The organism is Planctopirus sp. SH287, assembly GCF_056500625.1.
In genome coordinates this window covers 1,379,044-1,433,621 of the sequence record NZ_CM151403.1, presented here as the reverse complement: position 1 = coordinate 1,433,621, position 54,578 = coordinate 1,379,044, and the positions used below count along the sequence as shown (strand labels likewise).

Below are 54,578 nucleotides of genomic sequence, written 5' to 3'. Positions count from 1 at the left end.
GTTCAGGAGGTTCTGGCGGCTCGAACGCCTGCTCAATGGGCCGCACGCCCATCGGCACGTACGATGTGTTGAACTCCGGCTTATTGACCGGTTCCAGGCCAAATTCGGTGCGGATCTCGTTGAGCAGGATCGCCCCGGACTTGTTGAGCAGTTCGATCTCCTTGATCCGTTGCTCAGCATTCATCGGTCGACAATCGTCGTACCAGCAGCGGATACGGGGATCGAAGCGGCTGGCAAGATGCTCGGTGAAGACGCCCGCCATCCGGCGAAACAGCGGATTCATCGTGATGTCAGCGAACACCCAGGAAGCCGCATCAGCGGTGGCATGGTTATATTCCTCACTGATTCCAGCAGTGATTTTGGGAACGCCGTGCAATGCCAGATTGTTATCTCGTGACTGTGCTGAGGACTCAGGGAATCCCATTTCAATTGGCTTGTTCGACCATTTCTCGACCTTCAAGCCTTTCGGCACCCACAACGGCTCAGCCCATCTACGCACACCCCTGGAACGAGCAATGAACTTCTCTCGAATGCGATCAATCTGGTCATCTGATGGGGACTGATATTGATCCCCATCAAACTGAACAATCACATCGGGATTAATGCCTGCCTTGAACAGATTTGACCGGCAGGACTCGATGTTTTCCGTGCTCTCAATCCAGTTGGCACCGGCTTGGGTGGCAGACCACCCTTCGAGCTTGGAAAGCGGTGATTCAGCACGGTAGCAGACCATGTCCTGCGGCCCGATCAGCTCCGGACGAGCTTTGCCAGGCACCCACACTTCCCAGTGATTCAGCACTCCAGTTGTGTGGTTGTAGTTTGGCTCCACCCATTGTGTGGGGATCACGTGCATCTCAACAGGCAGACCAAAGCCGTTGGGAACAATCCACCAATAGAATTTGCCGGTCAGCAGGTAAAACAGAACCGTTTCGTAGATGAACTGGCCGTAAGTGTCGAAGCCGTTCACGTTCTCCAACAATGTCACCAGAGGGTGAGTGTCTGGCAGCGGCTGGAGGTCATCATGCTGCGATTGCAGGTAGGTCGCGCCATAGCTCTGCTTGACCCACTGCAGCTGCTTCTGTGTCAGATTGCGGTCGCTTCCCTTAGCAGACCGAGTTCTTAGCCCGAAGTGTGGGAATGGCTCACTGGCTTTGTCCGCAATGCGTTTGATCGCGACATAGTTCCAGTAAGTGAAGTGTTTGACTTGTTCGCGTGCGAGTGCGTTCTGATTGGTGCTGTGATTAAACGTCTGGGCCGACCATGTGTAGGGGTTGCCGGTCGATTTTGGCTGCTCTGAGCGAACAGCCTGAAACGTATCGAGAAAGCGGGGTGCGAGGCTCATTACTGACCGCCTCCCTGCTTGGTGAGGGACTTGAGGTCAGCGGCGTTCAGTGCTCCACGCATCTGGTAGTCAGACTGCACGGATTGGAGTGCGTCACGATAGACCGCGATGATCTCGTGGAGATGATCGACCTTCGCCTCCAGCAGCTCGATCTGCTGTGCCTGACTGGCGATATGCGATGCAATCTCTGCTGGTACCTGGTAGTCCATGCCGCCTCCCTGACCTGTGGTTGATGGTTGGGTCAGGGTAGGGCGGTTGGTCGAGTTGCCAAGCAGATCGGGTTAGAGCAGCTTCCAGCCTCGTTCGTCGCAGATTTGATGTGCTGTGCGTTTGACCGCAGCGAGCACTTCCGGCCTGTATCGTCGATCAAGGAGCAGGATGACCCGCTTCAACCGCGCGCCAATGTCGGTTTTCACCACAAAATCACTGGCAACCATCAACTTGACCACACCTCGCACTGGCCCGCCTGAGAGGGTCAGTTCCTGTGTCGGCTGGCCGCTCATTAGTCGGCAGGCCCGGTTCATGCACCGCCATCGGTCAGGCGATTCTTGCTTCATCAACCGGCCGCAGGTTTTGCAGGCTTTCGGGCCAGATCGGTGAGGCTGGCTGAGGCTGGTCAGGTAAAAACCATCCTCCCCACCGGCCAGCATCGCCCCAGTCAACTGAATCCTGAGGAAGTCACTGGCCAGGCGGTAAGGGATCGGCTCGCCAAAGGTCAGGACAACCGCACAGTCCCGCATGTTGGCGGGGAGGAGTTGGTTATCGGCGAGCAGTTCGGCGGTTGTGGGGGCGATTTGCAGGGGCATGGGTTACTCCACACGCAAGTGCAGGATCTTGTGTTCGAGCATTTCACACTGCCCCTTCATATCTTCCACGGTCGTGATAAGCGCATTCACATCTTCTCGGTGAGCTTGCAGGTTGCTGAGGACTCGTTCCGCCTGGCCACGGGTTTCATTCACCTTGATGATGGCGTCTTGTTTCTCCTCATAGCGATTTGGCAAGTCATCATCCGGCTCGGGAAAAGCTGTCGCACAGGCGACACCCAAACCGAATCCCAGAACGAGTGATATGAACCCGATAAGCATCATGCCGATTTCTTGCGACATCTTTAGGGTTTCCTTTTACGGCCAATAAACCGCATACAACTCAGGCCTTCGATGATGTCCTGATACCAATATGGATACTGTGCAATGCCCAGATAGAGCACCGAACCCAGAACAACCCCTACTAAGAACCAGCCATCCATCAGAACCACCCCTTATCCAGCCACTGATCCAGGCTCCTGCCCACATGTTGCAGCGCCCTGTGCCAATAGACTGCCGAGTCTCCACGATCTGGCGAGCGTCCGATGATGCCGAGAATCGTTTCGCTGGACTTATCTGAGCCGGGGATGGGCCGCTTGGGGGTGATGCCGAATTGCAGGCCGTCCGCTCCACGATAGACCTTCTTGGGTGCCACCAACTCCTGCCTGAGCAAGTCGCAGTCGGGCATATAGAACGGCACGCCTTCCCACTTGCCGTCCGGCTTCACCCGCTCAGCAAATTCCCCGTAAGCCTCCGCTCGTTTATTGGCGTACTTCTTGGGATCCACTTCGCTCGTACCGTTGCCGCGAAACTCGATCACCCGGCAACCTCGCTCCTGGAGCAGCCCGCCCACACCCCACCCGAGGCCGTCCATGTCGACGCAGATCGGGTGCTCGCCGCTGGTCAGCACGATGCCGTACTCACGATTCACCAGAGCAATCAGAGCCTGCACCATGGCTGGTGCCTTGCTCTCGTGAATGTGATGCTGCCTGCGGATGCCCTTTTCCCCACCGGCTGTCAGGACTGCTGCATCCCCGTTTTCTGAACCTGCCACATCGAAACCGAAGCAGGTGACAGGCAGCACCCGATCAAGCCGCTTACGCAACGAGGCTTCGTTGTGCCTCCTTTCGCTGCGAGTCCATGCGGAATTCCACCTCTTCCAGACGTCTTGGCAGGGCCGCAACCACTTCGAGAACATCAACTGCCGCTCGGGATCCTCATCCATGAACCGGCCATGGGCAAAGCATCTCACCCAGCCAGGATCGGGGTGAGCACACAAACCGAGGTATTCGTCGAAGCAGGTCTGCCCCGGAATGATCGACCTGGCGTTCGCGAAGTCCGCATCATCGATGACGTCACCGCCTGAGTATCTCCGCTCGCCAATCGTGATGCCGCCAGGTGGAGCAACGGGGTGCTTGAGCCGCTTGGCTCGCACATTGAGACAATTGGCACCATCCACGGTGATGAGCTTACGGCGCCCCATGCGGCTGGGGACGACCTGAGAGATGTCTGGATCCTCAGTACCCTGAAACGCCTCACGGAATTTCCCCGATGTGGTTCGTGGATTTGCGACAGCGAGAAACTTGCTGCACTGCGTATCGGCCAGTGCAAAGCGTGCATTGAGCACAGGCGCCGTCGCTTCATCGAAAATGAACAGCACGTGTTGGCCGTGCATCCCAGAAAATCCTTCATCAGTCTCAGGGGTAGCGACCCGAATGAAGTGTCGCTCTCGGTTCGCCAGATCGATGATGCTCGAGGATTGCAGCACACAGCCCTTGGGCGTGAACGACATCCGACGCCACCACTGAGCGATTTCTCCAAAGACGATGTTCACGGCTGATTTGTGTGAATCTCGGGTGAGAACGACCTGTGCATCAGGCCAGATGGCGTAGTAAAGGCAGGCTGTCAGACCGATACAGGCACCCTTGCCGCATCCGGTATTACCCTTGATATAGACCTCACGAATTGACGGATCAAAGACCGCACTAACCGCGTCGAGCTGAAAATTATCGAGTACCAAATACCGTCCATGATGCCGCTGCAAGATCGTCGGATCGGCCACCACATCATCCGCCCAAAAGATCTTCCCCCACAGGATTTCCATCAGCGGGAACGGATCACCAGTCCGTGCGTCATCGATTGCGAGCAGGATCTTCGCGGCAAATCCATGTGTAGTGAGCGACAGGGCGTCCATGCGTGACGCTCCGCTCAGCTCTGTGGATCGGTCATGCCGGACAGCACGTCATGAGCAGCTGCGAGCTTCTCCAGTTCCGCACGTGGCAGACTTTTCAGCTTGTCCAATGCGTCCGTCAGGTCTGGTGTGACGTTCAGATTGACCTCTTGCGGCACTGGGTCGCGTGAGACGTTTTGACCCATCATCTGCACCAGGATGCGGGCAGCTGTGGTGCGGGCGCGTGTGCTGTAGAGGTACTGACCAGCACTGTTTTGGCTAAACACCACCTTACCGAGAGCGTCAGGTAGATCTGACTCCAGACCGGCAGGCATCTGCCACACGCCTGAGCGGAGCAGCCGTTCGATGTTCTTCACGTCACCTGCTGATTCGAGATTCACCATGATGGGGTGAGTATTAAGTTGACCTGTGCTCAGTCAACGACCCTCGTGCCGGTCTGGAGTACTCATTTCCCGTGCGTGCCTTCTATCTGCCGAGCTTCGCGGTCAGCAGTTCGTGCCTGTAGGACTGACATTGCCGCATTGAGGTGCTCAATCGCCTGAGCGTTGTACGTGCTGGCAAACTGAGATCCCTGGTAATAATCCAGACGGTCAATCGCAGCTTGGATCACTGTTTCCACGAAACAGCCGTTTGGCTCCAGGCGGTCAATCCCACGTCCTAGCGGGCCATTCTGCCACGCAATACAGAGTCCTGGTGCGAACGTCTGCCCGCCAGCAGGGTTCCCGCAAGAGTCAGTGAAGTGATTCGACTTGAGCGGCTGTTTCATGATTGTTCCAAGGATTGATCTGAGAGTTCTCCCGGACATCCCGGCGCAACCTCTGCCCTCATGATAGGAGCAGTGGGATTCTGTCAGCAGTTCGCTGGCTGACGATACTGCTCCAAGAGGAGAGTCGTGATGTCTGGTTCGTATCGAGCGATTGAGATGGTTGCTGTGCCTGCTTTGTACGAGGTGCACATGGAAGTCAGGGAGTACGGGAAAAAGAAGTGGTACTCAGGGATGTGTCGCATCGTCGCCAACTCGGTTCACTCAGCGGCAGGCAGAGCACGATACAAGGCACGATCATTCGGATTTCGTCACTCGGGCGGGAAGAAGTTTCTTGAATATAGCGACCTCAAAGGAGTGAGAGTGATCGAAGTTAAGTGGGTGTGCGATATCGACCTCGTTGGCGTAACCGAACGTTCTAAGGTTGGCCGAGGATTCCTTCCATACCTGAAAGACTTAGGCAAATAGCCCAATAGCCGCCAAGTGATTTCCCAGGAAATCAGTCCGCATCGACCGCCAAATCCCGCTCGTCCCCCGCTCCCCCGAATTGTCTGGAGAGCTGGGGTTTGTGTGGCGGTCATTCATCCGCTTGTCACACGCAACCGCCGCACGTCAATCTGCGTAATGCAGGCTGGGTGCGGCGGGTGTGGTGTGCTTGGGAGTGTCGTAGGCTGTTTTCTGTCTCAGATAAATAGTCTACGCATGGCGTGCCAGGTTAGTTCAGCTTCAGCCGTGGATCGATCATCCCAGGCAGCTCCAGCACAATCTCACTGGTATCCAGACTAATTGCTGAGACGCTCTGCTGTGCGGGGAGGATGCCGAGCAGTTTGGTTCGCAGGGCTGGACGTCCCTTGGTGAATGAGATCCTCACCGTCTGGTTGGCCCGTATCACGTCGTACCTGATCCCCAGTGGATTTGGCACCGTCACTGACATCCCATCAGCCACAGCAATTATGGTGGAAGCTCCTTTGCCCCGCGTCCACGTCCCCTCGAAGGAACCGGACTCACCGACCATCTCGGTCATCCAGTCGATTGCCGCCTTTGCTGCGACCTTGCCCCCTGAGATTGTCCCGATTGTTACGGCACCTGCGGGAGACTGAGGAGGGCGAGAGCGGCTGACTTGCAAGAACCGATCTGCCAGATGCTGGCGGCCAGGGTAAGTGGTGTGCCGCTCAATCACCTCATCGCCGTGCAATAGTACGTAGGTGGGCACCACATTAACGGAGAATTTCTGCCGCAGATCCGGATTTTGATAAACATCGACAAAGCGGATTTTATCGTCTACTGATTGACCGACCGTCCACCCTGATGCTTGGAGCCAACCAGCGTAATCCTGCTTGTCTCGCTCACAGGGGACACAGCCAGGTGTGGTGAACACGAGCCACTGAAGACGGCCTGGTTCTGGCTGAATCTGTGCAGCCGCGACGGGATCAAGCGTCAGTGTGAGAGGGACTGGTGCAGGAGAACCTGACGCCGGTTGGTCAGTCTCAACAGAAGTTGGCTCAGCTGGTGCAGACTCGCCTGATCCTGGCCGATTCGTTTGCTCGATGCTGTTTGGGAGTTCTGGCTGTGCATCAATCCGGGCCTTCACGAGGGCGGCTGCCACAGCCACTGCTGCTTTCGGGTCGCCTGCTTGAGACTGGCTGCACCAGACCACCAGACAAAAGCACGTGATCCACATAATGAGTCGTCGCATCGCAAATCCTCCTGACGTAAAAAAGGCCAGCCCACAGTGGACTGGCCGGAAACCCATGATTGAATCGATCAGGCCATCAGCGTCTCAGGGCGGAACTCTTGCCCGGGCTGGAGATTGATTGCCCACGCTTCAGCCCCGTTGATCCCCGCACGCCTGATGAGTGCGTCCAACTCCTCAGCCCAGATGCCGCACTCACCTTGGCGGAGTTGCGTTTGCCCCCCTGCGTAGCTCAGAACATTCGGGCCAGCTGGCTGGTTGCCCCATGACTGCTGGTACACAAATCCAAGATCACCTGCTGGTGTGCGGAACACTCCGCTTAGGGCCGTGCAGTGGTTCCCTTGATCGGACAGGCGGGACATCCCGTGTTTGTCGCGGCTGGAAGCGATTCGAGGAATGCAGATCGCCACTCCGTGCTCAGCTGCAAGTGCATCCGCGATCGCATTGACATCACGGCACAGGTAGGCATCACACTTGTGGTCAGCTGCTGCGAGGTAGAGCGAGGATGGAACACCAGGGCCGGGATCTGCCCACTGGATAGCCAGCGACTCAGCTGGTCGAGACAGATCAATGTTGCCGTAATTGCCTCTCTCAAGGGCACCGAATCGAACCAGTGCTCTCGCTGCCCAGCCGCCGTACGTTCCATCGTTACCGCTGGAATTGGCGTAGTGCTTGCCCTGCTGACCTTGGCCAATCCCGTTTCGAGCTGCGGCATAGATGTACTCTGGAGAGATCTTCGCTGGCCGCATGATCGCTTTGCGGAAGACACTCGCCAGCACAGCATCCTGCAAGGCTCGCCCAAACCCTTGACCAACGCAGGTGCCACGTCCCTGATTGAAGGCTGGTTGAGTGGCACCGAGAACTGCTTCTTCAAACTCACTGAAGAAGACGCCATTCACACCTCGTGCGACGAGGCTTTTCCAATGACCAGAAAGAGCAGGCCGGGCGGCACCAAAGGCGACCGTGCGACCCTCGCCTTCCATCGACACGCAGGTCTCTTCAGTCACTTTGGGATCAAGCAGACATCCGCTATTGAACGACATAGAAGGGCCTCAGACATAGATGAGATGAACGCCATAGATCACTGACAGCAACCGCAGCTTGCGGGCATCCTCACTGGAGAGATCTCGCCGCTTATTCAACAGGTCGGCGAACTGGGTCTCAAAGGTTCGGACATCGGATTCACTGAGATCACCCGCCTCCCGCAACTCTTTGATGGTGGCGAGCAGCTCATCCGAGTTGCGGAATCGGCCTGCCTCAATCCGTTCCGCCAGTGCGTTCCAGATCGCTTTGGCATTGGTGCTCTCTGGGGTGACCGGATTCACGACATCCGGGCCGGGCCTGTGTCGTCGATCAACTGGCTGGACACAGCCACCAGATCCGATCAGTGAGCAGAGCAGCAAGGTGAAGATAAGAGCGGTGCGCATGGATCATTCCTGTGCCGTTGGAAGTGTGACGGTCGAACGTGGAGCAGAGACTGCTGATGGCCCTGACGAGGCTGCTGGTGTAGCAATCAGCCCCATCGCTTTGAGAACGGAGGTAACGAACGCCTGACCCGTCGCCTTCACCTCAGGGAACTCAGGGAAGACCTTGCCGCTGATCAGATCGACCAGCCCCAGCAAGACCTGGCTGACCGCTGATTTCTGCTCCGCGGAGAGGGGATCGTTGTCGTTGAGCTTCACGATGCCAGGCAGCTTCACCAGCAGGTTAATCACCGCCTTGGTGAGATCTGCATTGAGGTTCCAGTGACTGCTCAGAAACCAACTCACGCCGAACATGGCTGCTGATCCCAGCATGCTCCCCGCCGTGGTGAGCCACTCCCACACCTCAGGAGTGGAGCCATAAGACATGTTGGCAGCGACCGTCTGGCCGCTGGAGAACGAGAACAAACCGAGCAACGTGGCGACGATCTGGAGGATGCGGACGATCATCAAAATAGACATGTCTGGCTCTCACATGCAGGTTGGTGGGCAACTCTGCGAGAGGATGGGGACATGGCGGGATGCGTCAACTGCCCTGTGTCCCCTTGCGAGCATCTTCCCATTCGATTGAGTCTCGGGAGAGCCTGGCAGCGTTCTCGTAGATCGAATGCACCTTGGCGATTTCCTTTTCGCAGTGCTCCGCCGTTGTCTTGAGCGCCTCGAGGAACTGGGCACGTCCAGAGGCCAACTCGACTCGCAGGGCCAACGTCTCTTCATTCTTCAACTTATCACGATCCCTCAATTCCTTGTTGTGATTCGTGATCAGCGTTTCAATGAATTTGTCTTTCCTGGGAATATAGGAACCGAAGATCCACGCCAGAATCCCCATGACAGTCGCCCCACCCAGCACACCTCCGACCGTCCAGGGATCGGAGGGTGGATTCGCCACAACCTCAGCGAGCAGGGCAAAAGATTGGAGGCCGGTCAGCGTGGAGATGGCGCGTGTGGCAATGTGGTACATGGATTCCCTTCCTGTGGTTGGAGGAATCGTTGATCAGTCGTCCATCTCGTCAATGTTGCCACGCTTCGACTTCTCCAGCAGGTGAGCCAGCGAGGTCACGCGGCGGTACCCGATGAGGTCTCCACCAGCTACGAGTCGTCTGCCGAGAGCAGGGGAGATGAGCGACGATGCCCCGACCTGATAGGCAGCCTCCAATGCTGCCCGCGATTGGTAGGGGTCAACGATCACCAGACCCTGACTGATAACCACGGGATACCAGAGATGCTTGATGAACCGGAAGCGCCTCTGGAAGAGGCTCTTCTCGGCATTGATCCTGGCCATCTTCGCCCGCCGTCGATCATTCGCAGCCGCGAATCGTTCAGGCTTCGACTGCATTGAGGTGCGGAACACCTCTGCGAGCGGCACCACCCGCAGGTTGTCGAGTTCGCAGTTCGCCTGGTTGCCGTCGACGTGCACCAGCCGGTGGCCGGGGGGGACTGGCCCATTGATTTTGCACCACGCATAGGAAGCGGCTGGCAACCAGCCCGAGGCGGTCTTGATCCGAAGAATCGGCGGAGACTTTTTGCCCCGCTTGTGCAACCGTGTCGTCCCGACCTGAACCGCCCGCCTACCCATGCGATGCCCTCCTTGTTGGGGGACATCATGCGCAAGTCCAGTTCGACATCAAGTCAGCGGCCAAATCCAAACATCTCATACACCGAGTGAAGTTCTTTGAACCATGGTCCAACTGGATCGTAAGCCAGCACACGTGATATGCCTGTGCCATTCTGGGTAGCCCCTGTGAATCGATACTTCACAAATTCCATCGCTTTGGTCAGCGTGCTGCGACTGTATGTGCCGGCAGGCCCCAAGTCGTACTCCAAATGAATCTCGTGCTTTTGAGTATCGCCGGGAAACAGAATGTTCGTCTTCCCCGGTACACAGAAGCCATTTTCGTCGAGATATCTCTCCTGATTCCGTTCCTTCCATCCGTGACAAAAATCGGGCGTTTGGATTAGCACAGCCCATGGAGTTGCGGCCACTCTTGAAAGATTCCTGACAGTTAACGTGATGTAAATCCGCAATTGGTGGTTCAGCTCGTTCGTGGGCTCGGGTGTGAAGCTTCGAAAGTAATGGTCAATTTCGGTGATTTTCAGATCTGCCTTGGATTCCCGGCGATACAGGTTGTCGAGATGGAAATGAGGTGCTGGTTCAGACTTATCAGATGGCCTCCAATAGTACGTTTGGTCGTAGGCCGACTGATGGGGAGCCGAAGGGCTGTCTGGGATCTCGATGACATAGACATACGAGCCAGGTTTATCTCGAAATTCCAGAGGATGAACCTCATGGCCGTGCAGGGTGAAGTCCACAGAGTTTTCAATGGCTTTCCCGAGGTATGTCTGCATCGGTTCTCTGCCAACGGTGGCGAGACATGGTTCTAGTTCTCGCGTTTTCTCATCGAATCCAATCACCAGATTTCCACCACTGGTGTTTGCAAACGCTGAAACTTGCTTTCCAAGATCTCTTTTGAGCTCTTCCTTATTGGGCTTGATGCCGTCGGAACTTAGCCAGAGTGCCTTCTTCAGCTCCCATTTGTGGCTCTCAGTGCCCGTCGGGAGAACCTCCAACAAGTCTTCTGCCTTCATGTTCCGGAAGTCCACAGCATCCCTTTTCTATTGGATTTTCTCGCCATCAACGGCCCAAGTATCGCTCGGCAATCCGCCGAATGCCATCCGCTGGTGCGGATTGGCTGATGGCTTCGTGTTTCTCCCCACGCAGGGCGTCCGATTGCATTCGCTTGATCCCCAGTACCTCGGCCACACAGGGATCGCTACCATCGTTGGCCAGCAGGAAGTAGGCCATTACCGGATCCTTCTGGCCGTCGCGGAACACTCGCCCGATGCATTGCTCATGCACGCCAGGTGACCAGTCGAGCTCGCCGATCACCACCGTTCGGGAGCGGAATTGCAGACCATCCAGCCCGGCTCCACTCCTCAGCGAGACGATGATCAGGTTCGTCTGGCCGTCGACGAACCGCTTCACCTCCTGCACCTTCTTCGCATTCGACTCAGACCCGGTGTAGAAGGCGGGCGCGTGGTGCTTCAATCGCTCCTGCCAAATGTCATACACCGCACGGTGCCATCCATAGAGCACGACCGGTTCCCCGCTTTGCAGGAGCAACTCGACGAACGCCGCCACATGCGGGGCTTTGGCGATGCCCGTGGCTTGGCGGATCATCATGTCGAGTTCGGAACTCGCCTTCATGCGATCGATCCCGGCCATGGGGGACTTGGACAGGATGATGCGGGCCAGCTCACCGGCGGCCCCTTCGATCTTGTCGAGGGCCGAGCGATCGCAATCGATGGTGTGGTTGATCTTGGAAATGGGCGGCAGTTCCCGGCCTACCTCGCTGCGGGTTCTCCGCACCATGATGTGCTGCTCGCGCAGGTAGGCTCCGAAAGCGTCTGGATTCTCCAGCAGCGGCTTGTCGCCCCACCCCTTGCACCACTCCTGCCGGAATTCACCCCATGTCCCAAGCGATCCGGGCCGCAGCACCTCGATGATGTTGAAGATCTCGCCGCCGTAGTTGTAGATGGGCGTGGCTGACAGACCGAGGCGATATTCAGCCGCTGCCGCGACGTGCTTGCAAGCGTTGTATTTATTGCTCCCCGAATGCCGCAGCTCCTGCGCTTCATCAAAGATCACGGATCGCATTTCCCCGGCGAGGTGATCCCGCCATTCGCTCATCTTGTGGTAGCTGCTGATTAGGATCTCGGGCTTGCGGCCACCGATCTTGGGGAGTGGGTACGGGCGAGACTGTTTGAGGATATGCGTCGTCGCCCCGGGCATGAATCGTTTGATTTCTCGCTGCCATTGATGGGTCAGCGGGGCAGGGCAGACGATCAGCGCGGGCAATGCCCTCGGCTCGGTGAATGAGCAGATCGATGTGCAGGTCTTACCCACGCCCACATCATCCGCCAGTAGCAGGCCGCGCGCTTCGAGATACATGTTGGCCGCCAGCCGCTGATATGACCTTGGCTCGAGAGCTAGCTTGAATCGCCGCATCGGCACGCGCTGCTCGATGATGTCGTCGAGCTTGCTCATCCTGGCCGTGTGGACTTCGCACAACTGCCGCAGGAGTGGCAGGTCATCGCACCGCAGGGGGAATCGCTGCAGGAACCAGTCCAACAGATTGCAGATCTCGGGGGTGCTGGAGAGTTTCAGGACACCCGTGGCATCCCGACGCACCCCGGCAAAGACTCTCTTGGCGAACACCATGGCCTGCGGCTCGCACTCGAGGTGCCATTCATTCTGCCGTAGGGCCAAGCTGCCGTACGTCCGCTGTCTCTTCTGTGCGACCACGTTTGCCATTCCTTAGAGGTGACCAGCACCAACCCAGATGACGCTGAACGGTTTGCCGCCGAGGTCCGCGATCAACCAGCGGTGCCGCGGCTTCGATGTCAGGAGGATCAGCCCGGAGATCTCGGCGAACTCCATGTAACGCCGGCACTGCCGCAGGACATTCGCGGGGCTCCCGTCAATCTTACACTCGATGCCGATTTCCCCAGCGAGGAAATCAATCCGGCTGCGGCTGTCGAGTCGATGCTCGGCCAAGAATGGCACCCCGGCTGCTCTGAGCACTGTGGCAACATCCGCTTGCATGTCCAGCTCAGTACCGAATCGTATCTGTGCCTTAAAAAGGGCACTGATGATGGATTCCATCTTTACACCTCGATCGATAGCGGCATGACGATATAGGCGTAGTTTTCGACCGAGAGCACACCTGGCGACTCATCGTCGATCAGTCGAATTGTGGCCACCTGAGATGGTTCGAGAAGCCGGAAAAAGTCAGCCATATAGCGGGCATCAAAGCGGATTTTTTCACACGGTTGGCCGGTCATTTCGATGGGCAGTTCAACTTTTGAATCCCCCACGCCACCAGTCCGAGAGGTCAGGCGAATCACACCGTCCTTCAGGCAAAGGTCAACACCGCGTGTTTCCTCACCGGTGAATAGGATGGATTGCTTGAGTGCAGACAGAAGAGGCTGGGTGACGCCTTTCGCTTCAAGAGTGTGGCGGGAAGGTAAGACTTTGGTGTAGTCAGGGAACCGTCCCTGGAGAGTCTGAGACACAATGACGTGATTTCCCATTCGGAATGCGACCTGATTATTGCCGATGGAGAGATGCACGGGATCCTTGCCTATGGCCTTTTCGACCAACGACATCGCCCGTTGCGGAACGACTGGATTCGATGGAGCATTCGGCTTCCCCTCGGTGGAACTGACAGACTTGGCAATTGCGAGACGGCGGCTGTCGGTCGCCACCAGACGGATCTCACCAGGATCCGCCTCTATCTGGATCCCGCCAAGTGCGTATCGTGTACTCTCCACGTCACACGCAAAGATCGTGCGTCGGATCAGAGTGCGGCAAGCTTCTGGCGCGATTACATAATACTCGGCAGCATCGAAATTCGGCGATGGTGGGAACTCCTCGGCTTCATCAGTCGATAATTGAAAATCGCTACCACCGCACAGAAGCTTAACGCCGCTGTTGGTCGATTTTATCTCGATCGTCTCACCAGTGAGTTCGCGCAGTATTGCCAGCGTCTTGGCGGCTGGCAGCAGCAGCACTCCAACCTGATGAGACTTTGCGACCGTCGCTTCCGCCCGAATCGATAGACCATCCCCATCCGAGGCTGTGAGCGTTAGAACAGACTTCATCGGCGCAAGATCACACTTGATGTGCTTGAGGATTTCCCGAGGCGTGCGGGTGGGAACGACGCTTGCAGCCAGGCTGAAGGCTGCAGTGAATGGTTCGCGGGGGACGGTGATGTGCATGGGATTCCTGTTTGATATAGGGTGTGAAATGAGAGTGATGGATAACCAATTCAGACGCCTAAGAGTTCTCGCTGCCGTTCTATTGGCTGTGCAGTACGTCGCAGTTCAGGCACGTTGGCGGTGACGAGGGCTTTGGCAAGGTCGGGGCAGACGCTGTTGCCGACACATCGCGTCTGGGCATCCTTCGGCACCGGCTTCGTGCCGCCGCGTCCATTTGGAATCTGAAAATCAATGACGTAGTCGTCAGGGAAGCCCTGGGCACGGAACAACTCCCGTGGCGTGAGCATCCGCATGCCGATGTCCATGATCTGGAACTTGACTCCCTCCACCGTCACCACTCCGAAGCGGTCGCGTGTCGGCACGGTATGGAGTGGTTCATCGCATGACTGATGGTTCGCTTCATCACCGTAGTATTTCGCGAGGAACGCCCGCACTTCTGCGACATGGCCGCCGCCGCCCGCAGTGATCGTGGGTACAGGATCCACTGCCTCCGAGCCAACCGATTGCGAAAAGTCCCGCTGGAGATGGCTGGTGACGATCTGCTGCTGTGTGCCCCGGCTGGTAATCGTGCTCAGCGGATCCCTCGCATCACGTCCAATCACGCCGGTGTTGTGTTGGGCGATGAAGGCTTCGACCAGTGCGTGATGGGTGCCACACGCCATCACCGTACGCAAAGGTTCTGCCACATCGAAGGCTTGTTTCTCTCCAAAGTTATTCTTGACCAGATATGCCGCAGCAATGGTGTTCTGATCCTTCGGGCTGGCCGTTACGGTGTGGAGTGGCTCCGCGATTGATCGATTGCTGCCCCCCTGTTGCGCTATTGAGATGGTGGGTGCCACGACTCCAAAGCGGTTTGATGTGTCCAAAGTCGAGAGTGGATCGGTCACATCCTCCGCACGGGTTTCACTGGGCGACTTCTCGCCGTTATAGCGATTGAGGAAAGGCGTCACGAGAGCCTCACCTCGTTTGGCGGTGGCGGTTTTCATTGGGCTTTCGATTGAGGAATCCCTCCGGCCACCCGAGTCACCATGGTTGGTCGAAACGATGTAAGGCTTCGGATTATCGATCACGTATCGCTTCAATCCAGCGAAGATTCGACGCATGGTGTTGGGGGCGAGGGGACGGTTCACACCTACTGCGCGGCCTTCCTCCTTGTTGAGGAAGATCGAATGACAGGGGAGGCTCCAGTCAATGATCTCAGCCGCCGTCCGCCATGGCTTTCGCTGCCCGGTACTCAGCTCGGGAGTACCGGGCTTGCCGTGTGTCGGCTCGGGCCAGACAATCCGTCGTCCATCACAACGGGCGATCACAAAAAGCCGCTTACGGATCGTCGGCGCGCCGTAGTCACAAGCCCGCATTTCACGCCATTCCACCGCATACCCGAGCCTGCGGAGCTTGGAGACCCACATCCGAAAAGTTTTTCCTTTGCGAAGCGGGCAGGGCTTGCCGTCGACGACCGGCCCCCAGGTTGTGAATTCCTCTACGTTCTCGAGGATGATCACGCGAGGACGTGCAACCGTGGCCCATTTGATCACCACCCACGCCAGACCCCTGATCCGCTTCGAGACGGGTGCTCCCCCTTTGGCCTTCGAGAAATGCTTGCAGTCAGGAGAGAACCATGCGAGTCCCACCCGCCTGTTTCTGGTGACGACGAGAGGGTCAACCTCGAAGACGTCTGTCGGATAGTGCCTTGTCCATGGATGGTTGATCTTGTGCATGGCCAGAGCAACTGGGTCATGGTTGATCGCCACATCAGGCGAGCGATTAAGGGCCAGCTCAATGCCGGTCGATGCCCCGCCGCCACCAGCGAAGTTGTCCACAATCATTTCTTCACGGTCAAGTCGGCGTTGTTTGCGCATATTTTCCACGCAGAAGGGTTCAGAGGAATCAGTTTCAGCGACTCACAATGGGCGGCTGATCAGTCGAAAAGAGTCCGTGTCTTGGATACCGCACTCAAACAGTGCGGGCTGAACCAGATGCGTTCGCGCTCCCGGTTCTTGTTGCCTTGATTGCGATTTCCGTAACCACCACCGTTCCGCCAGGCGACTTTCTCCCAGCCGAGTTCTTCAAGTTCCTTGTGCTCGCCATCGAGGCCGCACAGAGCGATGCGAAACATCGGATCATCGCCGTGCTCGATGCACCAGGCCCGGACGTCTGCCCCGACGTGAAGATCTTCTGTGGAATAAATCTTATGGTCACGCGACTTCTCCCCATCGATCTCACCAGCGTAGGGCGGATCCAGAAACACCCCGGTCAAGCCGATGCGAGTGGTGACACTGGGTGAACCGCAGACTCTGAGCCAATCCCCGCTACAGACTCTCACTGGACGCAACCGATCTTGCAACCGGCGAAACCAGTCGATCAACCATGCTTCTCTTGCCGCACAGGTTTCGACAGAATCATGACCATGCACCCCACGCCCTCGACTGAACGCATCCGCAAGCTGTGGCCGGCCGCTGGAGATGATCACTCCTTTGCCGCCAGCTCCACCTCGCCCATCACCCAATGATGGCCGCTTCTTGTGCACAGCGATGCCATCAGGACTGTAGCCAGAAAGCCTGGGGAGCTTGCGGTTGATGCCTCGCCCTGATGCCCCCGAGTCACCCGAGATGGATGGGAGTTGCTGCTTCAGAATCCCGTTGGCGTGCGAAAGTTGAGGCCGTCGCTCTTCACAGTCGCCTGATGCCGTTCGGCCTTCGATGTATCCCTGATCCTCTTCATTGAGGTTGCACCAGCCAGCCCCGATCCACTGACACATGCCCCAGACCCACCGGCCAGCGATCACTGGATCACAGTATTGAGGGTCAAGGCGGATCGCTTCTCTGAACGCCGCAGACTGTTCGGACAGCACCAAGTAACGATGCCATGCGTGCAGGTCTGCTTCGTTGACCGGGTAATTGCAGGCTTGAGCCACTCGTTCCGGATCCTGCTGCATTGCTCGCCAGAAATTCGCGATGAAGCAATTGGCATCGTTCAGAGTCTCGATCGACGGAGCATGTGGCCGCGAGAGCAGCATGGCTGCCGAACCGGCGAATGGCTCGATGTAGTTGCGGACGTCGCCCAGGCGAGACCACACCAACGAAGCCGCTTTGGCCTTGCCCCCGAAATAGGGGAAGGGTGCTTTCAGCGCGAACTTCATTGAACCACCTCGCACTCAACACGACACTCCATCTCATACCCATCAATTCCATGGTCGAAATGACCTCTCAACACTTTTGTTGCGACGAAGCCGCATGATCTAAAAAACAGGTGAGCACCCAGGTTCTTTTCGCTGGACACCAGATTCAGTCGGTTTAGCTGATGAGCCGACAGTTTTCTCTTGAGGCTATCAATCATCTGGGTGCCAATACCCTTGCGCCATTCATCAGGGGCGACAGCAAAGTTGAGAAGTTCAAGCTGCTGTTTGCTGGCGAGTGTGTAGACCATATAACCAACGATCTCCTCCTCGATTTCTGCAACCATACCAATGGTGCCGCGATCTTGAAGAACTGTGAGGAATTCCTCCTCAGTCCACGCATAGGCACCAAAGCTTGCCCGCTCAATCGACATGACTTCTGGCATGTCACGGCGGATCATCCAGCGAATTTGAACTTCATGCGTCATCAGGTTCGTCCTCCGGGTAGATATCGAAACTCGATGCGGTTGATGACTCGGGACTGCTCGCACGCCATATTCTCAGCGAACATTCGCACGAACTGGATTCCTGTCATTTGCGGAAACCCTTCTTTCCATGATTCCCTGTCGCCATAGTCACCCTGTAAGGCCATTCGGTTACTGATGATGACGATGATTCGCAGCCGTCTGATGGATTCGCCGGCCCGGAAGCCCATGCACTTCTCGCAAGCCATCACCAGATCGCCGGGCTTAATGTGCTCCCAGCCCAGCCGTCGAGTGACGGTTTTCGTGCCTTCAATCACCTGCGGTGTCGTGAGGGCGAAGCTCATGTTTCTCACTTCGCCACCTCCGGGAACTCGTTCCACTCACGCCCATCTAACAGGCGGCCGGCGGCATTCTTGCTTAACTTGAACATCGTGTGCGGCCCTTGAACTGGCAGCCCTTTTGGCCCCATGCGCTTCCCGGGGTAGTCGTGTTCCCCTGTCTTGGGATCGACGTTAACAGCATGTGACCATGCCCAAGTCGGTGCCCATTCTCCCCACTGCTTAAAGAAAAACGGCACATTCGCTGCCACGCACTGATCACGAATTGAACGCACCCAGTCAGGGTGCATTGGTCTGGCGTTGGGGCCGCTCTCGCCTCCGACGATCACCCAATCAATACCGGTGAGGTCGAGTGTCCCGAGGTCTTCGATCAACGGTTCAAGCGACAGGAACAGCACTGAGGCCAGTTCCCGTGACTTCCGCAAGGCGTCGATGTGCGGCAGATCAGCCTTGCAGGCGATCGACGTGCCCAGACAGACGTTTGGCCAATAGGCTTTATGTTGACTTTCCGAGTCGAACACATCGGCACTCGGCCACATCTCCCATATGTTTTGTGGCCGCTTCGTGAGGATTAGCCAGTCGAGGTTCGGCGTTTGGTCGATCACATCGCGAAAGAGCCGCTCCCGGACATCTCGCATCGTCGTGTGGAAAATGGAATTGTTCTCATCGAATCCAGGATGAGAGCGCTTGTTGATTGTTCCCGACGCCTGCCAGTGGGGATGCTCTTCGACCGAGTACATAACCTCACCCGACGCATCTTGAACCCTTCCAAACCACTCCTCGAACACATCAGCCAGTGAGGCGCAGAACACGCGAGGACGTGGTGGATCGACAGACCTGTGCGCTGAGTACCATTGCTGCTGGGCTTCTGCTTCCCGATTCCATTTGATTGGCTGCTTCCACATCGACTCACTGGCCACAACCCGCGTGCCGTTCTGCCCCCAGATGCCCAACGTGGCGGGGTTCCTTTTGGAGAGGGTGGATGCGTAGCAATTGGCACATCCGGCCGCGACCTTCGTGCAGCCTCGCCACGGGTTGAACGTGTGATCCGTCCATTCGATCTTTGAGTTTTCGCCCATCTCACCACGCTCCGTATTCTTCGACCGTCTCGTACATGTCCTGATAGTCCGGAAACCACAACCCGCTGTCGATCTGCCTCACGTCGAACACCTCGCCCAGGATGTCGACGTACATCGCTGTCCCATCCCGCCGCCGCCAAGCCGCAACTAACACCGGCTCATGTTCCTTCACCCCATCCCACAGCCAGAGCCACCCGTTGAGCGCGGGACTTGATGACAGGATCAAGTCGTCAGAGTCCAGCCAGAGCAGCCGGTAGCGTTCGTGCTGGATGTAGTGGGGGAGCGGGAACTTCATGGCTGAGATAGAATCACTCCCTCATTTCGGTGCTCTTCTATTGCCACTTTCATTTGATTCACCGCGTCATAGAGAAGTCTTGCCGTCCATTGATCAGGCCCATATTCGTGCATCATCATTGACTCTACTGTGCTGCGGAAACACAACGCTTCTTTTGGCAGGCCATCCGCCTTTACAAGCACCTCAACAAATGGCCTGCCAGGTATGAATTCAAATTGCACCAAGCACTCATTCATACCCGCGTATATCACGGCGTCCATGAGGCATCTTTCAGGTAAGCCTTCACCTTTCATATTCTCGATGAAGTGCCTTGGAACTGTTGTTATGACACCATTGGAACCAGTCTTAATCAGTTCATGGACATCCATAGCTATCTACTCCTTCCCTCTAAACAATCGCCCGTAATCTACTTTTTTACATGCCTCAGATTTCCTAGCGGGCACGCATTCCGCGTCAAAAAACACACACTCACCCCATCGCACCAGTCAATTGCCGCAACCAATCGCCCCCTGCCACGCGGCAGGTGGTAGATCATCGTTATCACGCCCCATTTAGTGGCCGGATCCCCGAACAATCTGACCTTGTCTCCAACTGAGAAATCGCCAGATGGGTGGTATCCGGTATTAACGCGACGAATCTTTTTTTTACGCATGACTGCAAGCTCGTCCTGGATGAATCACTTCTTATGTCAGTCGCATCCCTTGCCGACCCTCGAACCATCCTTGCCGTCCGTAAAGTCTTTCCAATGCCGCCATCCTTGAGGGCAATGAAAGCCCCACTCTCGGATCCGTGGCCCGGTGATGAAGAGTGTCCAGGCCGGAATAGATGCGCCACCTCGCCAGATCGACGTGAACTTATGGACGTACCTGCGAAGCTTAATTCGGTGGGCACTGGTGGCGGATCTAAATACCACTGACCCCACTTTGTGCAGCGTTGTTTCCTCTCTACCGTCCTTTCCGGGATGAATGTCGTAGTACCCACCACTCAACACGATCGACACTGAAGGCCAAGGATGATCGTGAAGCGCCCTGTCTTCGTCATCACTCACGAACTTGTGCAGGTAGACGTTGAACCAGCGGTTTCTCGGGATGAGATACCATCGCAGCAGATAGGGATTCCCTGGATCCCCCACAATGAAATCTGGCTCTCGCATTGCTTCCTCATGTTCACTCAAAGAGTGGCGTCTCAGGAATGGCCGCATAGTTCTCAAACCGCATGAACTCTTTCCGCCACGTGAGATTGACCGTCCCGGTTGGCCCACTGCGGTGCTTGGCAACGATCACTTCTGCCAAGCCTGGGGAGTCGGTTGGGTCATAGGCTTCCGGACGATGCAAGAACATCACGATGTCGGCGTCCTGCTCGATTGCTCCCGACTCTCGCAGGTCAGCCAGGCGGGGCCGCTTGTTGTCGCGTGTCTCCAGACCACGATTGAGCTGGCTCAAGGCGATGACCGGGATGTCCAGATCCTTCGCGATGCCTTTCAGCCTGCGAGTGATCTGTGCAATCTGCTGCTCACGAGGTGCCCGTTTGTCGTCGCTTTCGATGAGTTGCAGGTAGTCAATTACCAGCAGTCCAAGCTTCTGCTTGCGCTTGATCCGTCTGGCGATGGCCGCAATTTGCCCGACCGTGCGTCCTGATTGATCATCGATGAAGAGTGGCCACTTGGCGAGGTTGCTCGCAGCATCGACCATCAATCGACGCTGGCCGTCGTCGATGTCGCCCTTCCGTAGCCGGTGACCATCGACCTTGGCTGACAGGCAGAGAAATCGTTCGGCCAACTCCAGCTTGGACTGTTCCAGACTGAAGATCAGCACCGAGGAACCTGCTTCGGCAGATGCGGCTGCCAGGTTGCACACAAACGCTGTCTTCCCCATCGACGGGCGGGCTGCCAGGATAACCAGCTCTGATGGACGCAATCCATTCGTCTGATGATCAAGATCACAGAAGCCGGTCGAGAGTGCCCCTGACGACTGATCCTTCCCTCTCGCTTCGATTCGATTCAGAGTGTCGAGCAGGATCGAACGCATATCGGTCTGTGAGCTGCGTTCACGCTCTTCCAGAATGTGGAAAATTCGCTGCTCGGCCTTGCCGATCACATCCTCCGTGTCGTCCGGACTTGTGTAGCAGTCACGCAGAATGTCGTTGCAGGCGTCGGTCAGCGACCGCAGCAGCCACTGCTCCCGCACAATCTGGGCGTAGCCCATCGTATGAGCTGCATGGGGCACCGTCGAAAGGATCTCCATGAGGTACTCGACCCCTCCGCAATCGGCGAGGCACTTCTGACGGTCGAGTTCCTCGGCAAGAGTCACAGCATCGATCTGTGAATTTCGCTCGCTCATCGATTGGATCGCACGATAGATGAGGCTGTGAGAGTGTCGATAGAAGTGCTCGGCACTGACGATGTCTGCCACATCGTCGAAAGCATGTGGGCTTAGAAGAATGCCGCCCAGCAGCGACCTCTCTGCCATCTCATTGCGTGGCGGGCCAGCCACGTCTTTTTCTGCGAATGCAACCATGACCAGCTATTCCCTTACAAGAGTGCACATCAATTCGTATGGCGTGTCATTTACTTCGCTTAATTCCGCGTGTCTGACGACATCATGTATTTTCACATTCAGTACATTGCAGATTTGAACCAGGAGGTCGAAGCTTGCGGTCTTACTGGATAAGCTGCCTTTTTCTGCGTAACACAACATCACATTGCTAACTCCAGCACGCTTAGCTAGTTCTTTCTGACTAATACCTTGCTTCATCCTTTCTGTGCGTAGCACTTGAGACATGCGGCGTCGGAGTTCATCGCCATCCATCATTCAGCCTCCACCTTGAAGATTTCGACTCGCACGCCAGCTTGCGGGCCGTAGGATTTGCTGACTTGTTGTGAAACGACTTGCGAATCATCTCGCCAGACGATGCCGGTCAAAGCATCTTCGACGGCTCGCCAGAGCTTGGTCGCGTCTGGCTTGATCGTCGGGTGTTGGGGTGCGGAACTCTTCAGCACTGCGGCGTTTCTGCCGCTGCCGTAGTGCGCCTTAGGCCTCAACACAAAAAAACTCACTTTGGCGTAGAGGGCGACATCGGCGGGGGGGACAGCCCCCATGATCTTGCGAGCCTCACGCTTCACTTCGTGTTGCCAGTCCTTGGCCTTGGGGTTGGCGTCGATCACATTAGCGATAACTCCACCTCTTCCATTTGGGATTGGCTGCCCCTCTTTGTTGCGTGGCACGAAAGCCCGCTTGCTCCCGCCCGGCTGAGGCTTGCCGAGCACTGTGATGTCGCACAGTTTTGCGAGCTTCATTCGCCCACCTTTCCAGCGACTGCATCTTCTTCTGAGATGGTCGCGAAACTGATCGCTGCGGGTGACTCCCCCTGAATCTTCACTCGAAGAATGAACGACTGGAGATCTTTGAAGAGATAACTCGCGTGCTCACCGTCGATTGGCTGGAGCAGAGCCGACAACCGCTCCGCTTCCCCGATGACAGCTTGGGTGGCTGTCTGGAATCCAGGGTGCCGGATCGATGGTGCGTCCGTCTCCTCAGGGAAGATATGGTTGACTCCCTCCAGATCGCTATGCAGCACACTGGATGGTCTGTGCTTATCATCTGCTCCCCAGGCCACCCGGATCGTTAGGCCTGATCCGTCACTACATGGGATGCTCGGAGTCGGAATGTAATATTCATCCGACTCCACATAGATTCCCGCAGCATCCACGTCCTCGTCGCCATAGAATCCGACCATTACACAGCAGAAGATGTTGGATGAGCAGTTCTCCGCTCGGCAGTAGCCGTCGTCATCCGACTCTATCGGGCGGTGAGCCTTGCACTCGAAGCAGTAATACTGCAAAGCCACATTGTCGTTTCTGTTGTGCTTCAGAGCGTATTGAACAGAATCTTCCTTCTGCTCTTCTGCCAAGTACGGAGCGAGGTCATCGGGCACGTCTGGTATTTCGACGTCGTCAACGCCCGATGTGGCCTGCAAAACCTGCTTGGCCCAAGTGTCGATCTCATCCCTGATCTCAGGCGACCACTCTTGCAGAATCTCAACAGGGATCACCGGCACCGCCACACTCTTGAGGCTAGCCAGCAGCTGCTCATCGCAGAGCGTCAGCTTGTCGTCTGGCCGTGGCTGAGGTGCGTCAGGCTCAGGGAAGGGGAGTGTTTCCCGCTGCACTTCGGCGAGCGTCTCCAGGGCAGGGTGGCCGTGCGGGCGGTGCTTACCGGCTTCGACGTCTTCATGAATGAGGTCAGGATCTCGACTGGGAACACTCTCGTCGTTGTCGTTCTCTTCATCCTTGGTGTGTGGTGAACAGTTCCTGATCACGAGAGTTCCACGACGCTTGGCAAACTTCGTGAGTTCCATTAACCCTTCTGATTCTTTCGAGACTGATATACGAAGTCTGATTGAATAATACTTCTTCTTCACCGACATGCCCGACGAGATGAACGGGCCGGGGATGTGCGGATTGGCATCCTCCATTGTTGGTAGAGTTTTCTGATTAGATGCCACATCCCCCAGCGTTAATGTAACTTCGCCCTCGATGCTGTTCCCAACGAAAATATCTGCCGCGCTCACCACCCCAATGGCATCCCGTTGAATTGTCAGGCCAATGCTCACAGTCTCCGAATTAAATGACACTCCTCCAAAGTCGACTGGTATCTCCAATGGTGTCTCAAACGTGACTCGAGGCGATTTGGCCTTGGTAGATGGCTTAATGTCATCGGACTCGTGATCTCTATCCAGGTCGTCAAGCCCATCGTCTCCAAGGTCTTCTTCAAATTTGTCTGCGTCATTGACGTCATCCTCTGTAGCCAACAGTGGACTTGGTGCGTCGAAACCCACAGATTCCGCACTGACCGGCTCGTCACTCGGCTCGACTACATGGCAATGGAACGCTGACGTATCCGGATCCGAGTCGACTGGTTTTTCTTCGTCGTCTATCTGCAACCATGCAATTCGGTCAAACGCTTCGTCTCGCAGGGCTTCGCCGAGAATGTTACGTCGTTCAAGCGTGAGTTGGTCAAGATCTGCAATCCCCAGGTAATAGCCTCGGGTTGAAAGCTCTTTATAAAGCACAGCAGGCACACTCCGAGACTCATAGGCTCGGTCGAATCCGGTCTGCCAGGCTCCCGCCAACTCACCCTTCATGGTCTTCGGCGGCTGTGAGGCATGAGTCCACCAGTCTTCCCAACCACGGGTTTCCGCATCCTTGATCTGCTCTGCTGTGGCTGCCGATTTCTTCGCCATTACTTACATCCTGTTTGGGTGGTTGCAAAAAATTGGAATGCCAGTTGTGTGTCCGTTGGTAGAGCTTTGAGCCTCTCAGGCTTGGTACGGATCTCTTCCCGCAAAGTCTTTAAGTACCCTGCAGCCCAGTGCATATGCTCAGGGTCGATCGATAGTTTTCTCTTGCCACCGATCAGCGTTTTGAACAACGCAAGTGGTGATCTGATCTGGCTGCTTGACCTGGCATGCTTCGATGCTGCCAGAACTCGCACGTAGTGCATCTCTTCGTGTTCGCATAATGCGTTCGGCTTGCCACGCTCTTTCATCGCGACCTGCACCGCCCAGCGGAGCATGAGCAATGGATCTTTGAGTGCTTCGTCGGTCAGCGTGTCAAAGAGGCTTGTGCCATCAGCCTGCCAGGGCTGTTGACTCTCAACGGCTGTCACAGGATGTTTCACCGACATTGTCTCTGACGGCTGAACTGAGGCGGGTGCAGCGAGTCCCTTGTCACGGGCCCGCTGCTGCCGCTTCCGCTCAGCATCTTGTTCTCGCTTCTTTTGCAGATCCCCAAAACGCTCGTCATAACCAGGCACTGAGATAGACTCCGTGCCAATTTCAATCCATCCCGTCTTCTCCTCTACGAGCCGCCAGAACTGCTCCGTCTCCCCACATTGATGAATGAGCGTGGCCATGTCGCAGGGAGTCACCTCACCCCAACCTTGCCTGGTCTCGGACGGCTGCCCGTACTCATTGACCCAGCACCACAGACCGACCAGACACCCCACCACATAGCGGGCAGGCATCCCAGTGGCGGCTGCAATCCTCACCACTTCGGGTTTGGTATGCAGGTGGTTATCGATCTTTGTCCAAAACCCGCTGGCCATCCGTGTTCGCCTTCCGTGCGATGCGTTGATCCGTCTCAGGCACATTTCTCTGTCTTGAGTCGCTGCAAGATGTCCAGTCGTTGCTGATCGAACCTCGCTGTGGTTGGCAGCGAGAGGTAGGCATCCCAAAGGCTCAGCCAGTGCTGATGCTGCTTAGTCCCTCTGTCGTCATTTGACGACTGAAACAACTGCCCCACCTGCTGGCGCTGGGCGTCTGTGATGTGCTCCTGGAACAGCCCTTTTAATCCACTCATAACCCATCCTTAGAACGGGATCTCATCGTCAAGATCCAGCCACTTTTCCAAGCCCGCTTCCATGTTTTCCAACGCCTCAATTTGCCTATCTGTCACACGCTCATGCTTGGAGATCGTGTCCATGATCGATGAGACTTTTTCGTAGACAGACTCGGCATAGTCCTGACCAGAGGTCGGCACTTCCTCGCATGTGCTGAGGATCTCACCTGCGAGCTTCAGAGCGGCTTTCCAGTCGTTGACCACTGGGGCTGGCTCATTGACTGGGGTTGGCGATGCATGGGGGAACGTCAGAACGTGATTGCTCCGGCTGCTGTCGCCGGCTGGGTAGGGTTTTGCGGCACCGCACCTGGCTGTGAAGCGAGTGCCGCATGATGTTGATAACCAGCCGGTGGCACCTGTGGAGCAACGGTCACTTGCATTTGTGCATACGCCTGAGGGAAATACTCTCGCACTCGGAGGCAGGGGACTGTCTCACCGCCAAAGTCTGTCTCAGATTCATACAGAGTGACCGGCTTGCCCACCCAGGCATTCGTTTCAGGGCCATAGAGCTTGGCGATCCGCTTCCCGTTAGTGCGGTTCATCACCATACCTTTGCTCATACCTTGGAAATAAAGCACTGGCCGTTCCTCCTGGTCTGTGCCGACCTTCTCCAGTTTGATAGCAGCAATGGAGACAGTGACGTCTTGTCCTTGCAGGTCAGCCGCCGCGACATAGTTTGAGGGAAACCAGCTATTAATGTGAGCCATGATTCAGACCTTTCCGGTGTTGTGCGAAATGGATTAGAGCGAGACCGACTTGCCACCAATGGAGAGTGAGAGAGGATCTTCCTGAGGAGTTGCCCAACGCGGGAGATCCCATTCATCGGGATCTGCAGCACACGGCCAACTGTTCTGCCGCCTGGCTTCTGCCAGCTCTCCAAGTAAATCGTGAAACTGGTCGTAGCCCACCTGTTGAGCCTCCAGGGACAGGCTGGCAGCTCGCACAGTCCACGGTGAGACCGTTTCCGCAGCGATCAGGGCAAAGCGTTGCGACCGACCAGTAAGCCGCATCAGGCCCTCGCAGTACATCGCACCTTGCCGGTGATAGGCACGCTTGGCGATGTGCTGCTCAAAGCTGAGTGGGTCATAGGACGTCTTGAGGTCGATCACCAGACTTTGCTGTGGTAGCCACTTATCAATGCGACACTTACACCGGATGCCTGTCTGTGGATCATCCCAGACGATGGACACTTCCACCGGGCCGGGAGAGTTGAGCCATGCGTTTGCCCGCACGTGAGCCACCAACGCTGTCACCAGAGCACGCATGGAATCATATTGGGACTGTGTAACGATGGACTTGCCTTCGTTGGCTGACTCAAACTCATCCACAGCCTGCTTGTAAGCTGATGACGCCTTCGGCTTCTCGAACCGAGAGCCATCCGGCTTTCTCACCTGCTCCTCGAAGGGCGGCATGACCACATAGCGTTGAGCCAATTCAAGCGGCTCGAGTCGACCGCAATGAACCAGGCTCCCCAGCCGCATCGCTTCGGTTTCCTCAATGGTCACGCCCGCGTGGAAATGTGCCATCGACTTAGCGGCAAGGTGCAGCCGACTATTTGAGATATAGGGCCAGGAGAGATAAGCCTCAAACGGCACATCCTCATAGATACCAGGGCCGGGCAGTTCGTCGTTGTAAGGAGCGATCATTGGCTGATCCCTTTCGCCTTTTGAATGGCCGCCAACAAGGCTTTTGTTGCCTGCTGGACGTAGCCTTTTTGGGCTGCCACTCGATAATCAGAGAGTGTCGAGAGAGCGAGTTCGGCGGCTTCTAATAACTCTGGAGCAGACCGGATAAGTCGGGCATTGGCTTCATCAACCTTATTGCCAGTCTCGATATGAATATTTGCAAGCAGCCTCATGCGATTCTGGCTGGTCAAGACATGCCATTCGGGATCCACAGTTGGTTCGTCAACATACAAATCCCATGGCCCGGGTGTGTGGTGTCCCATGTCTAAGTCAGCTCCACTTCATAGACACACTTGCTACCGGAAACACTCTTCAGTGTCGCCTTCGCTTTGTGATCAACGTCCGATGAGTCGACCGCCACGAATTCCACTTCACGGGGAATGTCCCAGTCCGGTGCGTCGACAGTCACCTCAGTGCAGTCCAGTTCGTACAGCACTTCTTCAGCCGTCGTAGATCCGTATGGGTGAGACTCCACGTCGCGAAGCACAGTGACCTTTTCGGTGATCTGGTCAGCCACCTCTTGCCAGATTGCCTTCCACTCCCGCACTTCCTGAGCGTCGATACGGTTAGATTCGGCCTGCCGGGTTCGCTCGGAGAGTTGATTGAGCAGGTCGGAATTATCCCGGCCAACTCGCACAATCTCTGCATTGAGCCTCGCCACCTGACCTGTCAGAGCTAGGTACAACTGCCGCTCCTCAGTGAGAGAGCGTTCCAGCTGCTCCAGTTTTTCCGACATCTCCATCCGATTGAGGATGAGCGGGAGGCGACCGGTTTCGACTGTTGCGACCATCACTTGATCCTTTCGGTAGGTGCCAGCATCCCCAGACGGATGAGGGCGGCAGTTCTGACTTGGGCACTGGTCATGGGTCATTCGCCTTGCAATGAAGCAGTGATGGATTGGATCGCTTCTTCATTTCGCTCGTATTGCCGGTTGCATCGGTGATAGACACCGGTCTCATCATCTTGGCCATAGTCCGCCATGAGCTTGGCCAGCCATGCTTGTGACAGTTTGAGCTGCTCCAGCAACACGCACACTTGATCGTCTTGCTTTTTCATCATTCACACCTCAATAGAGGGAGCGGGCCGTGGACTTCCGCGACGTTCACATCGAGACGGTGCCAAGCGGCCTTGCCAGCCACCATCACTGCTGCGCGTCCGGTGGTCATATCGATTTCGTGAGCCATGATTCGCTTCCCAGTCAGAGTGTTTTAGATGTGTTTGACCGACACGAGATATTCTACGTTTTGTAGAATTCAATGCAAGCTCTGCAAGCAAGTGTTTTCTACATTTCGTAGATTTCTTGGTTTCACCCTCAATTATTCGGAGGGCAAGAACTTTGCTACAGACAAGCCGAACACAGCTGCGACAGCGGGAATCAGATCCAATGGCAGGTCGCGTTTATTCGCCTCGTAGGAGTAGTACGTCACAGGCTTTAGGTTAGCTCCATGCAACGTGTTGAGGCTCTCTACCACGTGATCGACAGTCAAACCTTTTTGGTCACGAACTTCCCTGAGCCTGGCAGCAACACGGCCAGAATAGGTGGAGGTGTCGACGGAAAGTGGCTTGCGTCCCATGGTACCGCTTGGAGATTCGCTTTTTTTACGTTTTGTAGAACCTGCCATCCTAACAACCTCCGAGGCCTGTGCCAGTGAATGTGTAGTGCCATCTGCGGTTAAGCAGCTTCTGAGTCCAGATGATCCTGCAATTGCTGATCTGCCAGCCGGTCACAGCGCTCCAGATCCACGATCTCTTGTCGCACGATCTTGACCCCATCCGGAGCGATGAAGCCCAGTCGTACCCGATTGCCCTGGATTGAGATAACAGTCACCGAGACACCTTCGCCAATCTCGATTGTTTCGCCTGCCTTGCGTGAGAGAACGAGCATGATGCTTCCTTGCTTATGACTTCCATTCAGAACACGTCACACCACGTGACGATCACACTGTTTCGACAGACATCTGACGTTGCAGAGGGTCGCGGGCTGCCTCAGCCGTGAAGACCATTAACTGAGTCTGTGCAACGATGTCCGCGATCAACTTGCGGTTGGTCGCGTCCAGCCCCTCCCAGGCTTCTTGAGGGATGGCCAGGATCGCTGGCTGCTGATTCTTCTCAACCGCCTTGAGAAACAGGCTCAGAGCCAGTGCCCAGCGTTCCCCATGCGAGAGTTCGGCAAAGAAGACTTGCCCTCGCTTCTCGTGATTGACAATCAGACGGAATTCACTGGTGACATCCACAGCGGACTTCAGTGAGCGCACGGCTTCAGCTAAGACAGTCGGAATCTGCTGAGCGAGCTTTCGGAGGCCGCTTCCTTTGCCTCGAAGTGCTGCCAGAGACTCTTCGCGAACTGCTGCTTGTGTTCGCAGTTCAGCGGCTTTCTTCTCTTCGGCCAGTCGGGTTAGCTGAGCATGAATACCTTCAATCTTCTGCTCAGCTTCACTGATTTCTTCGCTCGATGGATTAGGCAGGCCGTTCATCCTGTCAATAGAAGCATTGTATGATGCGAGCATGTTTTGCTGCTTGACCGCAAAGTCGTAGGACTGCTGCTGGTGAGCAAGTGTGGATCGCAGTTGAGTCAGTTCGTCTCTCTTGGCCAGCAGTGCATTTCGAGCCTGAGTCACTGCTTCTTCGAGTCGGCGATCTTCTTCGGCGAGCACCTTTTCAGCCTCCGTGAGATCGGCCAGTGCCTGATGCTCTTCAGTGAGGCTTTTCATACTTGATTCAAGATCCGCTTTCTGTAGGTGGATCCGTGACACTTCATCGCTGATCTGGACGAACACATCCCGCTGCTTGGCAAGCTCGGACTTGCGGAGTGTTGCGGCCTCCAGGTCATTCTTCAGGGAGGCTTCATCGGCGATTGTACCTGAGTTGGGTTCCCCTGCCTGCTGACGCATGGCTTGGATCTGCGACCACTCAGCCTCACACTTGGCTTCCACTGTGCGAGCGGAGACTTCCACGTCTCGCTTAATAGCGTCGGCCAACTGGATCACATCATCGGTTGACTTGAGCGAGGACGGCTTTACCGTCGCGTCAAACTCTTCGGTCGAGCCGAACAGTTCCCGGAACGTCTCAATGTTCGCCGCCACACCGGCCAGACTCACTAAGGCCCGAATCCGCTTGGCATCAGCAGCTGCTGGATCCTTAATTAACGGATCGACCAGATCAGCAATGTTGTACTGATCCTCGATCGATTCGATCTCAACATCACCCATGCGACGGTTGGCACCATTGCGGGCAATTTTGAGCGTCGCGCCGAAGCCTTCTACCTTGCCACCAACCGTGCCATCCCGAGAAGTGAGTCGCTGTGATCCATTAAGTGCCAGTCCATTGATTGCATTGAGTGCAGTTGACTTACCTGCCCCATTGCGACCACGGAACACTGTGATGGTGCCAGGCTTGGGCGAGAGCTCGAGCTTCTCGATGGGGCCGATGTTCTCAATGACGATCTTGTCGGCGGATTCTTTGGCTGGGGCGACCATGGGAAGTTCCTTGTGGGTGGGGGTGCCTATTCGGCATTGATTTCAAACTGCATGAGCGGCTTAAAGACGATGGGCTTGCCGTTGCCGATGTGGGGGCCGAACACTTTCATTACCCTCCAGAGTTGCCAGCGGGTGTAGCCCTCGGCGTCTGGATTGTGCTCAGCATCGTTCCCATAGAAGTTCTCGGCGGCTATCTCCACCCCGATGGGGGTGAGCTGGATCCGGACGTAAAAGTTGTAGTTGAACGGAGTCAGTGGAACGTCCGGGAATGCCATGCTGCGATCCTGCCAGAGCGACTTCAGTGAATCGAAAAGCCTGCCCCCGGGAATCGAACCCGGCACCTGCGAAACGGAGTTCGCTGCTCTCCCACTTCTGAGCTAGGGCAGACACGCCGGGCGGGGCAATCCAAGGTCAGCCCCACCCGTCTCAACCCATCACTGGGAACCTGCTTGGCCAGGTGCTGCTGCGGGTTGCTCCGCAGTAGTTGAGGGAGAAGTCAACAACCCTAGGTCTGCTTCGACCTCAACTACCACTGTCTTCGTTCTTTTGCTGAGCAATCCGGCTTTATAGAAGGCGGTCAGGCCGCAACCACATACATCCCCTTCGATCCAGTGCGTGTCAGAAACATTACATGCTTCCATCGGCGTCATTGAAAGTTGATTGACCCAACGCAGTTGCTCAATGGAGATGGCTTCGTAGAATGTGATATCTATTTTCCCATCTATTTCACAATGGGGCATTGCTTCAAGCCGATTAGCGATTTCTCGCAGTACAGTGACCATCTTTGTGGGTGTTAAATCGCTCATGTGAACCTCGTGTGAATTGATTGCTTCTTGGGAACTATCACTAGATTGCACCTGGTTGGACTCGAACCAACATCACCCTCGGGCCAGAGGGTGCTCTACCAATTGAGCTACAGGCGTCACGCTTACTTAGTCACGAAAGAACGCAGCTTCAGTAGCCGGATCCCGCGTCCGATCCTGAAACAGTTGCTTTAAGTTGGGCGGCAGACCGCCTGCTGCCTCTCTGAGAAACACTTCGACGGTCTTCGCCATCTTTCCCCGCAGCAGCACTTGCGTATCAACAATCTTCAGCGCGGCCAGAATATGCAGCAAGTCCACCGGCCTGACATGCACTGTCACGCAGCCGGGCGCATCCCGGAATGCCTGGATCTCTTTAGTCAGGCCGGTTGGGGCCATGAGTACCTCCTTTCGTTTTGATAATCAGTAAACCAGAGCAGGGCGGTTCTCTAGTGAGGTCTTGGCAAGACACCAACGGCAAAAGCCGATGGAAGTATTGTCTCATCTAGATTTACAGCAGACATATCAGACCGATGCCCCGCATATCGGTTCGCTTGAGTTGGCCCGGCAATAAGCCAGGTGAGTGAATACCCAGTACGCCTGATCTTTTGGAACTTATCTCTATGTGTATTTGGTAGCCCTGCTGCAACCAGTAGCCGATCCATCGACTGCCATAGATACCTGCGATGGAATGGGAACGCGAAGATCGTCTCGCTGTCTGCATTCCATGCAGCATTTAGTGCCTCAACAGTCTGATCAGATAGACTCTGAATCAGCCTTCCATTTCTGCCTCGAACCTGAAATGAGATCTGCTTTCTGTCTTCGCTCAAGTGTCTTTTCAGTGCTTTCAAGACAGATCCCACCGGCTGCCCTGTGTCATAGCAGAACAGGATCAACGCCTTCCATTGTGACGATCCCCATCCTTTTTTCATGGGGATGCCATCACATGCGTCGATGAGCTTCTTCATCTCATCTAGCTTCCAAGATGTCGGGTTTTTTTTAGAAACCTTCACCCTTGGCACTCTTTCTGTATCTGGATGTGCCTGCTTAGCCAGTTGTTGCCGGTAAGCTTCTCGCCACATCGAGATAATCATCCGTCTCTTGGAGTTCACAGTAGCAGGGGCTGCATCCTTAGATTCAAGCAACCACTTCTGGAACCCCAAGAGTGTGTCATCTGATAGATCATCCAAAGAGGCTGGTCTTCCCAGGTATTCAGAGAATACATTCAGGCAGACTATCAGTTGTTCAATCGATCCTTCTGTGAGTTCACTGTGACTCACGAGATATCGTTCACGAAGAAAACTGATAAGCAACATGCCTATTCCTCTCTACGGTCTCGGCAGAACACTGATAGCCTGACTGGCAGGCAGCAGAGTTCGATCTAAGTAGTACGCTGACATGTCTGTTCGATGGCCGGCGTATTGGCTTGCTTCTTTGTGACCAGCCAACACGTACACTTGGCTGTACCCAGTTCTGCGAATCTTGTGACACTTATTTCGCCTGCTCACTGGAAGACCAGCTTTAGTGAGCAATTGATCCATATCGAGCCAAATTTGACGGTGATGAAATGGGTAGTCGAATAGCTTCTCTTGATCACGATTGATCATCCTCAAGAGTTCCACCGTATCTGGGTGCAGGTCATGCACCTTGTCTTCGCCTCCCTTTCGCACCTCCGCTGTGATGGTCAGTTTTCCTCTCTCTAAATCGAGGTGTTCAACTGGAGTGTTCAGTACTGCTCCAATCCTTTCTCCAGTGTCGTAACAGACCAGCAACAACGCCCTCCAGTCCTGACCTGACCAACCACGTTTAACCGGCATGGCATCGCAGGCATCTACCAATTGCGTCATCTCATCTGTACGCCATGCAGTTGGGTTCCTTCGCGGCACCCGCGCCCGTGGCACTCGTGCTGCATCCGGAGCCACCACACTGGTGAGATCGAGACTGTGCGCTTCTCGCCACATCGAGATAACCATCCGTCGTTTCGAGTTGATTGTTGTTGGTGAGGACTTTCGTTCGTGCTTCATCCATCCGCAGAACCTCAGCAGGTTGTCATCAGTGAGGTCACTCAGGAGTGGGGGGCGTTTCAGGAATTCTCCAAACACGCTGATACAGACTTCGAGTTGTTGGATTGATCGCTGGCGAAGATCGAAGTGTCTCAACAGATAGTGGTTCTTCAAGAATCGATAGAGTTGCATTTCTGAGGCCTGCCTTTCATTTCTGGTTGGCCCCTCCGTGGTGTTTCGTGTCTCCGTTCAGTTGTTCTCTACATTCTGAATTGACTGTCGTCAGACACTGTGCGCAATTTCTCCGGCACCTGATCACAGATTGCCTCACTACTGGCGCAGTGATAGCAATGCTGTGACGGTTGAGGCTCCGTACAACCGGACTGCGGGCAGACCTTCGGCTGCTGACGATGACCGGCACGTTCCATATGGACGCACCCTCATCGTGTTGAGACCTGGGGAGAGTTCCGCAGAGAAGACCGTAGGTCTGTGAAATCCATCACATTCACTACAATCCGCAACAGTTTGGATGGCGTTATGCGGCTTTACGCTGATCCCGGCTGAAATCCATCAGCCAGGTGCCAGTCCTGTCACGAGAGTTTGCTGAACCCATCCGTGGGCCAGCCCGGTCATCGCTCACCGCATCGATTCAGCGGTGAGGCTGAGGTCGACGAGGGGATAATAGCATTCTATTATTTTGTTACAAGCCCAGTCTTGGAATTTTTTTAGACTTGCTGCACGAGGAACTTCGCAATCAGCTTGTAACACACACCGCCAACGATTGTGACGAATCCTCCCAATGCCGGAATTCCAACTAGAAACGGGCCGATCGGCAATAACCCTGCACCACACAATCCAAGCAGGATTCCTGTCGAAAGCATCGAGAGTCCCATAACGAACATTACGTCCGAGACAATCAAGTGGGTGACTCGACGCAGTCGCAAGACTTCTTGACTGCCCATCGTCTCTCTGGCCTGCTCGACCGATGGTTCTCTGGATCCTTGATGCTCTTCTCGAGCAATAACAAGCTTATTTTTCGCAGTCCTTGAACAATCCCCACAATAGCGAGGATCACTTCCCTCAGGAATCTTTGTTACCTGCTCGCAGGATGGGCATTTCCAAGAAATCATTTGCATAGTCGTGACTTTCAGCTTTCTTGGATTAGACACTCCATCCATCGCAGCAGAACCCGTCGTGTGCCTATCCATGATCCCACCACGCTTTGGCCTGGTACACACACACTCCAACAATCCCAACAACAACCCCTGCAATCCCAAACACTAAAGTCACTCCGAAGAGAACCGCATATCCCCCGGATTGACTTGCAGGGTTGCTAAACGTCATCCATAAACCAGAACTGATAATCGCAATGAAAGCTGATATTAGTGAGACAAAACCCCACTTTAGCATTCCTGCCTTGTGCTTCTTTTCAGTCAGTTCAACCAACAGTTTCGATTCAACCATGATGCCACCACGCTTGGAACTTTGCATAACAGATCCCAAAGAAACCTATCACGAAAGTCACTACACCCAAGATCCCGATTGCCGTCCCGGTATTGGCCAGATATGCCTGGTTCAACACGGGGTCTTCAAAGCATTTCCATATCCCAGCACCCGCAAGAATCAAGACGAGGCCACCTGCCGCAATTGCGTACCAAAGAATCATCAGCTTCTTGATTCGTTTCTCTGTGAGCTCGGTCAGAACCTTCGTCGACATGACTTACCTTTATCGGTATGGCCACGCAGTCCATTGCTGTTCTTAATTCCCTACACCAGGACGAACTAAATCATCCAGAGAGCATTCAAGAATCTCAATAATTTTCACAATATGCGAAAGTTTTGGTTCCGATTCGCCACGAATCCAACCGCTAACAGATGGCTGAGTAACACCGACAAGTTCAGCTAACTGTTCTTGCGTGATTCTACAAGCTTTGCAACGAGCACGTAGGTTGGCACTGAAATTGTGCTGAAGCGTTCCTTCGGTTCTTGAGGCGAGCATGATCATGCCTCCAGGTTAAGCAGATCGCTGAATCACAAGTTCAGATTGAGCAACATCAGAAACTGGAGAATGAAGTAACTCATCAACCGTCGTACCAAGTGCTTTGGCGATTTGACTCGCTGTGGTAAGACGTGGTTCGACTGCTCCTCGGAGTATTTGACTGATTGCACCTTGAGTAACGCCAACAGCCTCCGCTAACTGCACCTGTGTCAGACCAACTGAAATACAACGCGACTTCACGTTCGCGCGAAACGTCTCTGTCTCAGGTTTTGGGGCGAGCATGATCATGCCTCCGATTGTAGCACGATCTGGGGAAAAGTAACCCCGAACGTGCCAGAAGCTGGCTTGGAGCGAATTACTCCAGCCAGCTCTGAGTGCCCAGGACAGGAATCGAACCTGCACGGGAGTTATCCCACTAGCTCCTGAAGCTAGCGCGTCTGCCAGTTCCGCCACCTGGGCAGGTGGTTGGCGAAGAATACGTCACGTTGCTTTCTTAGGCAAGTCTGCCAACAAGAAACCAGAGACAGATTCTTTGCCAAATGCTTTTCTCCCAATAGAAACGCCAGATTCAGCACCATTTCTCTGAAATTTTTTAACAGGTGCAACTGGTACTGAAGATTTCCACGAGCACTCCCTGACTTCGAGGCGTTTTCCGGAATTAGATCATGTCCAGGCGACGATGCGACCTTTGTGGAGGACGCAGGCACTTGGCACACACACCTTCCACCTCCAGCCGATGCCCCGACATCCGAAAACCGTGCTCCATGGCAACCTTCTCCAGCGCTTCTGAAATGACGTCGTTGGCGAATTCAATCATATCGCCACATTTGTCACAGATCAGATGATCGTGCTGAGGATAGCCATAGTCATGTTCATAAACTTCACGGTCATTGGCCCGGGCCACCCGGCGAAGTAAACCGGCCTCAACCAGCAGGCTCAATGTCCGATAAATGGTCGAACGGCTGGCGCCATCCTTCCGGCCCCGCTGCGACAGATTGGCAACCCATTGCTCAGCATCAAAGTGATCATGAGTGGCATAGACCGCTGTCACGACAGCTTCACGTTCCGGGGTGAGCCGCATTCCCTTGGTCAGAAGGAACTCGCGAAATTTTTCGACCGGAGCAATATCTTCATTAAATGCGGCAAGATGCACTGAGAATCCCCCACGGCTGTCTGAGAAGGAAGCCGACGAGGAAATGCTTCGGCTCAGGACAACAGACTACTTTTCTTCCCGCCACACATTCAACATTTGCTCAACGGCAGCTTCCAGCTTGGCCTCTGTATCATAAGTGCCATTGGCAATCATTTCACGGATGGCGTTCAAACGCTGTTCGCGAATTTCTGGTGGTTGGTTCAGTTGGTCGAGCATTCGGCCTGCTGTCGAAATGTGCAGATCATCTCGCGGTGAGACGGGAACTGCGGGGGACCGGTTGTCCTTTGACGAAACAGCATGCGGCTGCGTCGTCAACACGCGGAAAGAGGGATTCACTCCGCTGACATCCATGCCGTCCACTCCAGACTGATCCGACCACAGTTCTGACCCATCCAACTGAATGACATCGAGCCACAATCGCTCGAAGCCAGTGCAGGAATGATACCGGAAAGTGCCTAAGCGGTTCAACCTGGTGTTGCGAGAGAGGGACATGAGGCGTTCTCCATCGGGAAAGAAGACACAAAAATAGGTCGTCATCCCGACGAACAAACAGGAAACCTCTTGGTTTCCTCACATTCAGGCCAACATCAGCCACCCTTGGCAGGTGAAACGTAACTTCCATCAAGGAAATAGGTTCCAGCTTCTGTGTGAGTGCTTGTCTTCCTGACAGACAAAGTTATCGGCAACCTTAAGCCAAGAGTTAACGAGCTTCGCTAAGACATTTTCACCTGGCTCGACTTTGGTACTGTCGGGCTTTGTATGACGAATTTGCAATTCACTCATCCAGAATGTTCAAAATTCGGTGTCATTGGGGCTTGCACATTCAAAAAAGCGCAGATCGCCTCGCTATCGGTTACAAGAAAGATCAGTCACAATGGGGCAACTTCCACAGAGCCTGTATCCTCTGCATGCTGAGATTCATCGCAAGCGAGGCTGGCTCTGTCAGCGACGTCGACTCAGCTTTTCGGGTTGACCATATTTTTTAGAAGGCCAGGGATCACCGAATGGGCGAGCAGTATATTTTCGCAATGGAAGACTTAAGGAAATTCCACGACAAGCGGGAAATCCTCAAAGGAATCTGGTTGTCATTTTATCCCGGTGCCAAAATTGGCGTTCTCGGTGGAAACGGCGCAGGCAAAAGCACGCTGCTCAAAATTATGGCCGGCGTCGACAAAGACTTCATGGGGACGGCTCGGATGGCAGCCGGCTATACCTGTGGCTTCGTGCCCCAGGAGCCTGTCCTTAATCCAGAACACACCGTGCTTGATGAACTCAACGAGGCAATCGCTGCCAAACGAGCATTGATGGCTCGGTATGACTGGATCAATCAGCGGTTTGGGGAAGGCCCTGACGCTGATGAAATGGACAAGCTCATTGAAGAGCAGGGGAAGATCCAGGAACAGATCGACGCCGAGAACCTGTGGGAATTGGATCGCGAACTGGCTATCGCCGCCGATGCCATGCGCTTGCCGCCCATGGATGCAAAAATTGGCCCGCTGTCGGGGGGCGAACGCCGACGTGTGGCACTTTGTAAAGTGCTACTCCAGCATCCCGACATGCTCCTGCTCGATGAACCCACAAACCACCTGGATGCAGAATCCGTCGCGTGGCTGGAGCGTTATCTCCATGACTATCGCGGCACTGTGGTCGCGGTCACTCACGACCGCTACTTCCTCGATAACTCCTGCGAGTGGATTCTGGAACTGGATCAAGGCCACGGTATCCCATTCAAAGGGAACTACAGCGGCTGGCTGGAGCAGAAGCAGGAACGTATGCGGAAAGAGGACCGACAGGCATCAGCTCGTCAGAAAACTCTCGAACGCGAACTGGAATGGGTGCGAATGTCCCCCAAGGCCCGGCAAGCCAAAAGCAAGGCTCGTCTGGCTGCCTATGAAAAGCTGGTAGCCGAAGAACAGGAACAGCGAGAAGAAACCATCGAACTCAAGATTCCACCTGGCCCGCGACTGGGCGAAATGGTCGTGAAGTTTGATGGTGTCACGAAGGCGTTTGGCGACAAGCTTCTTTTCGACAATCTGGAATTCCGACTGCCGCCCGCTGGAATTGTTGGAGTCATCGGCCCTAACGGTGCAGGGAAAACAACTCTCTTCCGACTGGTTATGGAACTCGATAAACCCGACAAGGGAACCGTGACCATTGGTAACACGGTCAAAATCGCCTACGTCGAGCAGAACCGTGAGACGCTCAATGGCGAGCAAACGGTTTACGAGAATATCTCCGGCGGCAATGACAACCTCAAGTACGGGGATGTCTCGATTAACTCCCGCGCCTATTGCGGCAAGTTCAACTTCAAGGGGCCTGATCAGCAGAAGCAGGTCAAGTTCCTGTCGGGTGGGGAACGTAACCGTTTGCTGCTCGCCAAGACATTAACGGTCGGTGGAAACGTCCTGTTACTCGACGAACCCACCAACGACCTGGACATCGATACGTTGCGTGCGCTCGAAGAAGGTTTATTGAACTTCTCGGGTTGTGCGGTTGTCATCAGCCACGATCGCTGGTTCCTGGATCGTGTCGCGACTCACATTCTGGCCTTTGAAGGGGATAGCCAGGTCTTCTGGCACGAAGGAAATTACGGCACTTACGAAACCATCAAGAAGCAGCGATTGGGTGAAGATGCCGACAAGCCGAAGCCCATGCGCTATAAGAAACTGACGGGAATTTAGCCCGGCCTATAAACCCCCTCTCCCGCTCGCGGGAGAGGGCCGGGGGTGAGGGCCTGATCAACCAGCCGTGTGACCAGCAACACGCCCCTCTTCAACCAACCTCTCTCAGAAAGAAAGATTCGAAGGCTTCCTGTCAGGCTCAGAGACCCCGTTCCAGGTCAATGTCGCCGAGTATGACTGTCATTTGTCCGGAAAAGCATGAATTCTTACGCCGACAGAAAGCCAGACCCTTTTGAAATGCACGACTCAAGAGGGTGTCAGGTTCGAGGCGACTTCCGTTCGGTAGGCCGACAACGCGGGGATCAATCCGACGATCACGGCCAGAACCACCATTGCCGGCAAGAGGATCCACTCGGCAGGCTGAAATGTCCATCCATTCAACAGGATGCCAGTTCGTGCAGTCACGATCGGAGCTGCCAAAACGGCCAGCAAGTGACCAAGAAGTAACCCTGCAATAGCACCGCCCAGGCAGAGCAGTAATGACTCGACAATAATGATGCCGAAGATTGTTTCGCGACGGGCACCTAAAGCCCGCATGATAGCAATTTCACGGCGGCGTTCCTGAAGCGACGAATAAATGCTGACAAAAATTCCAATGCCGGAAACGGCAATGATCAATCCCGTCATCACCATCAGCAGGATTTGAATATTCCCAAGGATGTCTGTGAGCAGCTGATTCATCGGGCGTATGGGATTGACCGCCTGAGCTTTGAAACCCTTCTTGTATTCCCCCTCCATCAGGCTGGCTGCGATTGCTGTTTTAGTTGTCACCAGAATCGCTGTCACATCTTTCTGCACCATCGGAATGTCATGGAAATGCTCCTCGCCAGGGGCATGATCGTGATTGTGGTGGCCGTAACGTTTTTCGAGCCGCTGAACTTCTGCTGCAAGAACTTCCGGTTCAAGGGGAGGCTGGCCATAGAATTCCCGCTCCCGTCTGATCGCTTGATCAAACGGATTGTCGTGTCCTTGAATTTGATAAAAACCATCGAGATTCACGAAGACCGACCGATCGTTGGGTGTCCCGGTCGGGGCGAGAACTCCCACAATGGTGAACTTCTCATCGTGGACATGCCCGGTATCGGCTCCGCCATGAACCATGCGGAATTGGGATCCCTCTTTCCAGCCATTGTTAGCAGCCACCCGTGAACCAATGACAGCGTCAAATGGCTTCCGGAAAAAAGTTCCACGAACAGCAAACTCACGGTGCTGCGCATAAGGGATTGAGAAGTATTCCGGAACGGTTCCTACAATCGGAAACGCGCCTTCTTCAGTCGCATCACCTAACGCAATGGGGATGGCCGCTTCAACACGAGGGTCTTTCTGAAGATCCTTATAGAATCGGTAAGGAAGATTCTCAATGGGCGGGCCAGCTCGATAGATGGAGCTGAGCACCAGTTGCAGCGGGCTTCCTTTTGCACCGACAACAAGGTCGTAACCCACCGAAGACTGTTGAAATGTGCTGGCGATAACACCGTAAAGAATCATCGCGGCGACCATCAGCATCACGCCCAGCGCGACGGACAGTCCGGTGAGAAGCGAGGCCACCGATCGCTGCTGAATACTTCTCCAGGCAATCTGAAAAATGTTCATCCAATGGCTCCCGTCAGGGGTGATGATGCAGCCCGCGGAGCAGCGGTATTAAAATCCGATAATTGCTCGACACGAGAAAACATTTGGGCAACCTCAGCCGTATGCGTCACAAGCAACAACGTGACATTGTGCTCTCGGCAGCTTTCCTGCATTAACTGAAGGATGGCCGACTGATTCGGGCCATCCACGTTCGCGGTCGGTTCGTCTGCCAACAAGAGGCGTGGAATCTTTGCGACAGCTCTCGCCACTGACACGCGCTGCTGCTGCCCCACGGAGAGTTGTCCCGGCCGGTAATGCAGGCGGTCTCCCAACCCGACCCGGTTCAGTAACTCAATGGCTCGCGATTTATTCACCGGCTGCGATGAAAAACTCATTCCCAGCAAAACATTTTCCAGCGCTGTAAACGCGGGCAATAAGTTAAAAGTCTGAAAGACATAACCAATGCGTTCGGATCGAAACCGGTCACGAACCGTTTCGATCATCGTGGTGATGTTGACCCCTCCCACGGACACGGATCCCGTGTCGGGAAGGGTGATACCAGCCGCGACGTTCAGCAGTGTGGTCTTGCCACTGCCGCTTGTTCCCAAAAGAGCCATTTGCTCGCCTTGTGCCAGCGAGAATTGGGGAACCTGAAGAATTGTCTGAAACCCACCCCCTGGGGCAGCGTAGGTTTTCGCAACGTCTTTCATTTCGAGCGACATAGGAATCCTTGGCGTAGCCGACTCGGCTTTTTCATCAAACTTTTTAAGGCGTCCCGCGAGAAGCCCCTGCTGATTTTTTAGCAAAAATCTCGTTGTCTATCAGAACATGGCCTGAACCATTGCAAACGGACACGGTGACTAGATCAAGTACGCTTGGATTGAAAGATAAGGAATGCCCCGAAGACTGTGACAGATCAAGCCCAATGACGCAACTCTGATGATAATGCAAGTGAATTGCTTTTAATTTCCTAAAGTGAAGCCATGTCTCCTTGTGGGCAATACAGACCGCTAACCATAACAGATCACAAAGTCGTGATCAGACCGGTGCAATGGGTTCCACCTCCAGCATTGTCACGGGGGGAGAATGGATGTTCATAGCGCTCCCGTTACCAACCAGATCTGGTTCGACAACAGACATGGATTTCCACTTTCCGCCCAGGAAACGGAGCATAAAGCCCACACCCATCACCACGATATACAGCGAGCAGTACGCCCAGCACATCAGAAGCGTGGGCTTAAACCAGGTGAAAAGAACGACCGTAGGGGCAATCAATAAGAGGAAAACACAAACCAAAGTGAAGATCATTGAAAACCGGGTATCGCCCGCTCCTCGAATGGATGATCCAAAAATAATGGCCAGCGTGTCAAAAAACGAATAAGCCGCAACAAACCAGAGCAACTGGATAACAACTTCTTTGACTTCGGCAAATTCGTTTCCATGAGCTTTCCACTCATAGGGAGCCAGAAGAATGTTGGGGAACATCAGATAGATTGTGCTGCAAAACGCGATGTAACCCACCGACAATCCCACGGCCATCCAGGTCGTGCGTGCTGCCAGATCCGGTCGGCCTTCGGTAATGCGCATGCCGACCAAGGTTGAGACGGCGATCCCCAAACCAATCACCGGAATAAACGCCAGCGTGTTCAGATTGAACGCCAGATTGGTGGCGACTTGCTCGGCTTTTCCCAGCCAGCCAATCGCATTCATAAAAATGGCCCAGCCCGAGACATCGATCAGCAACAGCAGACCGACGGGAAAGCCGAAGTAAAGCATCCGGATCGTCAGGGCGCGATCAATCCCCCGGTGTTTCCAGAATTGATAACGTTGAGAGATGGAAGGCCAGAATAGGAGGCCCCCCAAGACAACGCATGTTCCGACGTTGGCCATGACATCAGTCAATGCGCCGCCGCCAATCCCCATTTCCGGGATCGGCCCCCAGCCGAAGATGAAGACATAGTCCAAAACCGCATTCACAGCCACACTGACAACGTTCACAAACATGACCACAGTTGTCTGCCCACGCCCGGTAAAGAATGTTCCCAGAACAGTGGCCATCACAGTGGGAATCCCCCCCAGAAGCAGAATCGACAGATAGGTCGTCTCGTGCTTCTGGATCTCTTCAGAGTGACCAATCGCTGCAAACAGTGGGCCAGCCAAAGGAGCCAGCAACATAAGCAGTCCACCGCTGATCAGGGCAAAGTAAAACCCTTGCCACATCGTGGCAGCCACCCGATCCGGGCGAACGGCTCCCTCGTACTGAGCAACAAAAGTGTTGATATAAGAGGCCATCCCATGAAAGATGGAGAGCACCGCCCAGAAGAGTATTCCAGCCGGCAGCGCAGCAGCCACTTCATCAACATGGTGCCAGGTCAGATAGATCCGGTCGATAATGTGCATCAGCGACTGTGAACCAGCACTGATCACCATGGGAATGGCAATCAGCAGCAATTCACGCATCGAACCCGGCTTCGCTTTGCCGATCGTGACCGAGGAAGAGTTGCTGGCGACATCTGAGGCCTCAATGGTTGAGGTCATACAATCCGTTGACATAAAAAGAGGAATCCAAGAGTGCGTCTATAGAAGTACGTCGTAGGGCATTGACTGACAATGCTTCCCCAAAAAAGGTTCAGACTTTCCACAGAAACTTCACGATTTTTGAAGCTCACCAGTAACAGACAGTCTTCCCATATGACATTTTCCCAACGATAAGTTTCTTCTTCACACATGTCATCACAACATCCTGTCTTGCGACCAGATGACAATTACTTGAGAATGACCTGTACAGAATCAGGCGGCATCAACAGAGCGCAAGGGGCCAGTGATGGGAATGCTTTCCGAATCTTGGATCGTTGTGCTCTGCCTGGGAATTGCAGCATTGGTAGGGCTGGTTGTCTGGACGCGACATGGCCGGCCTCTCTGGCGAAATCTCGGGATCCTGTGCGGCGTGGCCGCCGCGATCATTGCGATCTGGGATGTCTCGCACGTTTCAGAACGTGAAGCGGTTGTGGCCCGCTTGATGCAATTGACGCAGTCATTTCAAGCCAAAGATCCCCAAACTCTGGCGATGGTCGCAGCCGAAAGTCAGGAACTGCGGAGCACCATTGAAACCGGCATGAAGATATTCACCGTACGTAACCTTCGTGTGTCCGATGTTGACGTCCGGTTTACTCAGGATAACTCCCGAGCCATTGTTAACTTCCGGGCCAGCGGTGAAATTGAAATGGCCGGATTTGGCCAGGTCGGGCGTCAACCCGGAAAATTTGATTCGGTCTGGATTCGCGAAGAGGGCGTCTGGAAGCTCCTGCGAGTCGTTCGCAAAAACCCGATCAATGACAGCACCATGGATCTCATGCGCCCGTCAGCTTCCTGATAATTCCATCGGATCACTATCCTCCAACTGGCTGGTTCTCGACAGACCACTGCGGTACCGAACCAATTGGTGTTGGTGGTTTGGGAAGGACGGGTTACATTTCCAGCCCAAATCTCTGGCGGCATTCTTCCTGCACCCTCTGTAGCGGTGATAGGTCTTGATCGTGAGTGTTTCGCCCGGATTCATGACGCACAGATTCATGTTCATGACGCACGGAGGCGACACATGCACCAGATTTTGATCGTTGGCGCGGAAACCATGGTGGGGGCCAACTGGATGACCACAGCCAGGCACGGCGCATCAGAAGATTCTCACGAGACGTTTATCGGTCTCCCCATCGACAGTTCTGCTGACAAACTGCGACAACTCATCGGTCGAGCAAGTGTTTCAGGGGCGAAAGATGCACCAGCGGTTCATCGGGTTGTCCATTGCGGAGCAGCGGGTGCCACAGGATGGGATCTTCAGAAATCCTCTCCCAAAGCGTCAGTCGCTCAAGTGACGGAGTGGGCACAAGTCTGCGCAGAACATCACATTCCGCTGACCCTGATTTCTTCAGATGCCACCTTCACCGGCCCGTGGATGTTCCATTCCGAAACCAGTGAGTCCTTCTGTTCATCCCGCGAGGCCCAGGCACTTCGCCAGATGGAAACAGCGGTCATGCTGGCATCTCCCAGTCATCTGGTGATCCGAACTCATACCTTCGGTTGGCATTCATCGTCGGGTTGGTTGGAAAAGTGCCTGGCAGACATTCGTAACGGAGATCGCCTCTCTGTCGACAGTGCTCGCCATGCCTCACCCATTCTGGTGTCGGACATGATTGACATTGTGCAACGGGCCTGGTCTTGCGGATTGAGTGGAATTTACCACGTCGCGGGAGCCGAACGAGTGAATTTGGCTCAGTTTACACAGCGGCTGGCCAACACATTTCAATTCGATGTGCAGCGAATGTCAGCCAAGACTCCGCTCGAAGCCAGAGCATCAGGTTTTGCTCAGGGGGAAACCTCGCTGCAAACCCGAAAAATCCGCCGAGCCACGGGGATTTCCATGCCCATGCTTTACGATGGCTTGATGCGATTGGCTGATCAGGACGCTGCTGCCAGTGATCGAAGCCGGGAGCTGGCAGCCGCTTGAAGCCAGATCTTCCAAAAACCTGTGCAGACAATCTTTGATTTCCAGAGATCAGGCTCTTTCTCCCAAGTGGTCGGCTGATTAAGCTCGACAGGGGAGGGGATGACCGTGTCAGTGCAATATTTCAAACGTTACCGGATGGAATTCGATCTGGCGCAACAGGCGGTTGAACGACCTGCTTTGCCCGAAGGCCACGTCTGGGTGTCCTGGAGACATGATCTTCTGGAACGCCATGCCAGCGTGAAGGCTCAGGCCTTTAAAAACGAGATTGATTCTCAGGTCTTTCCTTGTCTGGCCGACTATTATGGTTGTTTTCGGTTGATGCAGGAAATTGCCCTGCAAAGAAGTTTTTGTCCGCTGGCAACCTGGCTCGTTTGTGCGCCGGAAACGTCTCAGCAAATGGCCATCGACTGCGGGACAATTCAAGGAATCTGTCCCTCTGAGTATCTGGGATCTATTCAGAACGTGGGGGTCATTCCGGGGCATCGTGGGCTGGGATTAGGGCGAGCGTTAGTTCTCAAAAGCCTTGAGGGCTTTCGCCTGATGGGACGAAAACGGGCCGCGCTCGAAGTCACGGCGACCAATGCCATGGCCGTCGAACTCTACCGCTCCATTGGTTTCTGCATTACACGAACCATGTATCGTGAGGCTGTTGACGAAGCACTGGTCAATGCTTGAAACAGGCTTCAGGGTACACCGTTCAACTTATCCTTGTTCGCAACTTGCTGTTCACGCCATCAGATGCCCGCCCCAATATCTCGTGTTCATCAGGAGTATTGAATTCCGGCATTCTGCAAGTCGCGCAGCTGCTGGCAATAATAAGCCGCAGCATCTTCCGGGGGAATCGTATTGATAAACCCACCGGTTCCCCACTCAAAGCCAGCGATCCCTCCCATGCGGGGAAGCAACTCCAAACGCCAGTGAAATGAGCCATCATCCGGCGAGTGTATGGGTGCCGTTTTTAACACCAGATTGTAGTCTGGCTCACCGCCCAGAATCGCCAGAGCTTCCAGTAATTTTTTAAGCAGCACCGCCAGTTCTTCGCAGTCCTCATCCGTTAATGTGGTGAAGTGTGCCTGCGCCTGCCGGGGAAGAATTCTGAGTTCAAAGGGAAAGCGGCTAGCGTAAGGGGCGATCGCAACATATCGCGGCGTGGACGTGACAAACCTTCGTTGCAGCGATTCCTCCTGTTCAATTATCTGGCCCCAGAGGCATGCTCCCGTTGACTGAAAAGCATCCTGGCACCTTTTCAGTTCGCTGGAAAATGAAGGGGGAATAAATGGGAGAGCCATGATTTGAGAATGGCTGTGAGGAAGTGAGGCTCCCGCCAGTATTCCCTGATTTTTGAAAAGGAGGACGTACTTCAGCTCAGCTTGCTTTTGAAAGCTTCTCAGACGATCCCGCCAGACACGCACCACGCGTGAAATTTGTAAGACCGGTAAACGGTGAAGGCACGTTTCAAACTGCGGACACTCCACCACCACATCATGAACGCCAATTCCCGGCTGTGGTTGCCTGGTTGCTGAGTCCATCAGGTGGTCATCAAGAGTCTCTCCCTTGAGAGAACTGAGGCTGCCATTTTTTAGCCAGCCTTCAGGCGTATAGACAGCCGGATACCGATTGGAAATGCACCGCACGTGCCAACCTGGTTGATTTGGCAGGGTTCCAGGTTGGCGATCAGCGAGAGTTTCTGGTTCTGTGGAATCCTCGCGGCCCTCAAGAAACGGATCAGTGTCCATCGCGACGAGATCATCCGCATGGGTGACCTCTCTTGAAGCATGATTTCGCAGCACGAGCGGACGACGTGCCCGCACGGGCGAAATCAGTACGGTCTCACCTGTGACCGGATCAACGCGAAGTTCGCTGTTCATCGGTCGCTCACCATCGACTTTCAGCAGCCTGAATTTTTGAAAACGCCCCAACCGCGATCGACCTGAGAATCGCCCGATGGATCTCCTGCAGGGAACCAGTCACAGGATCAATTACTCGCCCGCAGTCCCATGAGCTTCAGTCGCCTGAGCCTTCTTAAGACTGACCAGATATGCCACCAGATCGCGGAGGTCACGACGGGAAATCTTACCGGCCAGATCTTCAGGCATCCCAGACTTACCCACAGAGCGTTCTTCGATTTCTGCGACGTTCACTGTCACTGGTTTTCCCTCAGCAGGCTGCAAGACCAGCTTGCCATCGGCTTCCGATTTAATAATTCCTACCAGCACGCGACCATCTTCCATCGCCAGAATCGCAGTTTCAAACCCTCTCGCAATCACTCGATTCGGGTCAACAATCGCTTCCAGCAGATATTCTCCAGTCTTTTCGGCTCCAATGGTGGTCAGAATCGGGCCGACTTCTCCTCCCTGATTGCCCACACGATGGCATCGCTGGCAACTCACTTCACTCCGGTTAAAGAAGATGTCCATACCGCGATCCACATTGCCGCCCGCAATCAACTCACGAACCTTGGCCAGAGGGTCGTTCGCATTGCGAGAAGCTTCAAACTTTGCGACGGCTTTCTTCGCCGCATCCGACGGTTTCTCATTCGCGATTTCAAGCAGTTCCAGCCAGATTTCTGGAGGAGCGGAACGATCTCCCAATCGATCCAGCCATGTCGCCATGACCTCTTTTGAGGCATCATTTTTGAGTGTGCCGAGCGTCTTCAGCCCCATCTGAATTTCCACAACAGGAGACTTGGGAGTCAACGTCTTGAGGTAATTGATTGCCAGGTCAGGGGCGATGCTCGCCAGTCCCGCACCGGCTCCTGCACGAACCAGAGCGTTCTGGTCTTGAATCAATTGCGCGGCAATGTCTTTCAACTCAGGATCTTTCAGTGCCTGCAACGCCTCCAATGCTGCCAGTCGCTCACTTCCCGGACGATCGACCGACTTGACCGTTTCTCGCAGGAATGGCTGAACTTCTTTCACACCATACTTTGCGGCCAGCTTGGTGGAAGCATCCCTCACTTTGGAAGGGCCGGCCAGCATGGAAGAGAGCAGGGGGCGAATCACGTCGTTCACCGAAACATCCCGCTTTTCCAGTGGACGCAAATCGCCCAGAACACGATCGAGCACCGCGGGATCATTCCAGATCAGCAGTTCGTCGATGGCTTCAATTCTGAGGGCTTCACTTAATGACGAGTTGGCCGCAACTTCTGCCACCCGTTGGGCATTTGCTGCAGTTCCCAGCCGATAATTGGCACTAAGAATCCGGCGGGCCAGGGCGTCATTTGTGACCTGTGAAATCGTCAGTGAGGCCAATGCGGCCAGATGATCGGATTTTGGAAGGTCATGAATCGCCCGGGCTGCCTCCAGAACAATCAGAGGGTCAGCGTCGTTGAGAGCCAGACCCAGTTCCTGCGATTCCAGCCGGCGTAACGCCACAACGGCCCCTAATCGGACAGCCGGTGACACATGCTTGAGTTGAGCGGCAATCCAGGCAGGATCACTGGAGCCGACCAACCCCACAACCAGTGCATGCCTGAGATAAGGATCGGTATTGTTGCTCGCAGCCAGTGCTTCCACTAAAGCAGGGCCTTGACTGTTCCCGGAAAGTTGCCCCAGTGCGATAGCAGCTTGTGCCTGAACGTGAGCGTCAGAGTCTTTCAAAAGGCCAGCCAGTGCAGGGGCAGCGGGGGCATAATGAATATCTCCCAAAACCACTGCGGCTGCTTCAAGAATCTCTGCTAAAGGATCAGAAAGAAGCGTGATCAATTCGGGGCCGACTTCAACCTCTTGTCGGGAAAGTTGTCCCAGGCCCCAGACCGCATGCAACCGGGGAGTAACGGTCGCTCCGCGTGCTGCCTGCGTCTTGAGTACAGAGATCGCCTTTTGTGAAACGAGGGCAAACTGGGCTTGTTGCCGCACACGGTAGTCAGCATGGGAAAGAAGCTTGACCAATTCATCAGCGGGCCGCTTGGAAAATCCTTCCCGGAAGAGTTGGGCAACATTCTGCCCCTCCTGATTTTCTCCATGAGTAAACCGATAGATGCGGCCTTTTCCTAATCCTTCCCAGCCATTGACCCAGTCGGAAACATAGATTGAGCTGTCGTAACCAAAGTCAACATCTGTCGCCAGAATACTCCAGATGAACTGTTCGGAATTGGCGATTTCAAAGCCAGCTCCCTTGGGTTTATTCGAGACGGCACGGATCCCGCTATTTGCAGCCGAACCGCGAAAATCAGCCATGAAGAACCAGTCGTCGTACTTCGCAGGAAGACCTGTGCCAGGGTTGTGGGTCAGGCCAGAGGGGCCATCTCCAAAATTCAAAATGGGCGGCACAATGTAGGCCGCCTGTCCTTCGTGAGCAGGGTGCCACAGCTTCTCGCGGTTCCACGGCCCACGGTCGTTGAGATACTGATAGTTCATTCGCCAGCCGGTTTCGCTTTGGCGCATGACATAGGTCCAGCGCGCTTTATCGCCTCCATCGGAGTTATTGTCGCCTGTGAACAGCCTGCCGCGATTGTCGAAGGCCAACTCCTGAGGATTACGAAGTCCGGTGGCGAACACTTCCAGTTGGCTGCCATCCGGTTCACAGCGGAAAACGGCTCCACGGTCAGGATGAATCAGCTTTCCTGCGGGAGTATCAATGTTGTAACCACGATCACCAATACTGAAGTAGAGCCGTCCATCAGGGCCGATGACCAAGCCGTGAGAATCATGTCCCCGGAAAGCAAATCGAACGCCGTAACCATCGCTCAGCACTTTGCGCTGGTCGGCCACACCGTCATTGTTGGTGTCTGTCAGCATCCAGAGCTTGGGAATGCAGGTGTAATAGACGTGCCCGTTCCATGCGAGCAAACCAGCCCCTGTTCCGTCTTCCATCGCATTAAATCCGTCCGCAAAGACTGTCGCAGTCTCATACACGCCGTCCTTATCAAGATCTTGCAGCTTGCGAATCCGGTCGTGTTCTTTGGTGTACCGCTCGTCGGCATCGGAAACATGCTTTCGCATGTACGTGACGCGGTCGGCCACGGTCTGTGCCGCCAGGTCGTCGAGCAGCCACTTCATATGACCACGGTTGTCTTCCACCCCTTTGCTCTGCCGAAAGGTTTCCGCCACATACAGGTTTCCCTGTTCGTCAAAACAAAAAGCAACCGGGTTAGCCAATTCTGGCTCAGAAGCGGCTAACTCGACCTTGATTCCTTCTGGAAATTTGAATTGAGATTTTGCCAGAACAGCCTCATCCGATTTCTCACTGATAGCTGGCTTATAGGTGTCGTCGGCTGCCGTAGCGAATGCTTCCGGGGAAAAGGCCCCAGAAAAAATCGCACAACAGACAACCAGCAAAGGAGATGCAGCAATCCTGGCAAGGGGCGAGAGCCACCGGCTATTCAATGCACTCAAAATCATGGAGCGAATTCCACCGTGAAGAAAGCGTTGAGGCTATATCGTCAAAATTTCATATGAATCAGTGTCAGCCCTGAGTCCGGGCATTTCAAGCGCACTCAAAGACAGGTGGTGCAATTCAATACAACCGAACGTGATGTGCTATTCTGCAACACTCGAATTTTCAGCCTGAATGACTGAAGAGCGTTCAACTTGATGGCCATTCCACCAACAGAGTAGTAAACACACTTACAGACACCGTTCGTTTTCAAGAATTGTAAATCCCTATCTCTTTTGTTAACATGATGTTACGACAATCGACCAAAGTAACAACAAACGTCCGGCACGAAACATGCTCAACATCCCAAGCATTGGTCATTTTAGTTTGCCGAATTCGATAAGGGATGCTCGAATGCTTGTGCTAACACGAAAAGTCGATGAATCGATTCAGATTGGCAACACTCAGATTACTGTCCGAATCGTCGATATTGGAAATGGGCGAGTTCGTCTAGGGATTGCAGCGCCTCCAGAAATCCGGATTGAGCGTTTGGAAAAATCCCGTCCACTGACACTGGCAACGCAAGCCAAGTAATTTTCATAGAGAGGTCATCAAGGCCCTGCGCCGGGCCATGCCTCGCACCTCGTTCATGCCCCGTTGGTGCAGTGCCAATATCACATCCCACCAAAGCGTTGCATGATCTCAGTCATCCTTGGCCATATGGTGAAGTGATTGTGACTAAAAGACGGTTGCCCACCGTTGTCACTTACGACAACGGTGGGCAACATTGCCTCTCACACAAAATTCAGCTCGAAGCACAGCCATCTTTGCTTGATCGCTTAGCTTCCGCGAGCGGCAACATCAGGGGCAGTAACATCAGGAAGCAGTGATGTTGTGAATGCCACCGTAGCTTGCGGCACCACCAGCCCTGCCAGTTTGGCTTTGTGAGATTGTTCGCACAATTCTCTTAAGAGGCTTTGCCGCTTACCCTGGTTTTCCCGCTTGATGAATCCATGCCGCCTCACTCGCAAGCTGGATGATCTCAGCCTATTGTGACGATCGTGCATGACCGAAAAATGGCTCACTCGGCCATTTCTCACCGCACGAGTCGATTCAAGATTGCTTCGCCGCGTTCGGCCCCGTATGAATAATGGCCGATGCGTTGAGATTGGTCTGCTCCGAATTCTCTCTCGGCAGCAACGTGACACTTCAGCGACAGATTTGAACCAGCATTTGAGGCATTCATGCGTAACGTGGTTTCGGTGATTCTTGGTGGTGGTAAAGGAACTCGGCTCTATCCTCTGACAAAGGATCGCTCCAAGCCGGCTGTTCCACTGGGAGGCAAGTATCGTCTGATCGATATCCCTATTTCCAACTGCCTCAACAGTGGCCTTAACCGCATCTATCTGTTGACGCAGTTCAACTCGGTCAGTTTGCACAAACACATTCGTCAGACTTATCGCTTTGATCGCTTTGACGGTGGTTTTGTCGAAATCATGGCTGCCCAGCAAACCATGGAAGGCGAAGCCTGGTACCAAGGTACAGCCGATGCGGTTCGCAAAAATATGCGGCACTTGGAGCAGAAGGGAATCGACTACGTCCTGATTCTTTCCGGCGATCAACTGTACCGGATGGACTTCCAGGACATGATTGCCTCTCATCAGAATGCCAAGGCTGATGTCACGATTGCGGCACTTCCCGTGACCCGTGAAGCGGCCCGTGGCTTTGGTGTCATGCGATTGGATGACACTGGTAAAGTGCTTGGCTTTCTTGAAAAGCCCAAGACAGACGAAGAGATTGATCTGGTAAAGACCGACCCCGCCTGGATCGATGCACGCGGCATCGAAAGCAAGGGACGCGACTGCCTTGCCAGCATGGGGATTTACCTCTTTAACCGTGATGTCCTTGTCGACTTGCTGTCGCGCAGTGATTATCACGATTTCGGTAAAGAAATTTTCCCCATGTCCATCCGCACTCACAAGGTGCAGGTTCACTTGTTTGATGGCTACTGGGAAGACATTGGAACGATCCGTTCGTTCTACGAAGCAAACCTGGATCTGGCGAAGTCCAGCCCGCCGTTCTCGCTCGCTGACTCCACGCGTCCAATTTTCACCCACGCGCGGTTTCTCCCTCCTGTTCGGTTGGAAGGGGCCACGGCCAAGCAAACGATTATTGCCGACGGATCATCGATTGGTGAAGGCTCGGTCGTCGAGAACTGCGTCATTGGCTTGCGATGCAACATTGGAAAAAACACCACGATTCGCAACACCATTATCATGGGAGCTGATTCCTATGAGAGCGAAGCCGAGTTGGAAGCCAACCGTAAGAATGGCATTCCTCCCATTGGGATCGGTGATGGCTGCGTGATTGATGGCGCGATCATCGATAAAGACTGCCGCATCGGCAACAACGTCCGCATCACCAACTGCCAGGCAGGCACATTGCCGAAAGATAGCCCGCTGGTACTTCAGGACGGTGTTCTCGTGGTTCCCAAGGGCACCACATTGCCATCGGGCTGGACACTCGATTCCACAACGACCAGTCGGTAATTCGTTGTGAATTAAGGCAACAGTGAGTGGAGAGATTCGCAGAGCGACCTGTTCGCTGAATCTCTCCACTATTCTCTGTGCGTCAAGATCCTTCCCCCTTGAAGAGCTTCCCATGAAACTCCGCCTTCCTCTTTCCGGAATGTTTTCACGAAGTTTTGCTCTGATTCCAAGGCGACTTGCCTTCGTCATGTTTGCCGCGTTGGCGGCTTGGATGGCGATGGCACCTTCAGACCTTCAGGCAGCTGATGACTTTGTCGTCTATGAGGGAGGAGAAGGGCCGGGGGCTGGCAAGCGGTTGGTCTTTCTCGCAGGCGATGAGGAATACCGTTCTGAGGAATGTCTTCCACAACTTGCCAAGATTTTAGCGGCTCGACATGGCTTTCATTGCACTGTTCTCTTTTCGGTCGATCCTGTAACAGGGAACATCAATCCCGAGAACGGAAAGTCGCTGACCGGCGCTGATGCCATCGATTCAGCCGATGCGTTTGTCATGTTACTGCGTTTTCGGCAATGGCCCGACGAAACCATGGCCCGTTTTATTAAAGCCATCGAGTCCGGCAAACCTGTAATCGCGCTTCGCACCAGCACACATGCTTTCAATTATGGAAATTCCTCCAGCCCGTTCGCCAGGTATGGTTGGAACTTCTCGAAAGACCCTGCCTGGAAAGGTGGCTTTGGCAAGCAGATTCTCGGAGAAACCTGGGTTGCCCATCACGGTGACCACAAGAAAGAAGGGACTCGGGGAGTGATTGAGCCGGCCCAAAAAGATCACCCGATCCTGCGTGGTGTGAACCACGTTTTTGGTGATACCGATGTCTACCGCGCCTCACCTCCTGCTGACGCAACGATTCTGATGCGTGGTGAAGTTACCCAGTCACTGGATCCCAATTCGCCAGCTGTCAGCGGTGCCAAAAACGATCCCATGCAGGCGATTGCCTGGACTCGCGACCACAGCCATGAGTCAGGAGCAACCAGCCGGATCTTCACCACGACGATGGGGTCAGCCACAGATATTACCAATGAAGGCGTGCGTCGAATGATTATCAACGCGGTCTTCTGGGGCCTGCACAAAGAGGCGGA

The 54,578-nt window shown here is 54.6% G+C and carries 67 protein-coding genes and 2 tRNA genes (2 of these 69 only partly in view); 8 read left to right on the top strand and 61 right to left on the bottom strand.

What is annotated here, in order from left to right; genetic code table 11:
* The 7 genes from SH287x_RS05375 to SH287x_RS05345 all read right to left on the bottom strand — a co-directional run.
* Positions 1–1,342, bottom strand: the 5' portion of a protein-coding gene (locus tag SH287x_RS05375) for a phage portal protein (RefSeq protein ID WP_479517455.1). Its footprint begins 89 nt before the window's first position; only the first 1,342 of its 1,431 coding nucleotides appear in the window; it begins with the start codon at positions 1,340–1,342; its stop codon lies beyond the left edge, outside the window.
* Positions 1,342–1,551, bottom strand: coding sequence for a hypothetical protein (locus SH287x_RS05370; RefSeq protein ID WP_479517454.1), 210 nt, complete (start codon positions 1,549–1,551; stop codon positions 1,342–1,344). The genes SH287x_RS05375 and SH287x_RS05370 overlap by 1 nt, the downstream gene beginning before the upstream one ends.
* A gap of 72 nt (positions 1,552–1,623) precedes the next feature.
* Complete coding sequence (locus SH287x_RS05365; RefSeq protein WP_479517452.1) at positions 1,624–2,148, bottom strand: hypothetical protein; 525 nt, start codon at positions 2,146–2,148, stop codon at positions 1,624–1,626.
* A 3-nt stretch (positions 2,149–2,151) separates the two neighbouring features.
* Entirely contained in the window at positions 2,152–2,448 is a 297-nt protein-coding gene (locus SH287x_RS05360; RefSeq protein WP_479517450.1) for a hypothetical protein, read from the bottom strand.
* A 139-nt stretch (positions 2,449–2,587) separates the two neighbouring features.
* Positions 2,588–4,339 carry a hypothetical protein gene (locus SH287x_RS05355; protein WP_479517448.1) on the bottom strand — a complete coding sequence of 584 codons (1,752 nt, stop codon included), beginning with the start codon at positions 4,337–4,339 and terminating at the stop codon, positions 2,588–2,590.
* 14 nt (positions 4,340–4,353) lie between these two features.
* Positions 4,354–4,719 carry a hypothetical protein gene (locus SH287x_RS05350; RefSeq protein ID WP_479517447.1) on the bottom strand — a complete coding sequence of 122 codons (366 nt, stop codon included), beginning with the start codon at positions 4,717–4,719 and terminating at the stop codon, positions 4,354–4,356.
* A 62-nt stretch (positions 4,720–4,781) separates the two neighbouring features.
* Positions 4,782–5,102, bottom strand: a complete 321-nt coding sequence (locus SH287x_RS05345) for an Acb2/Tad1 domain-containing protein (RefSeq protein ID WP_479517446.1) — start codon at positions 5,100–5,102, stop codon at positions 4,782–4,784.
* 129 nt (positions 5,103–5,231) lie between these two features.
* Here SH287x_RS05345 and SH287x_RS05340 point away from each other — a divergent pair, with 129 nt between their 5' ends.
* On the top strand, positions 5,232–5,567 hold the full coding sequence (locus tag SH287x_RS05340) for a hypothetical protein (protein WP_479517444.1): 336 nt from the start codon (positions 5,232–5,234) through the stop codon (positions 5,565–5,567).
* A gap of 247 nt (positions 5,568–5,814) precedes the next feature.
* On the opposite strand, the gene SH287x_RS05335 is transcribed toward SH287x_RS05340, so the two are convergent.
* From SH287x_RS05335 to SH287x_RS05100, 48 genes are all read right to left on the bottom strand, one after another.
* Positions 5,815–6,795: a YbbN family protein gene (locus tag SH287x_RS05335; protein WP_479517443.1), complete on the bottom strand. Its 981-nt coding sequence runs from the start codon at positions 6,793–6,795 to the stop codon at positions 5,815–5,817.
* Positions 6,796–6,863: 68 nt separating this feature from the next.
* Positions 6,864–7,835 carry a hypothetical protein gene (locus tag SH287x_RS05330; RefSeq protein WP_479517442.1) on the bottom strand — a complete coding sequence of 324 codons (972 nt, stop codon included), beginning with the start codon at positions 7,833–7,835 and terminating at the stop codon, positions 6,864–6,866.
* A gap of 9 nt (positions 7,836–7,844) precedes the next feature.
* Positions 7,845–8,219 (bottom strand): hypothetical protein, encoded by a 375-nt coding sequence (locus SH287x_RS05325; RefSeq protein ID WP_479517440.1) that lies wholly within the window; start codon positions 8,217–8,219, stop codon positions 7,845–7,847.
* 3 nt (positions 8,220–8,222) lie between these two features.
* Entirely contained in the window at positions 8,223–8,735 is a 513-nt protein-coding gene (locus tag SH287x_RS05320) for a hypothetical protein (protein ID WP_479517438.1), read from the bottom strand.
* Between the two features lie 64 nt (positions 8,736–8,799).
* Positions 8,800–9,234 carry a hypothetical protein gene (locus SH287x_RS05315; RefSeq protein WP_479517437.1) on the bottom strand — a complete coding sequence of 145 codons (435 nt, stop codon included), beginning with the start codon at positions 9,232–9,234 and terminating at the stop codon, positions 8,800–8,802.
* A gap of 33 nt (positions 9,235–9,267) precedes the next feature.
* Positions 9,268–9,849: an HNH endonuclease gene (locus tag SH287x_RS05310; RefSeq protein ID WP_479517435.1), complete on the bottom strand. Its 582-nt coding sequence runs from the start codon at positions 9,847–9,849 to the stop codon at positions 9,268–9,270.
* Between the two features lie 53 nt (positions 9,850–9,902).
* Entirely contained in the window at positions 9,903–10,859 is a 957-nt protein-coding gene (locus SH287x_RS05305; protein WP_479517433.1) for an ATP-binding protein, read from the bottom strand.
* Positions 10,860–10,905: 46 nt separating this feature from the next.
* Positions 10,906–12,576 (bottom strand): DEAD/DEAH box helicase, encoded by a 1,671-nt coding sequence (locus SH287x_RS05300; protein ID WP_479517431.1) that lies wholly within the window; start codon positions 12,574–12,576, stop codon positions 10,906–10,908.
* A gap of 12 nt (positions 12,577–12,588) precedes the next feature.
* Positions 12,589–12,936 carry a hypothetical protein gene (locus tag SH287x_RS05295; protein WP_479517430.1) on the bottom strand — a complete coding sequence of 116 codons (348 nt, stop codon included), beginning with the start codon at positions 12,934–12,936 and terminating at the stop codon, positions 12,589–12,591.
* Positions 12,937–12,938: 2 nt separating this feature from the next.
* Positions 12,939–14,051 (bottom strand): DNA polymerase III subunit beta, encoded by a 1,113-nt coding sequence (gene dnaN, locus SH287x_RS05290; protein WP_479517429.1) that lies wholly within the window; start codon positions 14,049–14,051, stop codon positions 12,939–12,941.
* A 50-nt stretch (positions 14,052–14,101) separates the two neighbouring features.
* A complete protein-coding gene (locus tag SH287x_RS05285) occupies positions 14,102–15,910 on the bottom strand; it encodes a DNA cytosine methyltransferase (protein ID WP_479517428.1) in 1,809 nt (602 codons plus the stop codon).
* A 59-nt stretch (positions 15,911–15,969) separates the two neighbouring features.
* Positions 15,970–17,190 carry a DNA adenine methylase gene (locus tag SH287x_RS05280; RefSeq protein WP_479517426.1) on the bottom strand — a complete coding sequence of 407 codons (1,221 nt, stop codon included), beginning with the start codon at positions 17,188–17,190 and terminating at the stop codon, positions 15,970–15,972.
* Complete coding sequence (locus SH287x_RS05275) at positions 17,187–17,654, bottom strand: GNAT family N-acetyltransferase (RefSeq protein WP_479517425.1); 468 nt, start codon at positions 17,652–17,654, stop codon at positions 17,187–17,189. Before SH287x_RS05275 ends, SH287x_RS05280 begins: the two co-directional genes overlap by 4 nt.
* A complete protein-coding gene (locus SH287x_RS05270; RefSeq protein ID WP_479517424.1) occupies positions 17,654–17,995 on the bottom strand; it encodes an ASCH domain-containing protein in 342 nt (113 codons plus the stop codon). Before SH287x_RS05270 ends, SH287x_RS05275 begins: the two co-directional genes overlap by 1 nt.
* A 5-nt stretch (positions 17,996–18,000) precedes the next feature.
* The gene (locus tag SH287x_RS05265) at positions 18,001–19,068 is read right to left on the bottom strand and encodes a DUF5131 family protein (protein ID WP_479517423.1); all 1,068 of its coding nucleotides are present in this window, start codon (positions 19,066–19,068) and stop codon (positions 18,001–18,003) included.
* A gap of 1 nt (position 19,069) precedes the next feature.
* A complete protein-coding gene (locus SH287x_RS05260; protein WP_479517422.1) occupies positions 19,070–19,363 on the bottom strand; it encodes a hypothetical protein in 294 nt (97 codons plus the stop codon).
* Positions 19,360–19,731: a hypothetical protein gene (locus tag SH287x_RS05255; RefSeq protein WP_479517421.1), complete on the bottom strand. Its 372-nt coding sequence runs from the start codon at positions 19,729–19,731 to the stop codon at positions 19,360–19,362. The genes SH287x_RS05260 and SH287x_RS05255 overlap by 4 nt, the downstream gene beginning before the upstream one ends.
* A 320-nt stretch (positions 19,732–20,051) precedes the next feature.
* Complete coding sequence (locus tag SH287x_RS05250; protein WP_479517420.1) at positions 20,052–20,516, bottom strand: hypothetical protein; 465 nt, start codon at positions 20,514–20,516, stop codon at positions 20,052–20,054.
* A 13-nt stretch (positions 20,517–20,529) separates the two neighbouring features.
* Positions 20,530–21,879, bottom strand: a complete 1,350-nt coding sequence (gene dnaB / locus SH287x_RS05245; RefSeq protein ID WP_479517419.1) for a replicative DNA helicase — start codon at positions 21,877–21,879, stop codon at positions 20,530–20,532.
* Between the two features lie 6 nt (positions 21,880–21,885).
* Positions 21,886–22,143 (bottom strand): helix-turn-helix domain-containing protein, encoded by a 258-nt coding sequence (locus SH287x_RS05240; RefSeq protein ID WP_479518667.1) that lies wholly within the window; start codon positions 22,141–22,143, stop codon positions 21,886–21,888.
* A 26-nt stretch (positions 22,144–22,169) separates the two neighbouring features.
* Complete coding sequence (locus SH287x_RS05235) at positions 22,170–22,658, bottom strand: RusA family crossover junction endodeoxyribonuclease (protein ID WP_479517417.1); 489 nt, start codon at positions 22,656–22,658, stop codon at positions 22,170–22,172.
* Positions 22,655–24,604: a hypothetical protein gene (locus tag SH287x_RS05230; protein WP_479517416.1), complete on the bottom strand. Its 1,950-nt coding sequence runs from the start codon at positions 24,602–24,604 to the stop codon at positions 22,655–22,657. The genes SH287x_RS05235 and SH287x_RS05230 overlap by 4 nt, the downstream gene beginning before the upstream one ends.
* A complete protein-coding gene (locus tag SH287x_RS05225) occupies positions 24,604–25,467 on the bottom strand; it encodes a hypothetical protein (protein ID WP_479517414.1) in 864 nt (287 codons plus the stop codon). Before SH287x_RS05225 ends, SH287x_RS05230 begins: the two co-directional genes overlap by 1 nt.
* Positions 25,468–25,502: 35 nt before the next feature.
* Positions 25,503–25,721, bottom strand: a complete 219-nt coding sequence (locus SH287x_RS05220) for a hypothetical protein (protein ID WP_479517412.1) — start codon at positions 25,719–25,721, stop codon at positions 25,503–25,505.
* Positions 25,722–25,730: 9 nt separating this feature from the next.
* Positions 25,731–25,964, bottom strand: a complete 234-nt coding sequence (locus SH287x_RS05215; protein ID WP_479517410.1) for a hypothetical protein — start codon at positions 25,962–25,964, stop codon at positions 25,731–25,733.
* 44 nt (positions 25,965–26,008) lie between these two features.
* A complete protein-coding gene (locus SH287x_RS05210; RefSeq protein ID WP_479517408.1) occupies positions 26,009–26,467 on the bottom strand; it encodes a hypothetical protein in 459 nt (152 codons plus the stop codon).
* 33 nt (positions 26,468–26,500) lie between these two features.
* Complete coding sequence (locus SH287x_RS05205) at positions 26,501–27,406, bottom strand: PD-(D/E)XK nuclease-like domain-containing protein (protein ID WP_479517407.1); 906 nt, start codon at positions 27,404–27,406, stop codon at positions 26,501–26,503.
* The gene (locus SH287x_RS05200) at positions 27,403–27,708 is read right to left on the bottom strand and encodes a hypothetical protein (protein WP_479517405.1); all 306 of its coding nucleotides are present in this window, start codon (positions 27,706–27,708) and stop codon (positions 27,403–27,405) included. Before SH287x_RS05200 ends, SH287x_RS05205 begins: the two co-directional genes overlap by 4 nt.
* 2 nt (positions 27,709–27,710) lie before the next feature.
* Entirely contained in the window at positions 27,711–28,235 is a 525-nt protein-coding gene (locus tag SH287x_RS05195; protein WP_479517403.1) for a hypothetical protein, read from the bottom strand.
* Between the two features lie 77 nt (positions 28,236–28,312).
* Complete coding sequence (locus SH287x_RS05190) at positions 28,313–28,504, bottom strand: hypothetical protein (RefSeq protein ID WP_479517402.1); 192 nt, start codon at positions 28,502–28,504, stop codon at positions 28,313–28,315.
* The gene (locus SH287x_RS05185; RefSeq protein ID WP_479517401.1) at positions 28,501–28,629 is read right to left on the bottom strand and encodes a hypothetical protein; all 129 of its coding nucleotides are present in this window, start codon (positions 28,627–28,629) and stop codon (positions 28,501–28,503) included. Before SH287x_RS05185 ends, SH287x_RS05190 begins: the two co-directional genes overlap by 4 nt.
* A gap of 132 nt (positions 28,630–28,761) precedes the next feature.
* Positions 28,762–29,019 (bottom strand): helix-turn-helix domain-containing protein, encoded by a 258-nt coding sequence (locus SH287x_RS05180; protein ID WP_479517400.1) that lies wholly within the window; start codon positions 29,017–29,019, stop codon positions 28,762–28,764.
* A 98-nt stretch (positions 29,020–29,117) separates the two neighbouring features.
* A complete protein-coding gene (locus tag SH287x_RS05175; RefSeq protein WP_479517398.1) occupies positions 29,118–29,330 on the bottom strand; it encodes a carbon storage regulator in 213 nt (70 codons plus the stop codon).
* Between the two features lie 52 nt (positions 29,331–29,382).
* Complete coding sequence (locus tag SH287x_RS05170; RefSeq protein ID WP_479517396.1) at positions 29,383–30,921, bottom strand: AAA family ATPase; 1,539 nt, start codon at positions 30,919–30,921, stop codon at positions 29,383–29,385.
* A 26-nt stretch (positions 30,922–30,947) separates the two neighbouring features.
* The gene (locus tag SH287x_RS05165; RefSeq protein ID WP_479517395.1) at positions 30,948–31,196 is read right to left on the bottom strand and encodes a hypothetical protein; all 249 of its coding nucleotides are present in this window, start codon (positions 31,194–31,196) and stop codon (positions 30,948–30,950) included.
* A 159-nt stretch (positions 31,197–31,355) separates the two neighbouring features.
* Positions 31,356–31,727, bottom strand: a complete 372-nt coding sequence (locus SH287x_RS05160) for a hypothetical protein (RefSeq protein ID WP_479517394.1) — start codon at positions 31,725–31,727, stop codon at positions 31,356–31,358.
* 46 nt (positions 31,728–31,773) lie between these two features.
* A tRNA-OTHER gene (locus SH287x_RS05155) sits at positions 31,774–31,843 on the bottom strand.
* Positions 31,844–31,853: 10 nt separating this feature from the next.
* Positions 31,854–32,120 carry a hypothetical protein gene (locus SH287x_RS05150; RefSeq protein WP_479517392.1) on the bottom strand — a complete coding sequence of 89 codons (267 nt, stop codon included), beginning with the start codon at positions 32,118–32,120 and terminating at the stop codon, positions 31,854–31,856.
* Positions 32,121–32,170: 50 nt separating this feature from the next.
* Complete coding sequence (locus SH287x_RS05145) at positions 32,171–33,037, bottom strand: phage integrase SAM-like domain-containing protein (RefSeq protein WP_479517390.1); 867 nt, start codon at positions 33,035–33,037, stop codon at positions 32,171–32,173.
* A gap of 12 nt (positions 33,038–33,049) precedes the next feature.
* Positions 33,050–33,916: a tyrosine-type recombinase/integrase gene (locus SH287x_RS05140; RefSeq protein WP_479517388.1), complete on the bottom strand. Its 867-nt coding sequence runs from the start codon at positions 33,914–33,916 to the stop codon at positions 33,050–33,052.
* Positions 33,917–34,449: 533 nt separating this feature from the next.
* On the bottom strand, positions 34,450–34,860 hold the full coding sequence (locus SH287x_RS05135; protein ID WP_479517386.1) for a hypothetical protein: 411 nt from the start codon (positions 34,858–34,860) through the stop codon (positions 34,450–34,452).
* A gap of 64 nt (positions 34,861–34,924) precedes the next feature.
* Entirely contained in the window at positions 34,925–35,188 is a 264-nt protein-coding gene (locus SH287x_RS05130; RefSeq protein ID WP_479517384.1) for a hypothetical protein, read from the bottom strand.
* The gene (locus tag SH287x_RS05125; protein ID WP_479517382.1) at positions 35,181–35,441 is read right to left on the bottom strand and encodes a hypothetical protein; all 261 of its coding nucleotides are present in this window, start codon (positions 35,439–35,441) and stop codon (positions 35,181–35,183) included. Before SH287x_RS05125 ends, SH287x_RS05130 begins: the two co-directional genes overlap by 8 nt.
* A 42-nt stretch (positions 35,442–35,483) precedes the next feature.
* Entirely contained in the window at positions 35,484–35,723 is a 240-nt protein-coding gene (locus SH287x_RS05120) for a helix-turn-helix domain-containing protein (protein WP_479517380.1), read from the bottom strand.
* A 15-nt stretch (positions 35,724–35,738) separates the two neighbouring features.
* Entirely contained in the window at positions 35,739–36,005 is a 267-nt protein-coding gene (locus SH287x_RS05115) for a helix-turn-helix transcriptional regulator (RefSeq protein ID WP_479518666.1), read from the bottom strand.
* Between the two features lie 93 nt (positions 36,006–36,098).
* Positions 36,099–36,182: transfer RNA gene (locus SH287x_RS05110), tRNA-Leu, on the bottom strand.
* A 199-nt stretch (positions 36,183–36,381) separates the two neighbouring features.
* Complete coding sequence (locus SH287x_RS05105) at positions 36,382–36,876, bottom strand: Fur family transcriptional regulator (protein ID WP_479517379.1); 495 nt, start codon at positions 36,874–36,876, stop codon at positions 36,382–36,384.
* Between the two features lie 66 nt (positions 36,877–36,942).
* Positions 36,943–37,368: a flagellar biosynthesis anti-sigma factor FlgM gene (locus SH287x_RS05100; RefSeq protein WP_479517378.1), complete on the bottom strand. Its 426-nt coding sequence runs from the start codon at positions 37,366–37,368 to the stop codon at positions 36,943–36,945.
* Between the two features lie 512 nt (positions 37,369–37,880).
* Between SH287x_RS05100 and ettA the strand changes: the two genes are divergently transcribed.
* Positions 37,881–39,557, top strand: coding sequence for an energy-dependent translational throttle protein EttA (ettA, locus tag SH287x_RS05095; protein WP_479517377.1), 1,677 nt, complete (start codon positions 37,881–37,883; stop codon positions 39,555–39,557).
* A gap of 246 nt (positions 39,558–39,803) precedes the next feature.
* On the opposite strand, the gene SH287x_RS05090 is transcribed toward ettA, so the two are convergent.
* From SH287x_RS05090 to SH287x_RS05080, 3 genes are all read right to left on the bottom strand, one after another.
* The gene (locus SH287x_RS05090) at positions 39,804–41,150 is read right to left on the bottom strand and encodes an ABC transporter permease (RefSeq protein ID WP_479517376.1); all 1,347 of its coding nucleotides are present in this window, start codon (positions 41,148–41,150) and stop codon (positions 39,804–39,806) included.
* Positions 41,147–41,851: an ABC transporter ATP-binding protein gene (locus SH287x_RS05085; protein WP_479517375.1), complete on the bottom strand. Its 705-nt coding sequence runs from the start codon at positions 41,849–41,851 to the stop codon at positions 41,147–41,149. Before SH287x_RS05085 ends, SH287x_RS05090 begins: the two co-directional genes overlap by 4 nt.
* Positions 41,852–42,167: 316 nt before the next feature.
* On the bottom strand, positions 42,168–43,667 hold the full coding sequence (locus tag SH287x_RS05080) for an MATE family efflux transporter (RefSeq protein WP_479517374.1): 1,500 nt from the start codon (positions 43,665–43,667) through the stop codon (positions 42,168–42,170).
* 292 nt (positions 43,668–43,959) lie between these two features.
* On the opposite strand from SH287x_RS05080, the gene SH287x_RS05075 reads away from it, so the two are divergent.
* From SH287x_RS05075 to SH287x_RS05065, 3 genes are all read left to right on the top strand, one after another.
* Positions 43,960–44,502: a nuclear transport factor 2 family protein gene (locus SH287x_RS05075; protein WP_479517373.1), complete on the top strand. Its 543-nt coding sequence runs from the start codon at positions 43,960–43,962 to the stop codon at positions 44,500–44,502.
* 225 nt (positions 44,503–44,727) lie between these two features.
* Complete coding sequence (locus tag SH287x_RS05070; protein ID WP_479517372.1) at positions 44,728–45,633, top strand: sugar nucleotide-binding protein; 906 nt, start codon at positions 44,728–44,730, stop codon at positions 45,631–45,633.
* A gap of 105 nt (positions 45,634–45,738) precedes the next feature.
* Positions 45,739–46,308 (top strand): GNAT family N-acetyltransferase, encoded by a 570-nt coding sequence (locus tag SH287x_RS05065; RefSeq protein ID WP_479517371.1) that lies wholly within the window; start codon positions 45,739–45,741, stop codon positions 46,306–46,308.
* A gap of 89 nt (positions 46,309–46,397) precedes the next feature.
* On the opposite strand, the gene SH287x_RS05060 is transcribed toward SH287x_RS05065, so the two are convergent.
* Entirely contained in the window at positions 46,398–47,501 is a 1,104-nt protein-coding gene (locus tag SH287x_RS05060) for a galactose-1-phosphate uridylyltransferase (protein ID WP_479517369.1), read from the bottom strand.
* Positions 47,502–47,612: 111 nt separating this feature from the next.
* Positions 47,613–50,975 carry a PVC-type heme-binding CxxCH protein gene (locus SH287x_RS05055; protein WP_479517368.1) on the bottom strand — a complete coding sequence of 1,121 codons (3,363 nt, stop codon included), beginning with the start codon at positions 50,973–50,975 and terminating at the stop codon, positions 47,613–47,615.
* A gap of 388 nt (positions 50,976–51,363) precedes the next feature.
* Here SH287x_RS05055 and SH287x_RS05050 point away from each other — a divergent pair, with 388 nt between their 5' ends.
* On the top strand, positions 51,364–51,543 hold the full coding sequence (locus tag SH287x_RS05050) for a carbon storage regulator (protein WP_479517366.1): 180 nt from the start codon (positions 51,364–51,366) through the stop codon (positions 51,541–51,543).
* A 245-nt stretch (positions 51,544–51,788) separates the two neighbouring features.
* On the opposite strand, the gene SH287x_RS05045 is transcribed toward SH287x_RS05050, so the two are convergent.
* Positions 51,789–52,034 (bottom strand): hypothetical protein, encoded by a 246-nt coding sequence (locus SH287x_RS05045; protein ID WP_479517364.1) that lies wholly within the window; start codon positions 52,032–52,034, stop codon positions 51,789–51,791.
* A 159-nt stretch (positions 52,035–52,193) separates the two neighbouring features.
* Between SH287x_RS05045 and SH287x_RS05040 the strand changes: the two genes are divergently transcribed.
* Together SH287x_RS05040 and SH287x_RS05035 are read left to right on the top strand one after the other, a co-directional pair.
* Entirely contained in the window at positions 52,194–53,498 is a 1,305-nt protein-coding gene (locus SH287x_RS05040) for a glucose-1-phosphate adenylyltransferase (RefSeq protein WP_479517362.1), read from the top strand.
* 112 nt (positions 53,499–53,610) lie between these two features.
* A protein-coding gene (locus SH287x_RS05035) for a hypothetical protein (RefSeq protein ID WP_479517360.1) crosses the window boundary here: on the top strand, positions 53,611–54,578 show its 5' portion. It continues 136 nt past the right edge of the window; 968 of the gene's 1,104 nt are visible here — the first part of the coding sequence; it begins with the start codon at positions 53,611–53,613; the stop codon falls past the right edge of the window.

What these genes read in the sequence shown, in the direction of transcription:
- SH287x_RS05370 (WP_479517454.1), bottom strand. Translation starts at nt 1,551, where the DNA reads ATGGACTACCAGGTACCAGCAGAGATTGCATCGCATATCGCCAGTCAG.
- SH287x_RS05365 (WP_479517452.1), bottom strand. Translation starts at nt 2,148, where the DNA reads ATGCCCCTGCAAATCGCCCCCACAACCGCCGAACTGCTCGCCGATAAC.
- SH287x_RS05360 (WP_479517450.1), bottom strand. Translation starts at nt 2,448, where the DNA reads ATGTCGCAAGAAATCGGCATGATGCTTATCGGGTTCATATCACTCGTT.
- SH287x_RS05355 (WP_479517448.1), bottom strand. Translation starts at nt 4,339, where the DNA reads ATGGACGCCCTGTCGCTCACTACACATGGATTTGCCGCGAAGATCCTG.
- SH287x_RS05350 (WP_479517447.1), bottom strand. Translation starts at nt 4,719, where the DNA reads ATGGTGAATCTCGAATCAGCAGGTGACGTGAAGAACATCGAACGGCTG.
- SH287x_RS05345 (WP_479517446.1), bottom strand. Translation starts at nt 5,102, where the DNA reads ATGAAACAGCCGCTCAAGTCGAATCACTTCACTGACTCTTGCGGGAAC.
- SH287x_RS05340 (WP_479517444.1), top strand. Translation starts at nt 5,232, where the DNA reads ATGTCTGGTTCGTATCGAGCGATTGAGATGGTTGCTGTGCCTGCTTTG.
- SH287x_RS05335 (WP_479517443.1), bottom strand. Translation starts at nt 6,795, where the DNA reads ATGCGACGACTCATTATGTGGATCACGTGCTTTTGTCTGGTGGTCTGG.
- SH287x_RS05330 (WP_479517442.1), bottom strand. Translation starts at nt 7,835, where the DNA reads ATGTCGTTCAATAGCGGATGTCTGCTTGATCCCAAAGTGACTGAAGAG.
- SH287x_RS05325 (WP_479517440.1), bottom strand. Translation starts at nt 8,219, where the DNA reads ATGCGCACCGCTCTTATCTTCACCTTGCTGCTCTGCTCACTGATCGGA.
- SH287x_RS05320 (WP_479517438.1), bottom strand. Translation starts at nt 8,735, where the DNA reads ATGTCTATTTTGATGATCGTCCGCATCCTCCAGATCGTCGCCACGTTG.
- SH287x_RS05315 (WP_479517437.1), bottom strand. Translation starts at nt 9,234, where the DNA reads ATGTACCACATTGCCACACGCGCCATCTCCACGCTGACCGGCCTCCAA.
- SH287x_RS05310 (WP_479517435.1), bottom strand. Translation starts at nt 9,849, where the DNA reads ATGGGTAGGCGGGCGGTTCAGGTCGGGACGACACGGTTGCACAAGCGG.
- SH287x_RS05305 (WP_479517433.1), bottom strand. Translation starts at nt 10,859, where the DNA reads ATGAAGGCAGAAGACTTGTTGGAGGTTCTCCCGACGGGCACTGAGAGC.
- SH287x_RS05295 (WP_479517430.1), bottom strand. Translation starts at nt 12,936, where the DNA reads ATGGAATCCATCATCAGTGCCCTTTTTAAGGCACAGATACGATTCGGT.
- dnaN (WP_479517429.1), bottom strand. Translation starts at nt 14,051, where the DNA reads ATGCACATCACCGTCCCCCGCGAACCATTCACTGCAGCCTTCAGCCTG.
- SH287x_RS05285 (WP_479517428.1), bottom strand. Translation starts at nt 15,910, where the DNA reads ATGCGCAAACAACGCCGACTTGACCGTGAAGAAATGATTGTGGACAAC.
- SH287x_RS05280 (WP_479517426.1), bottom strand. Translation starts at nt 17,190, where the DNA reads ATGAAGTTCGCGCTGAAAGCACCCTTCCCCTATTTCGGGGGCAAGGCC.
- SH287x_RS05275 (WP_479517425.1), bottom strand. Translation starts at nt 17,654, where the DNA reads ATGACGCATGAAGTTCAAATTCGCTGGATGATCCGCCGTGACATGCCA.
- SH287x_RS05270 (WP_479517424.1), bottom strand. Translation starts at nt 17,995, where the DNA reads ATGAGCTTCGCCCTCACGACACCGCAGGTGATTGAAGGCACGAAAACC.
- SH287x_RS05265 (WP_479517423.1), bottom strand. Translation starts at nt 19,068, where the DNA reads ATGGGCGAAAACTCAAAGATCGAATGGACGGATCACACGTTCAACCCG.
- SH287x_RS05260 (WP_479517422.1), bottom strand. Translation starts at nt 19,363, where the DNA reads ATGAAGTTCCCGCTCCCCCACTACATCCAGCACGAACGCTACCGGCTG.
- SH287x_RS05255 (WP_479517421.1), bottom strand. Translation starts at nt 19,731, where the DNA reads ATGGATGTCCATGAACTGATTAAGACTGGTTCCAATGGTGTCATAACA.
- SH287x_RS05250 (WP_479517420.1), bottom strand. Translation starts at nt 20,516, where the DNA reads ATGCGAGAGCCAGATTTCATTGTGGGGGATCCAGGGAATCCCTATCTG.
- dnaB (WP_479517419.1), bottom strand. Translation starts at nt 21,879, where the DNA reads ATGGTTGCATTCGCAGAAAAAGACGTGGCTGGCCCGCCACGCAATGAG.
- SH287x_RS05240 (WP_479518667.1), bottom strand. Translation starts at nt 22,143, where the DNA reads ATGTCTCAAGTGCTACGCACAGAAAGGATGAAGCAAGGTATTAGTCAG.
- SH287x_RS05235 (WP_479517417.1), bottom strand. Translation starts at nt 22,658, where the DNA reads ATGAAGCTCGCAAAACTGTGCGACATCACAGTGCTCGGCAAGCCTCAG.
- SH287x_RS05230 (WP_479517416.1), bottom strand. Translation starts at nt 24,604, where the DNA reads ATGGCGAAGAAATCGGCAGCCACAGCAGAGCAGATCAAGGATGCGGAA.
- SH287x_RS05225 (WP_479517414.1), bottom strand. Translation starts at nt 25,467, where the DNA reads ATGGCCAGCGGGTTTTGGACAAAGATCGATAACCACCTGCATACCAAA.
- SH287x_RS05220 (WP_479517412.1), bottom strand. Translation starts at nt 25,721, where the DNA reads ATGAGTGGATTAAAAGGGCTGTTCCAGGAGCACATCACAGACGCCCAG.
- SH287x_RS05210 (WP_479517408.1), bottom strand. Translation starts at nt 26,467, where the DNA reads ATGGCTCACATTAATAGCTGGTTTCCCTCAAACTATGTCGCGGCGGCT.
- SH287x_RS05205 (WP_479517407.1), bottom strand. Translation starts at nt 27,406, where the DNA reads ATGATCGCTCCTTACAACGACGAACTGCCCGGCCCTGGTATCTATGAG.
- SH287x_RS05200 (WP_479517405.1), bottom strand. Translation starts at nt 27,708, where the DNA reads ATGGGACACCACACACCCGGGCCATGGGATTTGTATGTTGACGAACCA.
- SH287x_RS05195 (WP_479517403.1), bottom strand. Translation starts at nt 28,235, where the DNA reads ATGGTCGCAACAGTCGAAACCGGTCGCCTCCCGCTCATCCTCAATCGG.
- SH287x_RS05190 (WP_479517402.1), bottom strand. Translation starts at nt 28,504, where the DNA reads ATGATGAAAAAGCAAGACGATCAAGTGTGCGTGTTGCTGGAGCAGCTC.
- SH287x_RS05185 (WP_479517401.1), bottom strand. Translation starts at nt 28,629, where the DNA reads ATGGCTCACGAAATCGATATGACCACCGGACGCGCAGCAGTGATGGTG.
- SH287x_RS05180 (WP_479517400.1), bottom strand. Translation starts at nt 29,019, where the DNA reads ATGGGACGCAAGCCACTTTCCGTCGACACCTCCACCTATTCTGGCCGT.
- SH287x_RS05175 (WP_479517398.1), bottom strand. Translation starts at nt 29,330, where the DNA reads ATGCTCGTTCTCTCACGCAAGGCAGGCGAAACAATCGAGATTGGCGAA.
- SH287x_RS05170 (WP_479517396.1), bottom strand. Translation starts at nt 30,921, where the DNA reads ATGGTCGCCCCAGCCAAAGAATCCGCCGACAAGATCGTCATTGAGAAC.
- SH287x_RS05165 (WP_479517395.1), bottom strand. Translation starts at nt 31,196, where the DNA reads ATGGCATTCCCGGACGTTCCACTGACTCCGTTCAACTACAACTTTTAC.
- SH287x_RS05160 (WP_479517394.1), bottom strand. Translation starts at nt 31,727, where the DNA reads ATGAGCGATTTAACACCCACAAAGATGGTCACTGTACTGCGAGAAATC.
- SH287x_RS05150 (WP_479517392.1), bottom strand. Translation starts at nt 32,120, where the DNA reads ATGGCCCCAACCGGCCTGACTAAAGAGATCCAGGCATTCCGGGATGCG.
- SH287x_RS05145 (WP_479517390.1), bottom strand. Translation starts at nt 33,037, where the DNA reads ATGTTGCTTATCAGTTTTCTTCGTGAACGATATCTCGTGAGTCACAGT.
- SH287x_RS05140 (WP_479517388.1), bottom strand. Translation starts at nt 33,916, where the DNA reads ATGCAACTCTATCGATTCTTGAAGAACCACTATCTGTTGAGACACTTC.
- SH287x_RS05135 (WP_479517386.1), bottom strand. Translation starts at nt 34,860, where the DNA reads ATGCAAATGATTTCTTGGAAATGCCCATCCTGCGAGCAGGTAACAAAG.
- SH287x_RS05130 (WP_479517384.1), bottom strand. Translation starts at nt 35,188, where the DNA reads ATGGTTGAATCGAAACTGTTGGTTGAACTGACTGAAAAGAAGCACAAG.
- SH287x_RS05125 (WP_479517382.1), bottom strand. Translation starts at nt 35,441, where the DNA reads ATGTCGACGAAGGTTCTGACCGAGCTCACAGAGAAACGAATCAAGAAG.
- SH287x_RS05120 (WP_479517380.1), bottom strand. Translation starts at nt 35,723, where the DNA reads ATGCTCGCCTCAAGAACCGAAGGAACGCTTCAGCACAATTTCAGTGCC.
- SH287x_RS05115 (WP_479518666.1), bottom strand. Translation starts at nt 36,005, where the DNA reads ATGCTCGCCCCAAAACCTGAGACAGAGACGTTTCGCGCGAACGTGAAG.
- SH287x_RS05100 (WP_479517378.1), bottom strand. Translation starts at nt 37,368, where the DNA reads ATGTCCCTCTCTCGCAACACCAGGTTGAACCGCTTAGGCACTTTCCGG.
- ettA (WP_479517377.1), top strand. Translation starts at nt 37,881, where the DNA reads ATGGGCGAGCAGTATATTTTCGCAATGGAAGACTTAAGGAAATTCCAC.
- SH287x_RS05090 (WP_479517376.1), bottom strand. Translation starts at nt 41,150, where the DNA reads ATGAACATTTTTCAGATTGCCTGGAGAAGTATTCAGCAGCGATCGGTG.
- SH287x_RS05085 (WP_479517375.1), bottom strand. Translation starts at nt 41,851, where the DNA reads ATGTCGCTCGAAATGAAAGACGTTGCGAAAACCTACGCTGCCCCAGGG.
- SH287x_RS05080 (WP_479517374.1), bottom strand. Translation starts at nt 43,667, where the DNA reads ATGACCTCAACCATTGAGGCCTCAGATGTCGCCAGCAACTCTTCCTCG.
- SH287x_RS05075 (WP_479517373.1), top strand. Translation starts at nt 43,960, where the DNA reads ATGCTTTCCGAATCTTGGATCGTTGTGCTCTGCCTGGGAATTGCAGCA.
- SH287x_RS05070 (WP_479517372.1), top strand. Translation starts at nt 44,728, where the DNA reads ATGCACCAGATTTTGATCGTTGGCGCGGAAACCATGGTGGGGGCCAAC.
- SH287x_RS05060 (WP_479517369.1), bottom strand. Translation starts at nt 47,501, where the DNA reads ATGAACAGCGAACTTCGCGTTGATCCGGTCACAGGTGAGACCGTACTG.
- SH287x_RS05055 (WP_479517368.1), bottom strand. Translation starts at nt 50,975, where the DNA reads ATGATTTTGAGTGCATTGAATAGCCGGTGGCTCTCGCCCCTTGCCAGG.
- SH287x_RS05050 (WP_479517366.1), top strand. Translation starts at nt 51,364, where the DNA reads ATGCTTGTGCTAACACGAAAAGTCGATGAATCGATTCAGATTGGCAAC.
- SH287x_RS05040 (WP_479517362.1), top strand. Translation starts at nt 52,194, where the DNA reads ATGCGTAACGTGGTTTCGGTGATTCTTGGTGGTGGTAAAGGAACTCGG.